This window comes from Variovorax sp. 05L425 (assembly GCF_056397705.1).
Genome location: NZ_JBFTNY010000012.1, coordinates 1 through 56881, shown reverse-complemented (window position 1 = coordinate 56881; position 56881 = coordinate 1). Strand labels below are relative to the sequence as shown.

Here is a 56881-nt window from a genome sequence, read left to right as displayed (position 1 = left end):
CGCCAGGGGGTGATCGGCTGGGTACGTCGGCGTCACCGGCTTCTTCGCGCCGAGCATCACGCACATCAGCGCGTCTTCGTCGCCGATGTTGATTTCCTCGCGGTAGACGCCCGGGGGCACGGAGATCAGGTCGCGGTCGGTCATGATGGTCTCGAAGCGCTCGCCGTCCTTCTCGATGACGACCTTGAGCTTGCCGCGGATCAGGAAGAAGACTTCTTCCACGTCGGTGTGCAGGTGCGGCGGGCCTTCATGGCCGGCCGGGATCACCATGGTCGAGAAGGTGAAGTTCTCGGCCGGGACGGTGTTCATGTCGCTGGCGACGCCGGTGCCGCCGGTGCCCACGTAGCGCATCTGCGCGCGACGGAACTTGGGGTCGTGGTCGGCCTGGAACTTCAGCGCATCCCAGTCGTACTTGCGCGTCGAGTAGCGCGCGATGCGGGTGTTCATCCATGCTTCGAGGCTGGCCCCTTCGGGGCACGCCCAGGTCGGCGTTTCATCGATGTTTTGTTGCTCGGACAGATCGCTCATCAGGGTTCTCCTAGGTCGAATAAATCAGTGCATCACGAAGCCGCCGTTGACGGCGAGCAACTGGCCGGTCACGAAGCGCGACAGGCCGGACAGGGCAAACAGGACCGCGCCGCAGACGTCGACCGCCTGCTGTTCGCGCGGAATGGCGCGGCCTTCGAGGTATTTCTGGTGCCGCGCCATGGGCACGTACTCGGTGGCTTCCACCAGCGTGAGGCCGGGTGCCACCGCGTTGACCGTGATGCCGTCGCCGCCCCACTCGCGCGACAGCGAACGCGTCATCGAGATGACCGCGCCCTTGCTCGACGCGTAGGCCAGCAGGTTGGGCGCGCCCCACAGCGCGGTGTCGGACGCGAGGTTGACGATGGCGCCGCGGCCACTCTTCGCGAGCGCAGGCTGGCAGGCGCGGCTCATGAGCCAGGTGCCGCGCACGTTGACGTTCATCACGCGGTCCCACATGTCGATCTCGAGCGCATGGGCATCGCGGCCGCCGGAGTTGGTGATGGCGGCGTTGTTGACCAGGCCGTCGAGCCCGCCGAGCAGGTGGACGGCTTCGGAGCCGCTCTTCTCGATCGAGGCCGGATCGGACAGGTCGATGGTGAGCGCGTGCGCAGTGAAGCCGGCTTCGCGCATCGCCCGGGCCTCGGTCTCGGCGAGGTCGGACAGGATGTCCGCGAGCACGACGCTCGCGCCGGCCTTGGCGATGCACTTGGCAAAGGCGAGGCCCAGCCCGCGCGCGGCGCCGGTCACGAGCACGCGGCGGCTGGCGAGCAGATTGGCGGGCAACTCGGCAAGCAAAGCCTGCAGGCCAGCGGCATCGGGGGTGGTGTTCACTGAAGTCATGGCGTCGACGTGCTTTGCGTACTTTGGATACTTTGCGTACTTTGGATACGGCCTCAATCGGCCTGGATACCCAGTTCCTTGATGATTCGGCCGAAGCGTTCGAAGTCGGCGGCGTTGGTCCTGGCGAGCACATCCGGCGAGCCGCCCAGCGGCAGCGCGCCCAGCGTCGCCATGCGCGAGACCACGTCGGGCATCTTGAGGATCTCGTTGAAGTGGCTGTTGAGCATCTTCACGGTCTCGGGCGACATGCCCTTGGGACCGAAGAGACCGTGCCAGGCGGTGACTTCCACGTCCTTGATGCCCAGTTCCTGAAAAGTCGGCACATTGGGAGCCAGCGGCGAACGCTTCTTGTCAGCCACCGCAAGCACCACCATCTTGCCGTTGGGCAAGTAGGGGTCCACAGGGCCCAGCGTGATGTAGGTCAGCGGCACATGGCCGCCGAGCACGTCGTTGACGGCCGGTGCGACGCCGCGATATGGCACATGGCGAAGTTCCAGACCCGTCGCCTTGTTGACCATCTCGCCGAGGATGTGCATCGGCGAGCCGCTGCCGGGGCTTGCGTAGGCCATCGACTGCGACTTGGCGGCGGCCATTGCGCCCTTGAAGTCCTTGAAGCCGGCGCCCGAACTCGCAACCAAGGCGAGCGGCAAGGTGCCGGTCTCGATGATGGGGGTGAAGCCGTTCAGCACGTCGTAGCTGGACGAGCCGTTGGTCTTGAGCACCAGCTGCGCGATCGAGAAAGTGCTCGGCGCAAGCAGGAGCGTGTAGCCGTCGGCGGGCGCCTTGGCGACATAGCTGCTGCCGATCACGCCGCTGGCGCCCGGCCGGTTGTCGACCACCACGGGCTGCCCGATGCGGGTGGAAAGCTTTTCAGCGAAGAGGCGGGCCAGGGCATCGGTATCGCCGCCGGCCGGATAGGCCACCACGATCGTCACCGGCTTGCTCGGGAATGCTTGCGCCCAGGCGGGGCCGGCGGACGCCGCGGCGGCGAGCGACAAGGCAAGGGCGAGAGCTTGGCGGCGTGTCTGCTTCTTCATGGTGGGTTGCGATCCGTACGAGGGTTGGAACTGAAAACCGGCCTCCACTCCGGGTTCAAATCCGCTGATCGACTGTCAGCTCGTTGATCCGGTTTGTTTCACTAATAAAACAATGGTTTATTACTGGAACGACCTACGAAGAATATTCGCAAACGTGTCACGCAAGATAGGTACAAACCCTGATTTTTTCGTTCGCTTACAGGAAGCCGGCACCTCCAAACTCGGCGCCGTGCTGCGCGTGACGAACGGCAACTTCCTCGAACAGTTCGACTTCTTCCTGTTCGGCTTCTATGCCACCTACATCTCCAAGGCCTTCTTCCCCGCGAGCAGCGATTCGCCTCGTTGATGCTGACCTTCGCGGTGTTCGGCGCGGGCTTCCTGATGCGCCCGCTGGGCGCGATCATCCTGGGCGCCTATATCGACGAAGTGGGCCGTCGAAAGGGCCTGATCGTCACGCTCGGGATCATGGCCGGCGGCACGGTGCTGATCGCCTTCGTGCCGGGCTACGCGACGATCGGCCTGATCGCGCCCGTGCTGGTGCTGCTCGGCCGTCTGCTGCAGGGCTTTTCGGCAGGCGCGGAGTTGGGTGGCGTGTCGGTCTACCGACCTGGCTGATCGAAGTGACCGGCGACAAGGCGTCGCCCGCCTACTGGCTCAGCGTGGCGGCGGTCTGCGGGCTGGGGGCGACCCTGGCGCTCTACCGCAAGGGGCGCCGGCCCGCCGTCGCGTAGCTGCCGTCAGCGGCCCCAGCGCAAGACCAGCGCGTCGAGACGGCGCGCCGTCTCGATCAACAGCGAGCGGCTGGCAGGATGGATCGCGGGGAATGGATGGCGCGGTGCCTCGCACGCGATCACGCCACCCTCCTTCATGAGCGACTTGGCGGCCAGGAGTCCGCACTGTCTGTTTTCGAGATTGATCAGCGGCAGCCAGCGCTCGTAGGCTGCGATGGCTTCGTCGCGCCGCCCCGCGCTGTATGCGTCGAGGATCGGGCGGATGCCGTCGGGATACCCGCCGCCGGTCATCGAGCCTGTCGCGCCGGCTTCGAGGTCCGGCAACAGCGTGATGGCTTCTTCACCGTCCCACGGCCCTTCGATCGCATCGCCGCCGAGGCGGATCAGTTCGCGCAGCTTGGCCGCGGCGCCGGCGGTTTCGATCTTGAAGTACGCGACATGCTCGATCTCCTTCGCCATGCGCGCGAGGAAGGCGGCCGACAGCGGCGTGCCGGCGGCCGGTGCGTCCTGAATCATGATGGGAATGCCCACGGCATCCGACAGCCGCGCATAGAACTCGTGGATCTGCGGCTCGGCGACGCGAAAGGTGGCGCCGTGATACGGCGGCATCACCATCAGCATCGCGGCGCCCATGTCCTGCGCGCGGCGGCTGCGTTCGGCGCACACCTTGGTGCTGAAGTGCGTGGTGGTCACGATCACCGGCACGCGGCCTGCGACGTGTTCGAGGATCGTGCGCGTGAGCACCTCGCGCTCGTCGTCCGACAGCAGGAACTGTTCGGAGAAATTCGCCAGGATGCACAAGCCGTCCGAGCCCGCGTCGATCATGAAGTCGACGCAGCGCTTCTGGCTTGGGAGGTCGAGGTCGCCTTGTTCGTCGAAGGTGGTCGGCACCACCGGAAAGAGGCCTCGATAGCGGGCGGTCGTGTTGGAACTCATGTCGTCCTTTCAGATGTATCGAATGAAAAGCACCACGCCCTCACGTCCAGCCGCCGTCGACGATGAAATCCTGGGCCGTGCACATGGCGCTCTCGTCGGCCACGAGGAAGAGCGCCATGCTGGCGATGTGATCGGCCATCAGCGGCTTGTTGATGCACTGGCCGCGCGCGATGTCGACACGCGCCTGGTCATCCACCCACATCTTCAGTTGCTTGTCGGTCATGACCCAGCCCGGCACCAGCGTGTTGACGCGGATGTTGAAAGGGCCGAGGTCCCGCGCCAGGCTGCGCGTCAGGCCCTGCACCGCCGCCTTGGAGGTGGTGTAGACCGGCATGCCGCCCTGTTTGAGCTTCCAGCTGATCGAACCGAAATTCACGATCGATCCGCCGCCCGCCTGGCGCATGTCGTCCATGACGTTGCGCGCTGCGAAGAACTGGTGCTTGAGGTTCACACCGACGCCGGCGTCCCACGATTCAGGCGTGGTCTCCTCGATGCGGTGGCGGCGGTCGTTGGCAGCGTTGTTCAGCAGCCCGGTGATGGGGCCGAATTGCTGCCGCACCGAAGCGATGGCGCCTTCGAGTGCCGCGATGTCCGTCAGGTCCGCCGTGACGAACAGCGGCGCATGGCGCGCGCCCGCCAAGGCTTGCGCAAGTGCCGCACCGGCGGTGGCGTCGATGTCGATGAAGCCAACCTTTGCGCCCTGCGCGACGAAGCGTTCAACCAGGCACGCGCCGATGCCGGTGGCACCGCCCGTGATGAGGACAGTGCGGTCGACCAAGCTGGGGTACTGGGCAAAGGTGGTCATGGCTGGAAGTGCGAGCGGATGAAGCGCGAATTATGGGGTGTTGCTCGATCACGAATTCAGACCTCTGTCACCTGATCGCGGCAGAATCCCGGAATGAGCACCACCCTCCCCACGGCCGTGGTTTCGGCCTTCGCACCCACCGGCGCGCTGCGCGCCTCGATCAATCTCGGCAACCCCATCCTCGCGAACCGGGATGCCGCCACCGGGGAGCCGGTCGGCGTCTCCATCGATCTCGCCCGCGAGTTCGCGCGGCGACTCGGGGTTGCGGCAGAACTCGTGGTCTTCGAAAAAGCCGCCGCCTCAGTCGATGCGGTGCGCAACGAGCAGGCGGACATCGGCTTCTTCGCGATCGATCCGCTGCGCAGCGAAGGCATGCAGTTCACCGCGCCCTATGTGCTGATCGAAGGGAGCTATCTCGTTTCGGCAGCCTCGCCGGTCATGCGCAACGAAGAGGTCGACCGCGACACGCACCGCATCGCCGTCGGCACCGGCAGTGCCTACGACCTCTTTCTCACGCGCGAGATCAAGCAGGCGCAGATCGTGCGCGTGCAGGGCGCCAAGGGTGTCATGGAAAGCCTTCACGCCGGCCAGGCCGACGTGGCGGCGGGCATCCGACAGGTGCTCGAAGCCGAAGCCGGGCGCGTTCAGGGCCTTCGTCTTCTGCCCGGCCGCTTCATGGTGATCCAGCAGGCGATGGGCACGCCCGCGTCGCGCGGCGCCGAAGCGGGTGCAGCGCTCGCGGCGTTCGTCGAAGAGATGAAAGCCAGCGGCTTCGTGGCCGACGCGCTCGCGCGTCATGGCATTCAAGGCGCCAGCGTCGCGCCGGCGGGCCGGGCGGTCTAGAAGCGGAAGCGGCCTCGGGCCTACAAGCCCAACGCTGTGACCAACTGCCGCGCTGCCCAGCGCTCCTTGCGTTCCGGCCAGGCTTCGAGCAGCTCGACCATCTTCGCGTTGCGCGGCGCCTTCGAGCCGTTTGCCTCGGCGAGGCGCACCACCTCGCCGCACAGCGCGTCGATCTCGGTGCGGCGGCCCAGCGCCAGATCGTCCGCCATGCTCGAACGCGCCTTGGCGTCGATGCGCAACATGCGCGCCGCAACGATGCGAAAGACCGGCGTCGGCAGCCGCAGGATGCCCGGCAACTTGGCAGCCGGCACGGCCGCGAGCTGCGCCGGCTGTATGCCGGCCATGGCAAGTTCGGCCAGCGCCTCGTCCATCAGCGCGGCAAGGCAGCGGCGATAGCCGCGTTGCAGCAGTTCGTCGCGCAAGGGCAGGCCCGACAGCGCATTGATCGGATTGTTCAGGTTGAGCAGCAGCTTGCCCCATTGGATCGGCTGCAGATCGGCGTGCAGGTCGATCGGGACACCCGCTTGCTCGAACACCGCCACCCAGCGCCGAAGCGTCGGATCGTCCTTCGCGGCCAAGCGGCCGACCGTGCCGCGATGGAACGCACCAGGTCCGATTTCCGCGACGTTGTAGGGGACCATCGCCGGCAGGATGTTGAGCCTCGGCGCGGCCTCTGACGCCACGGCTGCATTCGAGATGCCGTTCTGCAGCGAAAGCACCGCCGTGTCTGCCGGCAGCCTTGCGGCGAGTTCGGCGGCGGCCTCGGCGGTCGCGCCACTCTTCACGGTCAGCAGCACCAGCCCCGGGCGAATGCCGGGCGGCACCGCTTCCGCGAGCCGGATCATGCCGGGCGCGACGTGTTTGCTGATGCCGTCCAGATCGGTCAGCGTGATGCCGCGCGACGACAACGATCCCAGCACGCGAGGCCGCCCGACGAACGCGACGCGCACGCCAGCCGCCGCCAGACTGCCCCCGATGAAACATCCGATCGTCCCGGCCCCCATCACGAGGACGTCGACCGGCAGTTCCTCGCCGTTCATCCCTTGGCTTGCAGGCGCTCGGCCACCCAGCCCTGCACCGACTTCAGCGCCGCCGGAACGCCGGCAGCATCGGTCCCGCCGGCCATCGCCATGTCGGGCTTGCCGCCGCCCTTGCCGCCGACCTGCTGTGCGACGAAGTTGACGAGATCACCGGCCTTGAGCTTGGCCATCGTGTCGGCCGTGACGCCGGCCGCGATCTGCACCTTGGCGCCATCCACGGCGGCGAGCACGATGGCAGCCGTCTTGAGCTTGTCCTTGAGCTTGTCCATGGTGTCGCGCAGGGTCTTGGCATCGGCGCCGTCGAGCTTGGCCGCGAGCACCTTGATGCCGTTGACGTCGACCGCCTGGGCCAGCAGCTCGTCGCCCTTTGACGACGCGAGCTTGCCCTTGAGCGAGCCGACTTCGCGCTCCAATGCACGCACCTGTTCGAGCACCTGCGCGAGACGCCCCTGCAACTCCGAGGCCGGCGTCTTCAGCGTCGCCGCCGCGCTGTGGACGGTGGCTTCGAGCTGCTGCAGATAGGCCAGCGCGTTGGCACCGGTCACGGCCTCGATGCGCCGGACGCCGGCAGCCACGCCGCCTTCGCTCACGATCTTGAACAGGCCGATGTCGCCGGTGCGCGAAACGTGCGTGCCGCCGCAGAGTTCGCGGCTGCTGCCGATGTCGAGCACGCGAACGGTTTCGCCATACTTCTCGCCGAAGAGCATCACGGCGCCTGTCTTCTGGGCCGACTCCATGTCCATCAGGCGGGCCTGCGTCGCCTCGTTGGCGAGGATCTCGGCGTTCACGCGCCGTTCGATCTCGACGATCTGCCCGGCCGTCACCGGTGCGTTGTGCGCGAAGTCGAAGCGCGTCTTGTCGGCGTCGACCAGCGAACCCTTCTGCTGCACATGGCCACCGAGCACTTCGCGCAAGGCCTTGTGCATCAGGTGCGTGACACTGTGGTTGCGCATGGTGGATGCACGGCGCTCGGTGTCGACGCGCGCCGTGACGATGTCGCCGACCTTGAGCGAGCCCTGCGTCTGCGCACCATGGTGGCCGTACACGTCGGCCTTGATCTTCTGCGTGTCGTCGACGCCGAACTGCACGCCCTCGGCGACGAGCACGCCCTGGTCGCCGACCTGGCCGCCGCTCTCAGAATAGAAAGGCGTGGTGTCGAGCACGACGATGCCGGGCTGCCCTTCATTCAGTTGCTGGACCGATGCGCCTTCGAAATACAGCGCGACGACGGTGGCCTTTTCTTCGAGATGCTCGTAGCCGGTGAAGGCGTTGCCCGCGCCGGTGTACTCGACCGCACGCTCCATCTTGAACTTGCCAGCCGCGCGGCCTGCCGCCTTCTGCTTTTCCATGGCGGCGTTGAAACCGGCCTCATCGACCGCCACACCGCGCTCGCGGCACACGTCGGCCGAGAGATCGAGCGGGAAGCCGTAGGTGTCGTGCAGCTTGAAAGCCACTTCGCCCGGCAGCACCTTGGCACCATCGGCCAATGCCGCGTCGAGGATTTCCATGCCGTTCGCGAGGGTCTCGAAGAAGCGCTCTTCCTCGGCCTTCAGCGTGTCGGTGATGCGCTTCTCGTCGGCGCGCAGCTTGGGGTAGGCGTCGCCCATCAGCGCCACGAGGTCGGGCACCAGCTTGTGGAAGAACGGCTTCTTCTGGCCGAGCTTGTAGCCGTGGCGGATCGCGCGGCGCACGATGCGGCGCTGCACGTAGCCGCGCCCTTCGTTCGACGGGATCACGCCGTCGGCCACCAGGAATGCGGTCGCGCGGATGTGGTCGGCGATCACGCGCAGGCTCTTGTTGCCGAGATCCTTCTCGCCGGTCTCGCGCGACGCAGCCTTGATGAGCGCGTCGAAGAGATCGATCTCGTAGTTGCTGTGCACATGCTGCAGGATCGCTGCGAGCCGCTCCAGCCCCATGCCGGTGTCGACGCAGGGCGCCGGCAGCGGCTTGACGCTGCCGTCCGGCTGCATGTCGAACTGCATGAACACGTTGTTCCAGATCTCGATGTAGCGGTCGCCGTCCTCGTCGGGGCTGCCGGGCGGGCCGCCGGCGACCCCGGGGCCGTGGTCGTAGAAGATCTCGCTGCACGGGCCGCAGGGGCCGGTGTCGGCCATCATCCAGAAGTTATCGGACATGTAGCGGCCGCCCTTGTTGTCGCCGATGCGCACGACGCGTTCGGGCGGCAGGCCGATTTCCCGGGTCCAGATGTCGTAGGCCTCGTTGTCCTCGATGTAGACGGTGGCCCAGAGCTTCTCGGCCGGCAGCTTGTAGACCTCGGTGAGCAGTTCGAACGCCCACTTGAGCGACTCGCGCTTGAAGTAGTCGCCGAAGCTCCAGTTGCCCAGCATCTCGAAGAAGGTGTGATGGCGTGCGGTGTAGCCGACGTTCTCGAGGTCGTTGTGCTTGCCGCCGGCCCGCAGGCAGGCCTGGACGGACGCGGCGCGCACGTAGGGGCGCTTGTCGGTGCCGAGGAACACGTCCTTGAACTGCACCATGCCGGAGTTGGTGAACATCAGGGTCGGATCGTTGCCCGGCACCAGCGAACTGGAGGGCACCACGGTATGGCCCTTGGTCGCGAAGAAATCAAGGAACGACTTGCGGATGTCGGCGACGCTGAAGGTGGGCTGGCTCATCTTGGGTTTAGGCTTGTGGCGAAGGCGGCCGGTTGCGGGCAGCCCCTGCATCGAACCCACCTAACTGCTTGATCTGCTTGAACATTCGATTATAGGTTTTGGGGAAGAATCTCACCGCATGCGTGACCGCATCCTGGCCGACGGCCTGCTCCTGCTGCACGGCCTCTTCATCGTGTTCGTCCTGGCGGGTGGCGCGCTGGTCTGGCGCCTGCCCCGACTGGCCTGGCTGCACCTGCCGGCGGTGGCCTGGGCCGCATGGGTGGAATGGGCCGGATGGATCTGCCCGCTGACGCCGCTGGAGAATGTATTCCGGCACTCGGCCGGCGAGGCCGGCTACGAGGGCGGCTTCGTCGAGCATTACCTGCTGGGCCTGATCTACCCGGATACGCTCACACGCGGCATGCAGATCGGATTGGGCGTGGGTGTGGTCCTGCTCAACCTCACGGTGTATGCACTGCTGATTCGCGCACGGCGTCGGAAACGTGGCTGATGCCAGAGCGACACCGCCGCGGCCGGCTACGCGAATGCCGCGCCGCGCAGGATCTCGGCGGCGCGCTTGAACTGAAGCGCCCTGATCGCGCCGTCCAGTTCCGCGAAGCGTTCAGGCCCGATCGAGCCGCGCAGCGAGGGGCCGACTTCCTCGAACCAGGACATGGCCGAAAGATCCTGCCGTCCCAAGGCGTCGATCAGCAGCGCAAGACCTTCCGGATCGACGGGTGGGTCGGCCTCTCCGCTGGAATCTGCATCCGCCGCCTTGTCCGCCTCCAGATAGGGCTGCGCCGATACGCTGAGCCTGCGCAGTGCGGCGTTCAGGTCACGCAACGCCTGCTCGGCACGGTCGGTGTCGCCGGCTTTCAAGGCCGCCTCGCCGGCACCGGCCGACTGTCGAACGCCCTCGATGCCGACCAGCCCGGCACTCCCCTGGAGCTTGTGCAGCCGTGCCGCCAGCGCTGCGGCCCCTTCACCGACCGGCAGGGCGACATCCTCGCCAGCCAGGTCCCCGAACTCCCTCAGCAAGCCCCGAAGGACACTGAGCAGGAGCGGTCGATCGCCTCCCAGCCGGCGGAACGCATCCGCCGCATCGACGCCATCGATCGCCGGCCAGTCCGGCGGCAACGGCGTGAGGACCGGCGCCTCATGCATCGTCGACACCCGTCTGCCCTTGGCCCGCTCCGCGCAGCGGCGCACCGTGCGCACCAGCAGCTCGACATCGAAGGGCTTGCCGATGAAATCGTTCATGCCGGCTTCCAGTGCGCGGTCGCGCTCGGCGATCAGGGCGCTCGCCGTCAGCGCGATCACCGGCAATGCCCGGAGGCCGAGTTCGCCGCGGATCCTGCGCGTGGCCTCGTTGCCGTCGAGGACCGGCATGTGGACGTCCATCAGCACCGCATCGAAGCCCTGCGGCTCGACGCGCAGCCGTTCGACCGCCTCGCGGCCTTCCGACGCAACACCGACCTGGGCGCCCTCGCGTTCGAGGATGTGCTGGCACACATCCAGGTTCACGGGGCTGTCGTCCACCACGAGGATGCGCATCCCCGAAAGCCGCCGCCCAGGCGAATCGCCGCCGAGCACCACCGGCGACACGTCACCTTCGCTGACGATATCCAGCGGCAGGACGACCCAGAACTCGCTGCCCTCGCCCGGCGTGCTGTCGACGCCGAATTCGCCGCCCATCAGCTCGGTCAGTTGCTTGACGATCGACAGCCCGAGCCCGGTGCCGCCGAAGCGCCGCGTCGTCGACGTGTCGGCCTGCGTGAACGGCATGAACAGGCGTTCCAGAACCTCGGGCTCGATGCCGATGCCCGTGTCCACGACGGCAAGGCGCAGGCGCACACGATTTTGCAGTTGGTTCTGAACATGCGCGATCAGCCGCACCGAACCCTGCGCGGTGAACTTCACCGCATTGCTCAGCAGGTTCACCAGGATCTGTCGGATGCGCGTCACGTCGCCGCGCAGGCGCGGCGGCAGATCGGCGCCGGCGTCCAACCGCAACGTGATCCCCTTGTTCCCAGTGTCCACCACAGTCATCGCGATCACGTCGTCGAGCAGCGCGCGCAGGCCGAACTCGGCTTCGTCGAGCACCATTCCGCCCGCCTCGATCTTCGAGATGTCGAGGATGTCGTTGATGACGCCCAGGAGCGCATTGCCTGCCGTGTCGATCTTCTGCAGGAAGTCGCGCTGCCGGTCGTCCAGCGCGGTCTGCCGCAGCAGGTAGGCCAGCCCGATGACGGTGTTGAGCGGCGAGCGGATCTCGTGGCTCATGTTGGCCAGGAACTCGCTCTTGGCCTTGCTCGCCGACTCGGCCTGCGCGCTGCGCTCGTTCAGTTCCAGGTTCAGGCTCTCGAGCTGGTCCTGCGCCTCCCGCATGTCGCTGACATCCACAGCCACGGTGATGAAGCCCTGCACGACACCCTTCTCGTCGCGATCGGGGACGAAGTGCAGCCAATAGTGGAGCGTCGAGCCGTCGCTCATGTTGCGGGTGCGCATCACGCGCTGGTCCTTGCCGGCAAGCACAGCCCGGACATAGGGCTCGTTGATGCGGAAGATCTCCGGCCCGAGCATTTCCTGGAAGGTGATGCCGATCATCTGCTCCGCCGTGCGCCCGAGCCATCGCAGATGGGCGCTGTTGGCGAAGGTGCAGTGCAGGTCGGGCGACCAATATGCGACGACGCCGGGGATGTTGTCAGTCACGATGCGCATGAAGCGCTCGTTCTTGCGCGTTCTTTCTTCAGCGGCCTTGCGCTCCGACAGGTCGGTCGCAATGGCGATGAAGCCGATCACCGTGCCCGCGGCATCGCGCAGCGGGCTCACGTTCAGGTGCACGAGCACCCGGCTGCCGTCCTTGCTGACGTAGGTCCACTCCCTCGGCTGCGCCCGGCCGGTGCCCGCCGCCGGCGCGAAGACTTCGCACACGTCGAGCGGACGGCCCAGCTCGGTGGTGAGCGCCATGGAACGCCCGTGGATTTCGAAGGCATCGTGGAAACTGTTCATCTCCATCCGGTCCACCACCTCGGCGGCGGAGTAGCCCAGCAAGGCCTCCGCGGCAGGATTGAACAGCGTCACCATGCCATGGACATCGGTCGCGATGATGGCGCTCGCCGCACCTTCGAGGATGGCGCGCTCGCGCGTCGACAGCGCCGCGAGTTGCGCGGTGCGCTCGAGCACCTGCTGTTCGAGCGTCGCGTTCAGTTCGAGGATGTGCGCCTTGCTCGCCTTCTCGTGCGTGATGTCGCGCACCGTTTCGGCCGCTCCGATCACGCGGCCGCTCGCCGAGCGGATCGGCGCGGCCGCCACCGACACGGCGACGGGAGAGCCGTCGCGATGCCGCCGGAAGGTCTCGAACGCGGCGACCGATTTGCCATCGGCGATATGCCGCAGCAGCGTCTCTTCTTCTCCCACGTGGTCCGGTGGCAGCAACAAGGCCTGCACGCGCTGCCCGAGGGCTTCCTCGATGCTGTAGCCGAAGATCTTGGTCGCGCCGGCATTCCAGTCGGTGATCGTTCCGTCGGGGCGCAGGCCGATGACGGCGTCGTTCGAGCTGGTCACGATGGCCGCGAGCCGCGATTGCTGCTCCCCGGCTTGCGCCTTGCGGCGCCTGTTCGACTGCTCGATGAAAGTCAGCAGCGCCAGAAGGACTGCCAGCATCGCGCCGATCAGGAAAACGATCCACGGGCTGCGCAGGTTCAGTGCCTTGTCGAACGGCGGCTGGGCGTTCACCTCCACCATCCAGGTCCGCCCGTAGAGCTGCAGCGGCAGCGCGCGCTTGAGCGCATCGGGCGGCGCGCTCGCCTGGCCCGGCGACACGAAGAAGCGATCCGGCGTGCTGCCGGGTGTCGTGTCGACCAGCGCCATCGCGAACTCGCCGTCCTGGAAGTCGAGTCCCTTCAACACTTCGTCGATCAGCAGCGGCGCGTAGACCCAGCCGATCACCTCCTCGGGCCCGCCGCGCGCGGCAGCCGAGCGACGTTGGCGCTGCTGGAGTTTTCTGAGTTGCGCCTCGGCCCGGAAGACCGGCAGGAGCAGCGCGACCGAACGCTGGCCCCGGGACGCCGGCTGCGCCTGCACCAGGGAGATCGGCGCGGTCACCGTGGTCTCGCCGGTCCGCATGGCGCGCTCCGCGGCCGCGCGTCGATGGGGCTCCGACGCGATGTCGAGCCCGATCGCAGGACTGGACGCTTCCAAGGGTTCGAGATACTGGATGACAAAACGCTCGCCGTCATTCGCACCCAGTTGGCGCACCTGGAAGTCCGGCTTGCCGTCGAGCCGCGCCGCGGCGACGAATGCAGCCTCCTGCGCGACCGGCACGCGGCGGATGAACCCGAAGCCACCCGCGCCGGGAAAATCGCGCCCGATATCGCGCGAAGCAATGGCCTGGGCAAAGCGCAGCCGCGTGATGCCGCCTTCGCCGCCGGCCGCGATGACAGCGCCCCGAACTCCCAGCAGGCCGGTTTCGTAGGCATGCATGCGCGAGTTCACCTGCTCGACCGCCCGCCGCGACAGCACATCGAAGCGTTCCTGCGACAGCGTCTCGTTGTAGTTCGCCTGCCACAGCGCGGCACCCGCCGCACCACAAAGGCCGACGGCCAGCCAGATCAGCGATCGGGCGGACTGCCGAAGGCCCACGGTGAAGCTCAATCCGTCTCTGCGCCGGGCTGCGGCGCGGCCTCCGGTGCCTTCAGGCCGGCCTGTGCGCGCCCTGCCCTCGCCGCCGTTTCGAGCGCGGCGCCGGCTGCGCTCGCCAGTGCTTCCGCTGGCGAGCCGCCTGCTGCCGACACCGCGCCGCGTGCGGAAGCATCGAGGCACGTCACGCCGGCGCTGCACGTCACGTGTCGAGACACGGCGGAGCCCTGGTGGCTGATGTCCAGCGTTTCGACGGCGCGCAATGCGCGATTGGCGACGTGCACCGCGTCGTCGGCATTCGTGTCGGGAAGAACCAGCGCGAAACGTTCACGCTCCAGCCTGGCGGCGAAGTCGCCCGGACGGCGGGTGCTGCGCCGCAATGCATCCCCGACCGCCGCGAGACAGGCGTCCGCCGCCTTGCGGTCGTACAGGGCTTCGAAGGATTGGAAGAAATCGACTTCGATCAGCACGACCGAAATATCCTGCCCCGCCTCCCCGGCCCGGGAAATTTCTCGTGACAAGGTCTCGGCGTAGGCACGATCGTTGGCCAGTCCCGTGAGCCCGTCGATCCGCGACAGCCTGCGCAGGTCGTCGGAAAGTCGCTTCAGCTTGAGTTGCGTGTTGACCCTCGCAAGCACTTGTTGCGCATTGAAGGGCTTGCGGATGAAGTCGACGGCGCCCATTTCAAGCACGGCCACTTCGAGCTCGGACTCCTGATGGCTGCTCACGAAGATCACCGGCACTTCGGCCAGTGACGGATCGGCCTTCAGCGCTTCGCACACCTGCAGGCCGCTCATGTCGCCCATCTGCGCGTCGAGCAGGATCAGGTCCGGCGTCGCCTCCTTGCTGAGTTGCAGCGCATCGGTGCCGCTGGTCGCGAATCGGACCGTCGAGTAGTCCGAAAGCATCCGGCTCAGAACCTGGATGACGGAAGGATCGTCATCGACCAGAAGCAAGCTCGCTTCGACAGGAAGTTTCTTCATCGCCGAATTTTGCCGCACCTGCAAGCAAAGGTTACGTCGCGCGGTGCAAGGGTATGTCCCAAGCGGGCCGCGACGCAACGAATTCGTATGATGATCGTGCAACCCGCTCACCGGACGGTGGGCAGGCGTGCGCGGCGTAGTTTTGCCTGGGCCGGTCCCGCGCAACCGGGCCTTCATCCAACAACAGGAGACGGCAATGACTTTTCGCACTGGCATCGTCGCCGCGGCTGCGGCATTGGTTGCATCTTCCGCGCTCGCGGCCGGCCCCTCGGTCGTCAGTGGGCCCGGCGAAAACCCGGCGTGCTTCAAGCCATGGGACGCCAACACGAAGTACTTCCAGTGGCCCGCCAAGAAAGGGCCGTATCGCATTGCCCTCGCCAACGGCTTCGTGGGCAACACGTGGCGCATCCAGATGATCAAGATGGCGAAGGCCTATGCGGCGACGCCGGAGATGAAATCGCAGATCAAGGAATTCAAGATCGTTTCCACAGGCACCGACGTGGCGGCGCAGATCGCGGCCATCGACAACTTCATCAACTCCGGCTACGACGCGATCGTGACGATCGCGGTCAACCCGACGGCTTTCGCGCCGGTCATCAAGCGCGCCAATGCCGCCGGCGTGGTGGTCGTGCCCTTCGACAACGTGCTCGACAGTGACCAGGTGATGATGGTCAACGAAGACCAGCTCGCCATGGGCCAGCAGTCCGGCGAGTGGGTCGTGAAGAACATCCCGAGCAAGAGCGGCAAGCTGCTCGAGGTCCGCGGCGTGCCGGGCAATTCGGTGGACCGTGACCGTCACCTGGGCTTCCGCAAGGTGGTCGAGGCGCCGGGCAACAAGTTCGAAGTGGTCGAGGTGGTGGGCAACTGGGACGACGGTACGGCGCAGAAGGCCGTGGCCGACGCAGTCGCGGTGCACAAGAACTTCGATGGCATGTTCGTGCAGGGCGGATCCACCGGTGCGGTGCGTGCCCTGATCGACGCGAAGCACAAGATGATTCCGGTGGCGGGCGAGGCCGAGAACGGCTTCCGCAAGCTGTGCGTGGAGCACGCCAAGGAAGGGCTGGTCTGCGCCTCGCTCGGGCAGTCTCCGGGCCTGGTGGCCATTTCGATGAAGGCGGCCGTGTCGGCCCTGCAAGGCAAGGTGATGCCGCAGATGATCTCGGTACCGATCCCGATGGCGTCGCACCCGAACTTCAAGGCCGGCGAGAACTACTTCCCCGACCTGACGGACAACTTCTTCACGACCAACGATTTCCCGCCCTGCGATGTGAACCTCAAGGCGACGGACATCATGTCGAAGGACGAGAAGAACAACTGACGCGACTGACCACCGGTCTGGCGGCTCCGCCTTGGAACCGATCCTTCGCCTGATCGACGTCTCGAAGCGCTACGGCGGCGTGCGTGCGCTGGAGCATGCGAGCTTCGCCTGCGCGCCGGGACGCATTCATGCGGTGCTCGGCGAGAACGGTGCGGGCAAGTCGACGCTCATCAAGATGATGGCCGGCGTGGTGCAGCCCGACGAGGGCCGCATCATGCTGGAAGGCGTGGAGCGCCGCTTTGCGCATCCGCAGGAAGCGGTCTCCGCCGGCATCGCCTGCATCTTCCAGGAGTTGTCGCTGATGCCCGACCTGAGCGTTGCCGACAACATCTGCATCACCAACCCGCCACGGCGCCTGGGCCTCATCGACCGCGCCGCGCAACGGCGCATCGCCGAAGCGGCGCTGGCGCGCACGGGCGCGGAGGACATCCATCCGCTCGCCCCGGTCGAGAGCCTGACGCTGTCGCGGCGGCAGATGGTCGAGATCGCCAAGGCGCTGGCGCGCGACCCGAAGATCCTGATCCTCGACGAAGCGACCTCGGCGCTCACGGCCGCGGACGTCCGGCGGGTCTTCTCGCTGCTCAAGCGACTGCGCAGCGAAGGCCTGGCGATCGTCTACATCTCGCACCGGATGAACGAGATCACCGAACTGGCGGACGACTGTTCGGTGTTTCGCAACGGCAGCCATGTCGCCACCTTCGAGGCCGGCACGCGCAGCAATGCGGAGACGATCGAGATGATGATTGGCCGCGACATCGAGCACGCCTTCCCGCCCAAGCCACCAGCACGCGCCGCGACCGCAACCGGCGCGCCGGCCCTCGAAACGCGTGGCCTCACGTGGAACGCGCGACTGCACGACATCGACATCGCGGTCTGGCCGGGCGAGATCGTCGGTCTCGGCGGACTCGACGGACAAGGCCAGCGTGAGCTCTTCCTGGCCCTGTTCGGCGTGCTGCGCGGCGTGAGCGGTGAAGTCCTGCTGAGCGGCAAGCCGGTACAGGTGCGCGACCCCAGGCAAGCCAAGAGCGCCGACTTCGGCATCGCGCTGGTGCCGGAGGATCGCAAGACCGATGGCCTGATGCTGCCGATGTCGGTGAATGACAACCTGAGCCTGGCCGCGCTCGACCGGCTCAGCCGCACCGGCGTCCTGCTGGCGGCCGAGGAAGCCAAGGCCGTTGCCGGCATCGTGCGGCGCCTGTCGATCAAGGTCGCGGACACCGGCGATGCCGTCGGCACGCTCTCGGGCGGCAACCAGCAGAAGGTGGTGATCGGCAAGTGGTTGATCAACGCCCCGCGCATCCTGCTGCTGAGCGACCCGACGCGCGGCATCGACGTCGGCACCAAGCAGGAGATGTACACGCTGATCCGCAACCTCGCCGACGAGGGCGCCGCGGTGATCCTCTACTCCACCGACTACGCCGAGTTGATCGGCTGCTGCGACCGCGTGGCGGTCTTCTTCGACGGCCGCATCGTGCGCTGGCTGGCCGGTGCCGAACTCACCGAACGGGCGCTGGTGTCGAGCGCCCTGAACCTCGAAGCGGCAGAAGCGTGATGCGTCCCGACTGGCACTTTCATCTGCGCGAACACCGCGCCACCTTCGCAACCGTGGCGATGTTCATCGTGATCTTCGCGCTGTACATCACCAAGCATCCGGTCGGTTGGAACGCGGCGGTCCTGACGACGGCGGCGAACAAGGGCGTGCTGCTCGCCATCGTCGCCATGGCGCAGACGCTGCCGGTGCTGACGGCCGGCATCGATCTCTCGGTCGGCATGGTGTTCGTGCTGGCCAACTGCATGGCGTCGCATCTGGTGGTCGGAACGCCGTGGCAGGCCGGGCTGGGCATCGTCGCGGTGCTGGCGACCGGTGCACTGTGCGGCTTCATCAACGGCGTGATCATCGTGTACGGGCGCTTGCAGCCGATCATCACGACGCTGGCTACCGGCATCGTCTACTTCGGTCTCGCGCTGGGCCTGCGTCCGGTGCCGGGCGGCGATGTGCAGGCGGATCTGGCCGACGCATTGACCGGTGCGTTGCCCGGCGGCATCCCGACCATGCTGATCGTGCTCGTCGGCATCGTGTGCGTGATCTGGGTGCCATACCGGCGCTCCGAGACCGGCCGCGCAGCGATGGCGATCGGATCCTCGGAGACGGCGAGCTACATGTCGGGCGTGGCGATCGGGCGCACGAAGATCATCACCTACACGCTCGCGAGCCTGCTGGCGGCCATTGCGGGCCTGCTGCTGACCTTCGTGACCTATTCGGGCGAGGCCTCGTCGGCCATCGGCGGCGTCTACACGCTGAACTCGATCGCGGCCGTCGTCATCGGCGGCACGGTGCTCTCGGGCGGCGCCGGCAGCGCGATCGGCTCGATCTTCGGCGCCTTCGTCCTGCGCACCATCGGCGATCTTCTCTTCGTCTTCGACCTGGAGCCGCTCTGGCAGCCGCTGTTCCAGGGCGTCATCCTGTTGACCGCGGTGAGCTTCGGATCGATCCGCCTGCTCAAGGTCAACAACCGACTCGAACTTTTCAAATGAGCATGAAGCCATGACGACTTTGGCGTTGCGTCTGAAGCGGTCGGGGCATCTCCCCGTGCTGGCGGGCGCCTTGTGCACCGTCGCGCTGCTGTTGATCGGCAGCCTCTATTCGAAGAACTTCCTGTCGCTCGACTACCTGTTGCTGCAATTGCAGATCGCTTCCTTTCTCGGCGTCATCGCGACCGGCGCGATGCTGGTCATCCTGTTGGGCGGCATCGATCTTTCGGTGCCGTGGCTGGTCACGGCGGGCGGCATGATGTCGGCCGCCGCTGCGGGCTGGTGGGGTGGCGCCGGCGCTGCGCTCGCGATCCCCTTCGGCATCCTGTGCGGCGCCGCGCTCGGGCTGCTCAATGGCATCGGCGTGGCTTACCTGCGCGTGCCGTCGATGATCTTCACGCTGGGGATCAACGCAGTGGCGCAAGGCCTGATCGTGGTGCAGACCGGCGGCTTCGCGCCGCAGGACCGCGCGACGCCCGCGATGCACCTGATCGCCACCGGCCGTTCGCTGCTCGGCGTGCCCAATGCGCTGCTGGTGTGGATCGTCGTCGGCGGGGCCACGATGTTCATGCTCCATCGCACGACACTGGGCCGCGCGATCTATGCCGTCGGCAATCGCGAGCGCGCCGCATACCTCTCGGGCATCGACACGCGTCGCGTCACGCTGCTGTGCTTCGTGATCGCGGGAGCGTGCTCGGCGGCGGCCGGCGTGCTGCTGACCGGCTACTCGACCAAGGCCTACCAGGCCATGGGCGACGCCTACCAGCTTCCGGCGATCGCCGCCGTGGTGCTGGGCGGCACGAACATCCTCGGCGGCCAGGGCTCGTACCTCGGCACCGTGGTCGGCGTCATACTCATCACCTTGCTGCAATCCATTCTGTCGGTGATGCAGATCCCGGAGATGGGCCGCCAGGTCACCTATGGTGTGGTGATCATCGCGATGCTGCTGGTGTACGGCCGCGGCCGGCGGCAGTCCAACTGAAACGACACCTGAAAAGAAAACAGAGGAGCGCCACATGGCCATCGAACTCGCGGCCGGCTTCGAGGTGATCGACCCTCGATTCCATCGATTGATCAATCCGAACGTACACGTCGAGAAGCTCTACACGGGCTGCCGATGGGCCGAGGGTCCGGCGTGGTTCGCGGCCGGCCGCTACCTGGTGTGGTCGGACATTCCCAACGACCGGATGATGCGATGGGACGAGACGGACGGCTCGGTATCGGTCTTTCGCCAGCCGGCGCTCAACACCAACGGCCATACGGTCGATCTGCAAGGACGCCTCGTCTCGTGCGAGCACCGCGGGCGCTGCGTGTCGCGCATAGAGCACGACGGCACGCGCACCGTGCTCGCGTCGCACTTCGAAGGCAAGCGCTTCAATTCGCCGAACGATGTGGTCGTGAAGTCCGACGGCAGCATCTGGTTTTCCGACCCGAGCTACGGCATCGACAGCGACTACGAAGGCGACGCCGCGCCCAGCGAGATCGGCGACCGGTGCGTCTATCGCATCGAAGCCGACCTGAGCGCCGTCACCCGGGCGGTCGACGGCTTTGTGCAGCCCAACGGACTCGCCTTCTCGCCGGACGAGCAATGGCTGTATGTCGCCGACACCGGCGCCACGCACGTCGCCGACGGGCCGCGCCACATCCGTCGCTTTCGCGTCGCGGAAGACGGTCGCAATGTGAGCGGTGGCGACGTGTTCGCCCAATGCGGCAGCGGCCTGTTCGACGGCTTCCGCATCGACACGAATGGCAACCTGTGGACCAGCGCCGGCGACGGCGTGCACTGCTACACGCCCGACGGCGAGCTGATCGGCAAGATCCGATTGCCGGAGGTCGTCGCCAACGTGTGCTTCGGCGGGCCGAAGCTCAACCGCTTGTTCATCTGCGCGACGACGTCGCTCTACGCGGTCTACCTGAACGCCCGCTCAGCCGCTCGCCCGGCCATCCGGTGAACGGACGAAGAGCGCGTCGAATTGAAGCAACTGACTCGTTCGCCGGTCCGCGAACCCCGGCGTCAACGACCACAGCGTGAAGCCTGCTTCCTGGAAGAAATCGAAGAAGTCCCGATAGAGCAACTGGGATTCGTAGAGCGGCACGACCGACAGCTCCAACTGCACCGCCATGATGCGAGGCAGCGATGCACGCGCGCCATCGAGCACCTGTTTTTCATAGCCCTGGGTATCGATCTTCAGGAACACACGCTCGCCACCGGTGCAGTAACGGTCGAAGACAGAATCCAGCGTGACGACGCGGGTCAGGTCCTGGCCGATGTAGGCTGACTCGGGCGCGGCGTCGGAATGTGTCGCAAGCATCGGCAGCAGCGAGGAGCTGAACGAGTTCTGCGCCACGTTGATGTTCGCCTCGCCCGACGCAGCGCCGAGTGCGCAGCGCTCATGGACGATCCATCGCTCGTCGCCGCCCGCGCTCTGGATCAGCAATCCGTGCGCGACCGACAGCGGCTCGAACGAGACGATCGTGTTCCTGTAGCCCTCCTCCCTGGCGTTTCGCGCGAACTGCCCGACATTGGCGCCAACGTCGAACAGAAGATCGATGCCCAGCGAGAGCAGCGGCGAAGGCGGGTCCGCATGCCGCGTTCGCGAGATCCGAATGCCGCGTTGCTGGAGAGAACGCTTGATGGCTCTTTTGAGCCAGGTGTTCGCGGCACGAAGGCCGAGACCGTTGAACGACGCCGCAGCTTTCGGCGCGCTCATACTTAAACGCGTGGACATCAGTGAAACCCGTCTTCCTGCTGCGGCCGCGGCAGAATCCCGGATGCAGCCTCCGAGTGCCAGTACCTCAATGCCTCGGGTTTCTACTGGCCCGGCTTGCGCCGACGCTGATGTTGTAACGGGCGTTGTGTTGCAAAACTGACCAATTCTGTCAGGTAGCGATCATGCAGGCAATCCCTCGAAAGGCAATGGCGCCGCAACACCCAGGACCGGAGCCGGAACTCTACGTGTGGCTGGCTCCGGACACCGCGGTGCAGGCAGCGATCGATGCTCATCGCCGTCAGTGGCTGTGGCCGCGGGAGAGCCATCTGCCCAAGGCGCATCGGCTGCACCTGACCCTGTGCCTGCTCGGCACGCGCAGCGACGCCGAGGTCGAGGACATCGGCAAAGCACTGGCCGGCGTACGGGCTGGCAGCTTCGATCTCGTGCTGGACTGGTCCGGCGTGTGGTCACGCAATGGCGTGGCGGTCATTTGCCCAGGTGAGCACCCGGGTTTGACCCGGCTGCACCGTGCGATCGATCGGGCGATGTCCCCATGGGCGCGGCCCGCGGCGTGGAAGCCGCACGTGACGATCGCCCGGCGCGCCCAAGGAGCGGACGCGCCGCCATTGACGCCGATACGTTGGCAAGTGCGGGAGTTTCTGTTCGTGCGGTCCTGGTTGCCGCCGCATGCCCCGTGGCATGAAGTGCTGCGCCGCTATCCGCGGGCGTCCTGAGCCGGACCCCCGGCTGGCGAACTCACGATCCGGCGACGCACCGCTTCACAACAAACGGCGCTGGGTCCGTGCCGAAGAAGGCGTTCGTGCAGGGCACCGTCCCTGTGACCGTTTTTTGCACCCAGCGCGTATCGGCCCCGTAGCTGACCAAGGTTGCCGTCGCGACGGTGAAAGTGCCTCCTTCGGCTGCCAGCGTCGTCCCTGAGGGCGGAGCCGGCGGCGGCGGGGGCGGTGGAGGCGCCGGCGGCGGCGGGGTGCCCGACGGCCCCACGCAGGATTTCACCGTGAAGGGGGCCGGGTCCGAGCCGAAGAACGCGTTGGTGCAGCTTCCCGTACCAGTCACTGTCTTCTGGATCCAGCGCGTATCGGCGCCGTAGCTGACGACGGTCGGGGTCGCCACAGTGAAGGTGCCTCCTTCCGCGGCCAAGGTCACCCCGCCCGAAGGCGGCGGCGCCGGCGGGGGCGGCGGTGGCGGGGAAGGTGGCGGCGGGGGCGGTGGTGGCGGGGGCGGTGCGGGTGGCGGGGCCGCAAGCCCGGTGTCCGCGACGCAGGACTTCACCACGAATGGTGCCGGGTCCGAGCCGAAGAACGCGTTGCTGCAGGTGCCGGCGCCGGTCACCGTCTTCTGGATCCAGCTCGTTCCGGTGCCATAGCTGACCACCGTCGCAGCGGCCATGTTGAACGCGGCGCCCTCGGCCGCTACCTGCCTGTCGCTGGTGATCCCCTGGGGTCCCAACGTGATGCTGGAAGCCAGCGGCGAAAGAACATAGCAGCCCTTGCCGATGGTCGGAGATGGGTTGGTGCCGAAGAACTCGTTCCTGCAACTCACGGTGCCGGAGAGGGTCTTCATCACCACCTTGCCGGTGCTTCCGTACTGAACCGGCGTCGTCGATGGCAGTATCAGTGACTGCCCTTGCTGCGCGACCTGCGTCCAGGTGGCGTCCACCTTCACGATCTTGGCAACCGAAGGCACTCCGGCACTGTCGATCACGAACAGCATGTAGTGACCGATGGGAAGGGTGTTCGGGCTCTCGTTGATCTGGATGTCGACGTTCGAGTCGCCCGCCGCCTGCGTGAAAGGCAGTTCCAGGAAACGCTGCCCGAAATCGGTCGAGTGCGTGACGGAGCCCGTGCGCATCAGCGTGACGCGCTGGATCGGCAGGGACGACGCAACCGTGATCCGGAACGTGGAGCCCAGGTTCACCTGGGCAGGCGTGGTGTTGATGATCGGGCGTGCAGCGGGTTGGCCGGTACTGTCGAACAGATACGGCGGCGAATAGACCTCGGCGTTGAGGTTCGTGACAGGACCGGGCGAGCCGCCACCCGAGGTCAGCACCGTGGCGTCGGGAAGCAGTATCGCGTTCGAGTGGTACAGGCGCGGCTTCTGCGCCGCCGCGCCGACAGACCACTGTTTCGTCGCCGGGTCCCAGATCATGGCCGTGTAGGCGGTGTCGACCAGTTCGTTGTCCGTCGCGGAGCCGCCGGTGACCAGCACCTTGCCGTCCGGCAGCACGGTCGCGTTGCCCCAGACGCGATTCGCACCCGGCCCTGCCACGACCGTAGCCACTGGCGTGGTGCCATTGACGTCGAGCATCACCGCGCTGCCGTCGTCCGCGATCAACAGGACCTTGCCGCGGTCGTATATGGCCCACGGCAACATCCAGTTGAGTGTCTTCGGCAGCGTTCCGATCTGCGTCATGCCGGGGGCATCGGGGTCGATGCTGTAGAGGCTGCTTGCGCTGGCGACCAGCACCTTTCCATTCGGCGCCAGGAAGGCACGCGGATAGAAATAATCAGCCGGCCAACTCGAGATTTGCGTGAGGTTCTTCCAACTGCCCGGCCCCTGCCCCTGCGCTGGCGTGTAGATCTCGGGGATCGCGGCGCCTGCGCCCGTGGCGTCGAGGCCGGCGAGCGTCAGCACCCGCCCGTCGGCCAGGGGGACCACCGTTCCGTACCAGCGCGCCGAAAACATCCGTGGGCCGGCAGTGAGCTGATTGTTGGACGGATCGAAGAAATTGACGTCCGGCACGCCGTCGTTGACGTGGTTCGGGTCGACCCCGCGCGAGTCGCCGCCGGCCAGCAGCACCAGTCCTCCGGGCAACACGACCTGCGCCGAGCAAAAGATATCGGTGACGCGGGTGACCGTCTGCAGAAGCAGGCTGTGCGCGTTGGTGGACGGCGTCCACACGTCGTAACACATGGCACCCTGGCACAGAGCACCCTGATTGCCGCTCTGGTCGCTGCCATAGCTCATGACCCTGCCATCGGGCGTCAACACCGTATGGATGGCATTGAGCGGCCAGTTCGTGGCTATCGACCATTGGCCGACAGTGTTGGGCGCGGGGGCTGCGGCCGCGTCCGTTGCCGACATCGCACCGGGCGACACCGTAGCGGGCTGAAGTCTGCCGGTCGCGGTGCCGCGGTCGATGGGCGCCGGATGATCTCTTTCGAGCGCCCTGCGCGCGGCTATCTCGGCAGGCGTCGTGACCTTGCGCGAGGCGGCGAACCCGCTTTTCGGCGGAGGCGCTGGCTCGAGGGGCGGCAACGGGGGCGCACTCCCTGCCACAGTGACCAATGCCGCGGCAGTCGGGTCGCCGGCAGCCGCGCCGCTATCCGTACCCGTCGCGGATTTTTGGGGGGCCGTACCGACAACCGAGGCGCCGGTGACCCCGGTCCCGCTGCCGCCGCCGCAAGCTACCAAGACCAAGGGAACGCACACGGCGGCCCACTTGAATTCAGGGAGATCGAGCGGGGCGTTGCGCATGGGGCCACCTCCAAAATGAGCACTTTTTTGTTATTAACGCTTAACAAAGCAATGTATCCGAAAGTTCTACTTTCTTCGCCATCTGTGAAGGCATATGGCGTATTGGGTGTTGTGAACGACAGCGGCCAAGCAACCGGCGGCGCGGATACCGCCCCCGTTGTCAGCTAACATCGCGGCTCGGAAATCTGCGGGCGTAGTTCAATGGCAGAACGGCAGCTTCCCAAGCTTCATACGAGGGTTCGATTCCCTTCGCCCGCTCCACTCTTCCCCGACTTTCTCCCTAGGCCAGGAACGGCAACACGATCAGCGCATCCGGATCAAGCCCGGCCCGATCGCAGATATCCATCGCCAGCGCCATGTAGCGCTCCGCCCGCACCCCGTCGCCCAGATCAAGGCACAAGGTCGCCAGACCGTCGTAACAGGGAAACAGCAGCTGCGGCTCTGCGGACTTCTCCGCCAGCGCCAACGCTTCCTGGTAATGGCGCAGCGCACGCGCAGGCTCGCCATGGCACTGGTAGATCTGCGCCAGCACCACAAGCGACACCGCAAGATGATCGAGCTGCCCTGTGCTCCGGTCGATCCGAATGGCCTCATGCGCGGCCCCCATCCCGCGTTCGTCGCATCGGTTGGTGAGCGTGCAGTAGGCCACCGCGAGGTTCGCCGACAGCCGCGATTGAAGCCCCAGGTCGCCGATGCGGTTGGCCGTCTGCAATCCACGTTCGCAAGCGTCGATGGCCCTTTGCGGGTTGCTTCCGCTGTAGAGCACGCCGAGGTTCGACAGCGCCCGGCATTCCGCCTGCGGCAGGTCGGCCTTGCGCGCGACCGCCACGCTGTGCTCCAGGCATTCGACAGCCTCGTCCAGCCGATCCAGCCGCGCGAGCGCGACACCCTGGATGTTGAGCGCGAGCGCGACCGCGGCGCAGCCGGCCTCGTCGTCGCGCGCAGTGAGCCCTTCGATATGGGTCAACGCGCGCTGCGCCCATTCCAGGGCCCCGCGGCTGTCACCGCTGCGGAACGCGAGTTCGCCCATCTTCTGATACAGCCAGGCCAGTTCGATGTGAGGCACCGCCTCGTCCATGAGCGCAAGCCCCGAGGCCAGGCATTGCCTCGCGTCGTCGCGCTGGCCGGCTTCCCACCTCAAGGCAGCGATCTTGCGCAGCACGCGCGCCTGCGCGATGGGGTCGCCGGCCGATGCATGCCCGTCGCGCACGGCTTCGAGGTGCGCCGTCGCATCGCCAATCCGGCCTGCCGGCGCCAGAACATCGGCGAGGCGCTCGCGGACGGAGAGTCTTTTTTCAGTGTCCGCATCGTCGTCGGCGCCGAGGGTCTCGAGCGCGAATTCGTAGTGCCGGATCGCATCGGCGTTGGCGTAGGTGTTGCGCGCCCAGTCGCCCGCGGCGACCAGGTAATGCACGGCGCGCGGCTTGTCCGCGCCAAGGCGGAAGTGATGGGCCAGCGCCTGGAGTTCTTCAAGGTGCCGGGGCGATCCGCCGCACAGGCGCTCCAGCCCTTCGCCGATGCGCGTGTGCAGATCGGTGCGGCGGCTCATCAGCAGGGTCTGGTAGGCGACCTCCTGGAAAAGCCCATGGCGAAATCGAAACTGCCGAGCCTCCAGCCCGGCCGGCTCGGAAGCCGTCGGCGCAACCGAAAGCAGGCCGGCGTCGACGAGAGCGTCCAGCGCTTCGGTCAACGCGTGTGTGCGCGCGGTCGCGATGTCGCGCAGCAGCGCCTCGGCAAACACGGGGCCGATCACGGCCGCCTCGCGCAGCGTCTGCCGCACCGGCACGGCCAGACGGTCGATGCGGCCCAGGAGCAGACCATGGATCGTCAGGGGCACCTGCACCGCCGAAGCGCGCGGAAGATAAACCCACACATCGTTCTGCCGCTGCAAAACGCCGTCGGCGATAAGGGCGCGCACCATCTCTTCGAGGAAGAGCGGATTGCCGCCGGCGTGCTCGACGATGCGCATGCGCAGTTCGTCCGGCAAGGTATGCCGCGCGGCTCCGAACAGTTCGTCGAGCATCTTCGCGCTGCATTGCGGCGACAGGGGCTCCAGCGCGACCGTCGTGTGCGCGGCCGCGTCGCTCGTCAGCCTCGCAGCTTCGGGCGTGGGCCGATGCGTCACCAGCAGCATGAAGGGCTGACCACCCAACTGGTCGAGCAGGTAGCGCAACACGTCGAGCGACGCTGCATCGGCCCAATGAAGATCCTCCACGATCAGCATCACCGGGCCTCGCTGAAGACGGCGCCGGATGACCCCGAGCACCGCGGAAAAGATCTGCCGCTTGAGCTGCTCCGGGTCCAGGTAGCGCGTGCGCGCGTCGTCGGCTTCCAGCCCCAGCACGTAGGCGAGGTAGGCGGTCGTTTGCTGTCGCTCCTGCTCGTCCACACCCATGTCCGCGAGCGCTGCCTCGATCTTCCGTTGCGCTTCGCCAACCGGCTCCTGGGAGGACAGGCCGTAGGCATCGCGCAGCAGCGCGGCCGGCACGCCATAGGTGCGCTCGCCCAGCGACGAGCAGGCTGCAGTGCGCACGGCGACGCCCGCCAACGCATCGCGCGTGCGCAGTTGCTCCAGGAACTCCGACAGAAGCCGGCTCTTGCCTGTACCCGCCTCGGCGACGATGCGCACCTGTTGGCTCTGCCCGCTCCGCATGGCCTCGAAGGCTTGCCAGAGCACGCGCAGTTCCGAATCCCTCCCGACGAGCGAGGTCGCGAGACCGTGTACCTGCAGGCCGCGCACGGCATGCGGCGCGGCCAGCGCACCGACGAGGCGAAACGCCGCCATCGGCTGGGCCTTGCCCTTGACCGGCAACGGACCCAGTTCCTCGAATTCGAAGGCATGCTGCGTGAGCATGTAGGTCGACCGGCTGATCAGCGTTTGGCCCGACTCCGCCGCGGACTGCAGGCGTGCCGCTGCGTTCACGGTGTCGCCCGTCACCGCGTAGGTGGCCGCAGGGTTCGAACCGATGTGACCGGCAACCACGGGGCCGGTGTTGATGCCGATGTGCAAGGCCAGCGGCCGGCCGATGCGTGCCATCCAGCGTTCGCTCAATGCGCCGATCTTCTCGTGCAGGAGGATCGCCGCGCTGACCGCGCGTTCGGGATCTTCATCGTGCGCGACCGGGGCGCCGAACACCGCCATCACGGCGTCACCGACGTATTTCTCGACGAAGCCATCCAAGCGTTGGATGGCGGCGGACATCTCTGCGAACAGCTCCGTCTGCAGCGAACGCACGACTTCGGGATCGAGCGATTCGCTCAGCGACGTGAAGCCTGACAGATCCGCGAACATGACCGTGACCGGACGGCGGTCCGACTCCGCCTGGGCGGGCGGTGCAGCAAGCCGCTGCCCGCACTTCGGACAGAAGGCGAATTGAACGTCGGCTTCAAACCCGCAGGCAGAACAGGCCATGACGCGGGCATCGTACTGCGAAGCGCGCTGCCTTCATCCCGTGCTTGCGCGAGTCCCGCGCCTACAATCGGCCCCATGTGCTCTCCAGCGCCCTCCCGCATCAACCGCCCCGCCGCAGCGAACCTCGCTGGCGCGGCGAGTTTTCGTGCGGGACTGCGTCAGCCGGCCGCACCCTTCCCAGCCCGGCGATCACCTCTTCCCCTTCTTTAGCGCAACCATCGATCGCCGGGCCTCAGCCCCGCGCGGTAGCGGCCGCCCCAGAGGTATCCGCATTCGACTGGAGTGCTCCATGCAAGCAACGATTCACGGCGAGCGCGTGCTCACCGAACTTGATCACGTCCGACTCACCAGGCTGCTCGACGCGAAGTCCCACAACAACCTCGAGGCCTTGCTCGACAACGCGGAACTGGTGGAGTCGCGCGATGTTCCCGCAGACATCGTCACGATGCATTCGCAAGTGACGATCGTCGATGCGCGCACCGGGCATCGCGACCGGATGACCCTTTGCTATCCACGCGAGGCCGATCCTGCCAAGGGCTTTCTCTCGGTGCTTTCGCCGGTCGGCATGAGCCTGATCGGGCTTCGCCTCGGCGCCACGGCCACATGGAAGACGCCCGGGGGCGAAGAAGGCAGCGCCAAGGTCGCGGAGATCCTCTACCAGCCAGAGGCCAGCGGCGAATACACGAGCTGAGCGAGCCGCCGCATGAGCATCGGCACGCGCCGTACCTTGGCGCTCGACGACCATGAACTGGCCTCCTACCCGCTTCGGCAATCGCTGTCGGTGGATGCGCAGAAGCTCGCGTCACTGCGCGAGAGCGGCGCGACGGAGTGGCTCTCCAAGCCGGAACGCCATCTGCTGGTGGACGACGGCAAGCAGTTCACTCTCTGCGCGGCCAACGAGCAGGCGCTGGATGAAGCGACGCCCCTGGTCGCCGCCGCGCTCGGTGCCTCGGCGCGATTCGATGCGCCGCGCGCCCATTGCGCGCTTCGCGCGCACGACGGCGTAGGCCTCCAGCCGGTGATGTTCGTCCGCATCCGGGCGCCGCATGCGCACGCCGCGCGGGTACGCGAAGAATTGCATCGCCGCGGCGCACGCGTCGTCGAGGAAGATGTGCAGGGCGACCGCATCGTGGTGCGCGCCGAAGCGCGTCTTGCCGACCTGATCGGCTACACGAAATTCCTGCGCGAAGCGACGAACGAGAGCGCGGAGCTCTGGAGCTGGCTCGTGCGCTATGAGACCGACACCTGAGCGGCCACGTCCTCCTGCGGGGACTGGATGGCCGCTGGAAGCGCTTCGAGAGCGTCCTGGTACTTGGCCAGCAACTCGCGAACGACGGCATCCGGCTGGCGCGCCAGCCGCGTCACCATCTGCTCGCCGACGCACAGGCCTTCGTAGCGGATGTAGACACGCGGAAAGTAGGTCAGCGCCTCCGCCGCATCGCGAAGGCAATCGGCGAACGAAGTCAGCCCCAGGTCGACGTAGCAGGCTTCGGGGGGAGGCTCGCCCCGCGCGCGCGTGGCGCGCACGGTGTAGGTGTATGAACGCTCGCCTAGCTTGCTGATTTCGAGAACGGGCTGCATGGCGGTTTCCTTGTGATCGTTGCGCCAACAAGGGCACTGTTTCGGCGGGCCGTTCTTAGTTTACGTTCTGTCGCACCTGTGACAAGGTGACTACGACTTCCGGCCAGGGTCGCGGCGTCAGCGGTGCGTCAGGTCCCGGGTACGTTCACCTTCTGCCAGCCTGAATCCGGGTTGAAGCGCTTCATCGCGCGCGCGACGGAGGCACTGTCCGGCCCCAGATCCTTCTCGTACACGACGCCGTCGTGGCTGACCATGAAGCTCGTCACACCCGTCTCGCCGTAGTGCAGCGGCCAGGCGATCAGCGCGAAGCCGGCCGTCATCCGTCCGCCGATGACGTAGTCGTAGGCGCCGCCCGGCGCGTCCTTGCCCTGGGCCTTGAGGATCTTGAACAGATAGCCGTGGTAGCCCTCGCCCGCCTTGTGGCCGGCATAGAGCGGGCCGAGCGGGCTCTGGTCCTGGCCTGCGGCATCGGGCCAATAGAGTCCGTCGTGCTTGCCGGGCGAGCTCACGAACTTCTGTGCGTATTCCAGCACGGCGTTGTTGTCGCGGTCCTTCTGCGCGTATTCCTTTTGCGCGTCGAAATACGCGAGCGCGGCCTGCATCGCGTTGAGTTCGTTGCGGCCTATGCGGCGCGTGCGCATGACATCTGCGCCCGCACGCGGATCGAAGTGCCATCCCGCGCCGGTCTTCACGATCGGGATCGGCAAGGTCCAGTCGCCGTCGCCGACCGCGAGGGTCGCCTGCTCCGGCGTATCGAGGATGGTCTTGTGCTGCTTGCCCCACGCCGAGAGGAAATTGTCGATGTCCTCGCGATCGATGCCTTCGGTGGGGACGAACCGTTTCCAGTCCGCGCCGAGCACCGTGCGCAAGGCGCCGGCGTCGTCCTTCGAAACGGCCTGGAACAGCGCTTCCGAAGCTGCGTCGGGCGACGGGTAGGCCTTCTGCGCCAACGAAGAGCCTGATGCCAGCGCCAACGTGAGCGAGACAGCCGCAGTGCAAAGACCAGAGGAGATGGTGTTCGAAAACATCATCCGGACACGCTTGAAGATGATTTGCGTCATGTGATTCCCCTTTCAGCGATGCCGCCCGCCACCGCCCATGTGGCCCCCGCCACCGCCGAATCCGCCGGCGCGGGCACCGCCGCCGCCCATGCCGCCGCCTCCGTAGTGCTGGGCCATGGACTGGCGGCTGGCATTCCCGCGATTCATCTGGTCCCTGGCCTGACCGGCGTTGCCGGCACCACGAAAGGCGTTGTCGCCCGGACTCGCCTGTACGCGCGACAAGCCCTGGCCTTGACCCTGGCCCCGGTTGATGCCACCCGCACCCGCACCCGCACCTGCGCCTGCACCGCCCGGTCGGCCCTCGCCACCGGCGAACTGCCGGCCGCCTCCACCGGCGCCCGGCCGGTTGCCCGCGCCGCCGATGTCGTGGCCGGCATTGCGGCTCGCTGCCTGCGCCCGCTCGCGGGTGCCCGGATCGTTGCGCAGTTGCTGACGGCCCTGGCTCGGGTCCATACCGCGCTGCTGCAAGGCGGATTGCGCCTGCTGGCGTTGCGCATCGCGTGCGGTATCGCGCCCGCGGAAGTCGGCGCGCTGGGTGGCGCCGTTCACGTTCTTGCCGAACTTCTGCTGGCTCGCCGAATCGCGGTACGGCACGCCGCGCCGGTTGGCCGCGTTGTGCTGGAAGTTGGTCTGGCTGGCGTTCAGTTGCCGATTGACGTTGACGTTGTTGTAGCGGTTGACGTTGATGTTCACGTTCCCGCCACCCCAGTTGCAGTTGCCCCAGAGCGCCGCGGTGGCCGCCACGCCGACACCGAAGGCGATGCCGGTCGCGAGTGCCGCGCCAGGGTAGTAGTAAGGCGATGGCGGGTAGTAGACAGGCGGATACGCCGGATAAGGCCACGCGCCGTACACCACCGTCGGGTTGTAGGCGGGCACATAGATCACGTCCGGATTGGCCGGCTCGATCTTGATGATGGTCTGCTGCGTCTGCGGCTCCTGCTCGACGATGACCTTTTGCTGGTCGGAGTTCTTGAGGCTGCCGGTCTGCTGGGCCTTGCCACGCAAGCGCTGCGCCGAGTCGAGCACGTCCTTGGACGACGCCAGGAACGCATCGCCCAGGTTCTGCACCCAGTCGGGCTTGTCGCCCATCGCCTGGAGCACCTGCGGGAACGCGACCAGGGATTGCACGCTCGGGTCCCACGGTTGGTTCGCGACCGCCTTCAAGGCATCGTCGCCTTTCAGGTTCGGGTTCGCCTTCGACCACTTCGCGGCATCGGCGACGTCGGCGGGATAGGTCGCCGCCATCAACACCTGCGACAACAGCGAATCGGGATACAGCGCGATCGGCGCCATCATCTGGTCGAGCTGCTCTTTCGAGAAGGTCGGCGGCGGTTGCTGGGCGAACACCACGGCCGACAGAAGCGATACGGCCAGCAGGAATAAGCGCGCGAGGCGGGTGCTCAGAAGAAGCATGAATGAAGCCTCCATGGAGTGCCGGAGATCCGGCCAGCATACGAAGCTCATTGCCATGGCGCTATTGCACCTAGGTGCATGCCGCCCATGCACCTTCAGTCGTCGATTCCGGGCAGCGAGTCCTGCAAATCGTCTTCGAATCCGGCCACGGGCTGCGCCTTGGCCAGCGCCATCCAGACTGCGAAAGGCATGCGCGGCAACGCGCGATGCACCGCCGAGCGCGCGACCACGAGCCGCTCCGCCTGCGCGACCAGTACGCCGCATTCGGCCGGAATCTCGTCCGGCTCGCCGATGGGCCGGCCGCGTGCATCGCAGCCCAGCACGTACCAGCATTCGCCGCCGAGGTCGAGATAGGCGGCGCGCTTGTCGGGCTTGCGCAGATCGCTCAGGAGATCGGCCCTGCTGACCTTCACTTCATGCACGATGGGCTGCGCGTAGGCCTCCACGCTGGTGTTGCGAATGGAAAACAAATCCGGCCGCGCGATGCACCATCGGGCCTTGTCGCCTTCGCCAGCGGGCGGCAGTTGCGCACGCAGGCTCAGCCCGCGCCAGGCGAGGCGGCCCGCCCGCGTCATCTCGCGTGCGATGCGCTCCACCAGCGCTTCGTGCCGCGACAACATGCCGCGGTTGGCGACCAGCGAGGTCGCGATGTGCGAGATGCCGGCGTCGGTCACGCGCAGCGTTTCATGGCCCTGCATGGAGCGGACGCGCTCCAGGAGGCCGGCGGCCAGCAGATCGACCTCGACGGTGTCGCAGCACGGCCAACCGGCAGATCGGTAGACATCGCGTAATCGGCGCGCGTGGATACGTCCGAGCGCCAGCGCACCCGGCGGCGGATCGGCCACTGGCGGCGGCGCGCCGGGTTCAACCCGCGGAGGGTCTGCCGCCGGAGGGTCGACCACGGGCGGCGGAGGCGGTGCGACAGGCGGCGGTGGCGTGGGCAGGTCGGGCGCCGGCGGCGGCGGGCCTATCGGTGTTCCGGCGTCGCGCTGCGTAGCGAAAGCGTTCATCGCGCTAGGTTAACGCCGCGGAGCCTTAGCATTCGCGTCATGACAACTTCCCCTCCTCCACAACAAGCCGATTTCCTCATCATCGGCGGCGGCATCGCCGGCGCTTCCGTCGCCCACTGGCTCGCGCCGCACGGTCGAGTGATCTTGCTGGAGCGCGAGTCGCAACCGGGCTACCACTCCACCGGCCGTTCCGCGGCGCTGTTCATGGAGAGCTACGGCACGCCGCAAGTACGTGCCCTCACGCTGGCAAGCCGTGCCTTCCTCGACAACCCGCCCGAAGGTTTCACCGAGCATCCGCTGCTCACACCGCGCGGCGCCATGATGGTCGCCGGTCCGGGACAGTTGCCTCAGCTTGAAGAACATTGGCAGGTGCTGCACGCCATGGCGCCGCATGCGCGCCGTCTGAGCAGCGAAGAAGCCTGCGCCATGGTGCCTGCGTTGCGCCCCGAGCAGGTGATCGGCGCAGCCTACGAGCCCGATGCCGCGGACATGGATGTGCATGCGATCCATCAGGGCTACTTGCGCGGCATGCGACGTGCCGGCGGCAAGCTGGTTTGCGACGCTGAAGTCACGGCCATGACGCGCGAGCAGGGCCAATGGCGCGTGAAAGCGGGCGGCCATGTGTATGAAGCGCCGGTCGTTCTCAACGCGGCCGGCGCCTGGGTCGACGTCATCGCGCGGCTGGCAGGCGCGCGGCCGCTGGGCATCGAGCCGCGGCGTCGCTCGGCCTTCATCTTCGAGCCGCCCAGGGACATGGACATCTCCGGCTGGCCCCTGGTCCACGGCGCCGAGGAGAACTGGTACATCAAGCCCGACGCCGGCATGCTGCTCGGTTCGCCGGCCAATGCCGATCTCGTCGATCCGCAGGACGTGCAGCCGGAGGAGATGGACATCGCGCTGGCGATCCACCGCATCGAGGAAGCGACCACGCTCGCCATCCGCCGGCCGACGCGCATCTGGGCCGGGCTGCGGTCCTTCGTGGCCGATGGCGACCTGGTCGGCGGTTTCGACGACGAAGCGCCGGGCTTCTTCTGGGTTGCCGCGCAAGGCGGCTACGGCATCCAGACTTCGGCGGCGATGGGCGAAACTTGCGCCGCCCTCGCGCGCGGGATGCCGGTGCCCGCGCATCCTGCGTCCTTCGGGATCACTGCGGAGATGCTCGGCCCCGGTCGCCTGCGACGGGCGGCTGCCGGCAACTGACTTCCGCACTCAAGCCCAGGCTTCCAGCACCGCGCCCCGCACCGCATCGACCGCCGCGGTGCGTGTCCCGCCGGCAGGCGCGACCCAACAGAGCCACGTATGCGATCGCCAGCCCTGCCAGATGGCCAATTCGCCTTGGCGCTCGGCCTGCTCCGCCTGGTCGAGACGCATCAGCCCCGCACCCAGCCCGCTGGCGATCATCGCGCGAATGGCGCTTTCGCCGTCGGCCGTCTGCGTCGGACGGTACTCGCGGCCGATGCTCGCGAACAGGCCGTCCAGATGCGCGCGCATGACGCATGACGGCGGCGTGCCGACCCACGGCAGGCTGGTCAGGGTTTCGAGATTCAGCGCCGGGTGCGCCTTCGCGAGCGATGGCGGCAGCGTGACGACCAGATCGACAACGCCGAGCCGCTGCACCGCCAGGCCATCAATCTCTTCGCTGTCGCTCAGCGCGTAGGCGCAGTCCAGTTCGCCGCGGCGAACGCCTTCCAGCGTCTGGTACGACAGCCCTTGCTGAAGTTGCAGCGTCACCTGCGGATGGCGCTCGGCCAGCTTGACCAGCACATGGCCCAGCCGCAGCGCCACCGGGTCGACCACGGTGCCGAAGCGGACCACGCCCTGGGCCGCCCCACGGATCTGCTCCGCCGTCGAGCGCATGCGCATCGCCGAAGCCAGCGTGCGCTCGGCTTCTTCGAGCAGGCTCAGGCCGGCTTCGGTCGGCGTCATGCCGCGCGGCGTTCGGTCGAAGAGCTTGACGCCCAGCTCGTCCTCCAGCGCCTTGAGCTGCGCGCTCACCGCCGGCGCGCTCGTGAACACACGCTCGGCCGCGCGGGTCAGGCTGCCTTCCCGGGCGATCGCCACAAAGGTCTTGAGTTGATAGAGCTCCATGGCGCAAATTGTGCGTGTATCGGCCGACCGCGGCCATTCGCAAATCCTGAGGGCCCTGTCCAAAGAAACGAATGGCCGGCGGCGGCTTCGGCGCCCATGCTTCAAGGCATCGATTCAACGCCTGAGGCACTCCATGACAACCCAACCTCGTTCGCTCGGCATTGCCGCCCTGCTACTTGCCACTTCCGCATGGGGCGGCATGTTCCTCGTCAGCAAGGGTGTGCTGCATCACGTGGACCCGTTCTGGCTCACGCTGATTCGGTACAGCCTTTCCGCGATGCTGTTCATCGCGTTGCTCGTGCCGCGCGGTGCGACGCCGTGGCTCAAGCTGCGGGCGCATGCGATGCCGCTGGCGATTCGTGGTCTTGCGGGCTTCGGCGTGTTCAGCGTCATGCTGCTGACCGGGCTGGCCCACTCCGTGCCTTCGCACGGCGCGATCATCATGGCCACCACGCCGATGACGACGCAGCTACTGCGCTGGGCGCTCGACGGCGTTCGCCCCACCAGGGCCACGGTGCTGACCAGCCTGCTGGCGCTGGCGGGCGTGATCATCGTCTCGGGGGCGCTCTCGTCGCATGGCGCGCAAGCAGGCGAATCCACGGCTTTCGGCGACGCGATGGCCTTCGTGGGCACGCTGGGCTGGGTCTGGTACACCCGCGGCGCCGCGCAGTTCGCCGACAAGCTCGACGTCGTGGAATACAGCGCGCTGACCGTGCTGGCTTCCTGGCCGCTGCTTTTGATCGGCGCCGTCGTCGCCACCGCCGCAGGATTGGCCGAGGTTCCGAGCGGCGCGGGGCTGATGTTGTCGTGGCACGCGCTCGCCTATGTGGGCCTGATCTCTTCCGCGGTGGCCGTGCTGGCCTTCAACTTCGGCGTTCGGACCATGGGCGCGGTCACCGGCACCGCCTTCCTGAACTTCGTTCCGGTCTCGGCTCTGCTGATGAGCGTCGCGCTCGGCAAGCTCCCTTCGGGCAACGAACTGCTGGGGATGGCGATGGTGGTCGGCGCCCTTCTGATCCACACCGCGAGCACCCGGACGAAGGCCGCCCCGCCCGTCCGCGCGGCCCGGCGGGTGCAGGCGCAAGCCCGCGGCGTTTGCGGCGCCGCATCATGACGCCATAGGGAGGGAAGACCCGGATCACCAAGTGCTTGTAAATCGATACAGTAAATCGATACACAAGCACCACGGAGACAAACCATGGCTTCGATCTCTCGCCGTCAGTTCGTGCAGGCAGGCTCCGCGGCATCCGTTGCCGCCATCGCCGGGTTTCCAGCCATCACCCGCGCGCAGCAGGTCGTCTCGCTGCGCTTTTCGTCCTCGATGCTGGCGGACGACAACGCCGCGCACTACGTCTGGTACCAGCGCCTGCAGAACAACCTGCAGGGCAGCGTGGGCGACAAGATCAAGCTCGACTACTTTCCCAACAACCAGTTGGGCAAGGAAAGCGACGTTGTGCAGCAGGTCAAGGTCGGCTCGGTCGACATGATGGTGTCCGGCTCGTCGATCTTCGCCACGGTCTCGCCCGAACTCGGCATGCTCGACCTGGGCTACCTGTTCGACAGTTATGCCCACGCCGGCAAGGTGCTGGAAGGCCCGGCCGGCAAGACCCTGAGCGACCTGCTGGAGAAGCGCTCGGGCATCGTCATCCTGACCTGGGCGTCGCATTTCGGCGCCCGCAGCGTCTACACCAAGGCACCCGTCCGGTCGCTAGCCGAGATCAAGGGCGTCAAGCTGCGCGTGCTCCCGACGCCGGCATTCATCGAGACCTTCAAGCTGATGGGCGCGATCCCTACGCCCATCCCGTTCGGCGAGCTCTACATGGCGGCACAGACCGGCGTGGTCGACGGCTTCGAGCATGATGCCGCGACAGTGCTCGCGAGCAAGCTCAACGAAGTCGTGAAGTCGTGCTGGCTCACCGAACACCTGTTCAGCCCGATGGTGGTCGTGATCGGCAAGCGCGGCATGGACAAGATTCCCGCCGAGCTGCGCCCCGCCTTCCTCAAGGCGGTGAATGACGCAACGCTGCAGCAGCGCGCCGTCGCGGAGGACAAGGGCAAGGCTGCGGTCGAAGAACTCAAGCGCAAGGGGATGACCTTCTTCCCGATGTCGCCTGCGGATCGCGCCACGGTCCGCAAGGAGATGGAAGCCAACCTCTGGGCGGGCTTCGCCAAGCAATACCCCGTCACCGCCCCGCTCTTCGCCGACGTCAACGCAGCCCGGGTCTGACCGTGGCGGCGATCGTCGACCCAGTGGAGACGCGCCACGTACCAGCCTCGCTGGGATTTCGCCATGACACGGCGTCGGGCGCGTGGCTGGGCACCCTGAACCGCTGGACGGAGTACGTCTCGGGGGCGGTGCTGGCAGCCGACGTGCTGGTGGTGTTTGTGTCGGTCGTCTTTCGCTACTTCCTGCATGACCCGCTGGACTGGGCCGAGGAGATCGCCCGGGCGTTGATGATCGTGCTGGTCTTCTTCGGCGCGGCCACGGTGCTGGCGCGCAGCCAGCACGTGGGCATCGACCTGTTCCGGCAGATGCTGCCGTCGCACTGGCAGCCGGCGTTGATCCAGGTGGGTCACTGGATCATCGCGGGTGTCGCGGCCAGTCTCTTCGTCTCGTCGGTGCTGCTGCTGGTCGACACCTACGACCAGACCACGTCGATCGGACTGCCGCAATGGCTGTATGTCTATCCGGTGGTGGTCGGCAGCCTGTTCATGACGCTGTTCGGCATTGCGAATGCCGTCAACGGGCCGCGGCGCGTGGTGGCCGGCACGCTGCTCGGATGCGCCGCACTGGCTGCCATCGTCTTCGGCTGGAACGCGCTCGTGCCCGCCCACGCGATCCCGCACGGCCTGCTGCTGGCAACGGGTTTCATCGGCGCCCTGGTGCTCGGCGTGCCGATCGGCTTCGTGCTGGCCTTTTCGTCGCTGCTCTATTTCCTCTCCGACCCCTCGCTGCCGCTGCTGATCTACTCGCAGCAGGTCATGGCGGGGACGGACCATTTCGTGCTGCTGGCCATCCCCTTCTTCGTGCTGGCCGGTCTCCTGATGGAAGCCAACGGCATGTCGTCCCGGCTGATCGAACTGCTGCTGCGGGTGTTCGGCCGCGTGCGCGGCGGGCTGGGCCTGATCACCATCACCGCGACGGCCTTCTTCTCGGGCGTCTCCGGCTCCAAGCTGGCCGACATCGCGGCCGTCGGCGGCATCGTGATGCCCGCGGTGCGCCGCACGCGCCAGGACCCCAACGAGGCTGCGGGGCTGCTGGCCTGCACCGCCGTCATGGCCGAGACGATCCCGCCTTGCATCAACATGATCATCATGGGCTTCGTGGCCAACATTTCCATCGCCGGGCTGTTCATGGCAGGCCTGGTGCCTGCCGTCGTGTTGGCAATGTCCCTGGCTGCCCTGACGGTGATCGTCGGCCAGAAGATCGACCCGGACCAGGCGTTCGAGCAACGCACGCCACTGCTGAAACTGCTCGGCGGCGCGCTGGTCGCGATCGTCATGGTGGGCATGATCGGCAAGGGCGTGACCTCCGGCGTCGCCACCTCGACCGAGGTGTCGGCCTTCGCCGTGATCTACGCGCTGGTGGTCGGTGGCCTCGCGTTTCGCGAACTGACCGTGCGCGCGCTGGCGCAGCTCTTCGTGCGTTCCGCGTCGATGGCGGGCGGCATCCTCTTCATCGTGGCGGCGGCGTCGAGCGTGTCGTTCGCGCTGACGATCGAGCAGATCCCGCAACTCGTCTCGGGCGCACTGATCGCGTTCGCACACCAGTACGGCAGCACGATGTTCCTGATCGTGTCGGTCGCGATCATGATCATCTTCGGCGCGGTCCTCGAAGGCGCGCCCGCACTCATCATCTTCGGGCCGCTGCTGACGCCCATCGCACAGCAACTCGGCATCCATCCCTTGCACTTCGGCACCGTGATGGTCATCGCGATGGGGCTGGGCCTGTTCGCGCCGCCGATCGGGCTCGGCCTTTTCGCCACTTGCGCGATTACCGGCACGCAAGTGAAGGATGTGGCGCGGCCCATGATGAAATACCTGGCAGTCCTCCTGGTGACGCTGGTCCTGCTGGTGCTCGTGCCGGCGTTCTCCCTGTGGCTCCCGAACCGGCTCGGGCTGTAGCCGACATCAGGACAACCGAGTGCCCACGATCCAGGACGTCGCCCGCCATGCCGCCGTGTCGATCAGCACGGTCTCCAACGTGCTTAACGGGAGGACCGACCGCATGCGCCCCGACACCCTCGCGCGCGTCAGGGAAGCGATCCAGACGCTCGGCTTCCGGCCGAGCACGCTGGCCCGACAGCTCAAGACCGGGCAGACCCCGCTGCTGGGTTTGCTGGTCCCCTCGATGGCCAACCCGATGTATGGCTACATCGCCCGCGAGATCGAGACCGTCGCGCAGGAGCAGTACGGCTTTCGCCTGCTGATCGGCAGCACCTACCGCGACAGGCAAAAGGAAAATGCCTTTTTCGAGGACCTGCTGGCGCAAAGCGTCCGCCGCGTGATCGTGATCTCGTCGCTGGCCGACGAGCGGCACTTCGAATCCGCCGTCGAGCGCGGTCTCGTCGTGGTCAGCTACGACCGCGGCGCGACGCCCGGAAAGCGCTCGAAAGTTGCCCACGTCATGCCGGACAACTTCGAGGCGGCGCGCATGGCGACCACCCATCTCATCGAGAAAGGCCACCGGCAGTTGGCCTTCGTCACGGTCGCCGGCATGACGATGAGCCGCAGCGCCAAGATCGACGGCTTCCATGCCGCAGCCGAAGCCGCTGGCCTGCGGGACAGCGCACGGGTTCTCGATGGCGGCCCGCTGAACGAGTACGGCGATTCGGTGATCGCCGAAGTCGGGCGCGCGACGGCGTTGCGGATTCCCGAACTGCCGAATCCGCCAACGGGCATCGTCGCGCTCAACGACCTGATGGCGCTCGGGCTGATGTCGGGGCTGCGCGAGGCCGGCCTGCGTGTGCCGCAGGACGTTTCCGTGGTGGGTATCGATGGCCTTTTCCTGGCAGCGCTGTCGAACCCGACGCTCACGACCGTGCAGTTGCCAATACGTGAGATGGCGCGTGCGATGGTCGAACGGGCGATGAAAACGGGCGCCGATCTTGCGCAGGAAGAGCACGAGATGGTCTTCACCTCGAACCGGCTGATCGAACGCGAATCCGTCGCACCCCCACCCGGGCACAAGCCCCGCCCGACGAGATCGAAGGCGGAGAAGGCGCCCACATGACCACTGTTTTCGTCACGCATCCGACGGACAAGTTCGCGCACTACTTCGGGCCTCGGGCCCTGCTGGCACTCGAATCGATCGCGGAGGTCCGACTCAACCCGCAGCCGCGCGACCTGTCGACCGCCGAACTCGTCGTCGCTGCGCGGGACTGCGATGCGCTGATCGCCTACCGCCAGACGCCCGGCCCCGAAACCCTCTTTCGCGAACTGCCTCGATTGGCGGCATTCATGCGATGTGCGGTCGATATCCGCACGATCGACGTCGAGGCGGCGAGTTCGCACGGCGTGCTGGTGACGCAGGCCAGCCCGGGCTACACCGCTGCGGTTGCGGAGTGGATCATCGCGGTGATGATCGATCTGGGGCGCGGCATCGGGCGCTACACGCGTGCCTATCACCGCGACCAGCCGCTTGCGCCTTTCATGGGCCGCGAATTGCGCGGTTCAACGCTGGGGGTCATCGGCTTCGGCCAGATCGGGCAGTACCTGAGCGATCTGGCGCTGGCCTTCGGCATGCGCGTGCTGGCCAACGACCCTCATCCGGTCGCGGAGCATCCGATGCTGCAACAGGTGCCGCTGCCCGCGCTGCTGTCGCAATCGGACTTCGTCGTCTGCCTGGCGCCCGCCAATGCGCAGACGAACGGGATGATGAACGCGCAGGCCTTCGCGTCGATGCAGCGCGGCGCCTTCTTCGTCAACGCGGCGCGTGGCGAACTGGTTGATGAGGCTGCGTTGCTCGAGGTGCTGGATTCGGGCCATCTTGGCGGCTGCGCGCTCGACGTCGGCCGCGCGCCCGACCAGATGCCGAGCCCCACGCTCGCCCGTCATCCGCTGGTGATCGCGACGCCGCACATCGGCGGACTCACCCTGCCCGCCGTCGAGCATCAGGCGCTTGAAACCGTCGCGCAACTCGCCGCATTGATCCAGGGCGAGTTGCCGACGGGCGCGGTCAACGCGGCGCACGCCACGCGATGGCGGCGCTGGTCTCATGCGCACGCGAACGCTGAACAGCCGCCGGGATTTCCATCATGAGCACGCCAGTGCAACCACCCGAAGACGCATGCGACTGCCACGTCCACGTCTACGAAGACGCGTACCCGCTGGCGCCGACCGCGACCTTCAAGCCGCCCCATGCACCGGCCGAGGCTTGCGAGCGCGTGCAACAAGCCCTGGGCTTCACCCGCGTGGTCGTGGTGCAGCCCACCGGCTACGGATTCGACAACCGCTGCACCTTGGCGGCACTCGCTCGACTCGGTGCAGGCGCCCGCGCCATCGTCGTCGTGCCGCACGACGTGACGGACGACGAACTCGCGCGCCTTCATACGGCAGGGGTGCGCGGCATTCGCTACATGATGCTGTCGGGCGGCGGCCTGCTGCCCTGGTCGACACTGGAGACGACGGCCGCGCGTATCGCTCCGCTCGGCTGGAACATCAATCTGCAACTGGACGGACGCGACCTGCCGTTGCACGAAGCGATGCTGAATCGGCTTCCCGGCCGGCTTGCCATCGATCACATCGGCAAGTTCCTGGGCCCAGTGGCGCTCGACAGCGAACCCGTTCTCTGCCTGCGTCGCCTGCTCGACAAGGGCAACTGCTGGATCAAGCTCTCCGCGCCCTACGAAAGCTCGCGAAGCGGCCCACCGGACTACGCGGATGTTGCCCCGATCGCGCAGATGCTGGCGAAGCACTATCCCGAGCGCTGCCTGTGGGCCAGCAACTGGCCTCATCCCAACGTCCATCCGGCCCCCTCCGAAACCAGCCTGCTGGCGTGGTCGCTTCGGTGCGTCCCAGACGATGCCGGACGCCGCAGGATGCTCTCGGACAACCCGGCCGAGCTCTATGGCTTCTGACAAAGAGCGAACGGGACCGAAGCTAGAAGTAATCGAGTCCGGCCACCACCATCAGCGCGACGCCCGCAGAAACGCTCGCCCAGTGGGCCACATTCGCGAACAGATCCCAGCCGCAGTACCTGTCCTCGGCGCTGCGCGCGAAGAACTCGGCGATGGGATCGGCGCCCCTGTTGCCAACATCGATATCGGTCCGTTGAAAGTCCAGAAACATGACTGCCACCTCGTGCTCCATCGTAGGGTCGCAATCAGTTTTGCTTCGATGAAAAGAGGGGGAGAGATTGATGCGGACGGCGCATCAATAGAGGGTCATGGAGACCTCACTCCCGCCTGCCACCACCCGCGCTCAGCTCGGCCCAATCAAGTTCCTGCACCAGCACGCGAAAGGCATCGTCGCCGATCACGTCGTCGCGCCGCATCTCGAACGCGCGCTGCCGGGCGACCGCAATGGCACGGCGCCTGAGCGGCCCGCCGGGCACTTCGTCGAGGCGCGCCTCGTTCGCATCGCTGGTGTTCAGTTCGACGACCGCAGCGTATTCCTTGCGCAGCAGCTTCGCGGAAAGGGTGTCGTCGTCCTTGATCGCATCGAGCAGCGCGCCGTATGCATGCGCACGGCCGAGACGGACCTCGCGACCGACCGGGTCGTCGTCGGTCAGGCCCAGGCGCCTGATCAACGGGCCGATCGTCAGTCCCTGCAGCACCAGCGTGCCGAGCACCACCGCGAATGCACACAGCAGGATCAGGTCGCGATACGGGAATGGCGATCCGTCCGGCAGTGTCTCGGGAATCGCGAATGCCGCCGCCAAGGTGACGATGCCGCGCATCCCCGCCCACGAGAGCACGACCGCGCTGCCGACCACCGGCCTCGGCGGCACGGCTTCGGCTTCGGCCGCACGACTCTGGCGGCGATGCGTCAATGCCTTGTAGCTCATCACCCACACGAAGCGCGCGGCGATCGTGACGCCGAGCACCACCGCCGCGGTCACGATTGCATCGGTGCGCGAACCGCCGGCCTCGAGCCGCTGCCAGACCGGACGCAACTGCATGCCGATCAGGACGAAGGCAAAGGCGTTCAGCACGAAGACGACCGTCTCCCACACCGCGAAGATCGGCACGCGCATGTGCGCCGGCATCTGCGCGCCGCCACGGCGCGCGACCGTCATCGCATACGCCACAAGCGTCAGGATGCCGGACAGGCCGATGGCCTCGGCCGCAATCCAGACGCCGAAGGTGAGCGAGAACTGCACGATCAGCGCGATCGGCACCTCGCGCAGGCCTGACGTCAATGGCCGCAGCACGAAGGCGCAGCCCACGCCCGCCGCGAGGCTGCCGAAGACGGTCAGCAGAAACACCGGCGCGAAACTTCCGAAGCCGAGGTGGCCGGCCAGCACGGTCATGATCGCGAGCCGGTAGACCAGCAGCGCGCTCGCGTCGTTCAACAGGCTTTCGCCTTCGAGGATCTTCAGGAGCTTGTGCGGCAGCTTGACCTGCCGCATCACGGCGGTGGCAGCGGCGGCGTCAGGCGGCGCGACGATCGCGCCCAGGGCGATGGCGACCGGCCACGGCATCTCGGGCACCAGCCAGCGCACGGCGAGTGCGACCGCGACCACCGTCGTTCCGACCGCGGCAATGACGAGCCCGGCGATCGGACGCCAGTTCAGCCGCAGGTCGCGCAACGAGGTGTCGTAGGCTGCATCGAGCAGCACCGGCGCGACGAAGAGCGTCAGCGCGAGTTGGGGGTCGAGCGTCCAGTTCGGGCTGGCGGGCACGAATGCGAGCGCGGCGCCTCCAAGCGCGAGGAAGGTCGGGTACGGTGCGCCGACCTTGCGTGCCAGCGCCGCCAGCAGCGCCGCGCCGAGCAACAGCACGATGATCCATTCGAACGTGGCCATGGTGGGGTTGTGTCCTGCGCGTTGGACAGGCCGGGCTCAGCCTTCGGCCCGTTCGTAGCCTACGAACGGGCCGAAGAAGACCATTTCGTGGTCGAAGCCGTCGACGATTTCGTTCTGCTTGGGAAGCTCGTCGATGAATTCCGGCCACGATTGCGCCACGTGGCTCGACCATTGGCGGGGGTCGAGCCGCGTGATGGGCCCCTGCGTGTCGAGGAATTCGAAGCCCTTCGACGTGAGCCTGGTCACGGCGACCCTCACAGCGGAATCCTGATCATTTGCCGTCACATAGGCCGACACATAGGCGCCGGCGAGCGTCCTGGGTATGTCGCCATTGGAGCCTCGCCCCAGCTTGAAATTGACCAGGAACAAGCCGCGCCCCGGCGCCGGCCGCTTTGACTTGAACAAGCCAAACATCGGTTTTACCCCCTCGAATAGAGCCGGTATCGTAGCGTTCCGGCGGATCGACCCTGCCCATCAGGGCAGTGGCGCGGGGCCCTTGTGGCTTCACACAATGAAGCCATCTAAGGAGCTTCCATGGCCGATACCACTGTTTCTTCCCCTCTCGAACAATTGTCGGCGGCGATGGCCGACGCGGTGGCTGCCGCATCGGGCAGCGTCGTCGCCGTGCATGCCGGGCGTTCGCGCACCAGCGGTTTCGCCTGGCGCGACGGGCTGATCGTCACCTGCGAAGAGGCGTTGCCCGATGACGCGACGGACCTGTCGGTCCACCTCCCAGGCGGTACGAGCGCGCAGGCAACCTTCGTCGGGCGCGATCCCGGCACCGACATCGCCCTGCTGCGTATCGATGGCGCGCCACCCTCCCCGACCGCGTTCGACGCAACGCCGGTGCGTGCCGGTTCGATCGCACTCGCGCTCGGGTCGGTCGCCGGCACCGCGGTCGCCGCCGCCGGCGTGGTCGCGCTGTCCGGCCCCGCGTGGCGCAGCCTGCGCGGCGGTGAGATCGAAGCGCGGATCGAACTCGGACTGACGATGCGGCGCAGCGCCGAAGGCGGACTGGCGCTCGATGCGCTCGGCCGCGCCATCGGCATGAGCGTCTTCGGACCGCGCCGCCGCGTGCTCGTCATCCCGGGCGCGACGATCGAACGCGTCGCCGCACAGCTCGCCGCTCACGGGCGGGTACCGCGCGGCTATCTGGGCGTGGCGCTCCAGCCCGTGAAGGTCGAGCCCGACGCCATCGGCGCGATGGTCATGGGCGTCGACCGCGACGGACCCGCCGCGGCGGCGGGACTGCACCAGGGCGATGTGATCCTGGCCTGGAACGGCGAGCCGCTGCGCAGTGTGCAGATGCTGCTGCGCGCACTGGGGCCGGCGAGTGTCGGTACCGTCGTGAAGCTGTCGCTGCAGCGCGCCGGCGGGTCCGTCGAAGCCGAGATCACCATTGGCGAGAGGCCCGCCGATTGAAGAAGACGAGCGTCACGGAACCGATCGTGATCGCGATCGACATCGCCGACGCCGAGTTGTCGGAGCGGCTGCTCGGGCTGCTCGCGGAGGTGCCCGGCCTGCGCATTGCGCGACACGGTGAGCCGGCGGATGTAGAGATCGTTCAGGCGGACGCAGCGCCCGCCAGCGATGCCGACACCACCTTGACCCGGCGGGAACTCGAAGTGCTGGCCCTCATGGCCGAAGGCGCATCGAACAAGGCGATCGCGCGGCGGCTGGGCATCTCGGTCCACACGGCCAAGTTCCACGTCGGCTCGCTGCTCGACAAGCTCGACGCCACCGGCCGCACGGACGCGGTGGCACAGGCGGTCCGGCAAGGCGTCATTCATCTTTGAGGTTCTCATGTTCGACGACAACTCATCTTCCATCCTCCCCAGCGGCGACGAGACCGAGCCAAGCCAGGACGCGCTCATCGACGCGTACTCGAACGCGGTCGCGACGGTGGCCGACAACGTCGGCCCGGCTGTAGTGCGCGTGCAGAGCGGCGCCGGCCGGCGCAGCGGTCTCGGCTCGGGCGTGGTCATCGCCGGCGACGGACTGGTACTGACCAACAGCCATGTCGTAGGCGGCGCGCGCCGGGTGCGCATCGGACTTGCCGACGCCGGCGACAAGGAAGCCGAGGTCCTCGGCGACGACCCCGCCACCGATCTCGCGCTGCTGCGTGTGGAGTTGCCGCGCGGCGTCGTCACCGCGACGCTCGGCGATTCGAAGATGCTCAAACGCGGGCATCTGGTCGTCGCCATCGGCAATCCGCTGGGCTTCGAATCGACCATCACGGCCGGCATCGTCTCGGCGCTGGGTCGCTCGCTGCGTTCGCAGAGCGGGCACCTGATCGACGACGTCATCCAGACCGACGTGGCGCTCAACCCGGGCAACTCCGGCGGTGCGCTCGTGGCTGCATCAGGGCTGGTCGTAGGCATCAACACGGCCATGATCGCTGGTGCACAGGGCCTCGCGTTCGCGGTGTCGAGCAACACGGCGCGATTCGTGATCGGCGAGTTCATCGCCCACGGCCGCGTCAGGCGCGCGCATCTCGGCATCGCGGCGCAGACGGTGCCCTTGTCGCGGCGTGTGGCGCTGGCGATTCATTCTGGCGCGCACGCCGTGCGCATCGGCGAAGTGCAGGCCGGCGGCGCGGCGGATCTGGCGGGCCTGCGTGTGGGCGATGTCCTTGTTGCGCTCGATGATGTCGTGGTGGCGGGCGCGGATGATCTGTTGCGTCTGCTGGGTGCGGATCGCATCGGACGGCCCGTCCAGATGTCGCTGCTTCGCGAAGGCAGGCTCATCAAGCGGACGGTGACGGCGCAGGAGCGGCCCGTGCCGGCGCCCGCGCGGAGCTAGAACGCGCGGCTACACAGCGATGGCGGCTTCGACGTCGCGGTGGAACTTCGCCGAGCGCCATTCGGTCGCGCCGAAGCGCAGCGCCTGGTTTGCACCACTGGCCAGCGTGGACTGAACCGACACACCGAGCGCGAAGTCTTCGTCGAGTGCGCTCCAGAACGATTCGACGTTCTTGCGCCAGTAGTTGATCGACTTCTCGGTCTCGGGCAATCAGCGACGCTGCGCTGGATGAGGACTTCGGCGCGCCGGAAGACGCCGCTGTTTACGGCTCGCAGGTGTCGCCGCTTGGGTAGGTAGTACTGCTGCCGAAACTCGCCTTGTTGTATTGCATGTACCGCTCCGCCCGCTGGCGGGTGTTTGCTGTCATAGCTTCGATTTTGTCGGTCACTGGATAAGAATCGCTGCGGACCGGTGCAAATCGATCGCCGGCACATTTTGTAGACGCCATCAGCCCTTCACCTGCGCGCTGTACGGCAGCCTTATCCGCCGGGTCAACAAGGAGGGTCTGCTGCAATGCTCTTGCCTTTTGCATGAGCGCCTTGCGCTGTGCCTCGGTCACGTTGAGCGTATTGATCCAAGCCTCGATGTCGTCGCGCACGCCGTTCTTGTTAGCGTCCTGCCCGGCAATATCGGACGAGCGGTCCAGCGTCGGATAACCTCCCTTACGCTCCAGTTGTTCGCCGGACCCGCCACCACTACCGCCATCGCATGCCGTGAGCATCGCCGCCAGGAAAAAGCCACCAATGAGCGGCTTCAAGGGCGCAGACATCAAGGCTCGCAGGTGTCGTGATTGGGCAGCGTTGTGACGCTTCCCGAACTCGCCTTGTTGTATTGCATGTACCGCTCCGCGCGCTGGCGAGTGTTCGCGGTCATGGCCTCAATTTTTCCGATGAGCCGAGAAAATTCCACATAGGGAGTGAATCTATCGCCGCCACAGTTGGTTGATGCCATGAGTTCTTCGCCAACACTCTGAACAGCAGCCTTGTCCTTGACATCGACAAGAAGAGTCTTTTGCAATGACCTTGCCTTTTGCATGAGCGCTTTGCGTTGTGATTCGGTCACGTCGAGCGTATTGATCCAAGCCTCGAGTCGTCGCGCACGCCGTTCCTGTTGGTGTCCGGCCCGGCGATATCGGATGAGCGATCCAGTGTGGGATAGCCTCCCTTGCGCTCCAGTTTTTCGCCGGACCCGCCACCACTACCGCCACCGCATGCCGTGAGCATCGCCGCCATGAAAAAGCCACCGATGAGCGGCTTCAAGGGTGCAGCCATCAAGGCTCGCAGGTGTCGTGATTGGGCAGCGTTGTGCTGCTGCCAGAGCGCGCCTTGTTGTATTTCATGTACCTCTCTGCGCGCTGGCGGGTGTTCGCGGTCATGGCTTCGATCTTGGATGACAGTGCGTAAGAGTCTCCCGGGGTGGGCTCAAACCTATCGGCGCTGCAGTTAGTTGAAGCCATCAGTCCCTCGCCGGCTCGCTGCACCGCCGCCTTGTCGCCGACGTCAACTATCAGCGTCTGCTGCAATGCCTTCGCCTTCTGTATAAGCGCCTTACGCTGCGCCTCGGTGACGCTGAGCGTATTGATCCAAGCCTCGATGTCGTCTCGCACGCCGTTCCTGTTGGTGTCCGGCCCTGCAATGTCGGACGAGCGATCCAGTGTGGGATAGCCTCCCTTGCGCTCCAGTTGTTCGATCTGCTGCGTGAGTGTGAGACCGCCCGGAGCGGTGGGCGAGGTGACGGATGACGAGCCAGATGACGATTCGGACGAACTGCCCGTCAAGGACGCGGAAGAACCGGGGCCCGTCGCGGAGAAGCCAGAGTTGCTATTTCCACCCCCACAAGCCGCGAGCATCGCGGCCAACAGAAAACCGCCGACAAACGACTTCAAAGACACTTTCATTTTCATTTCTCCCTTACTTCAAAAACTCAGAGTGAGCCGAACACAGTCTGAACCATGCCGTTGATCTTTTCGCGCGCTGCGCGGGTCGCGTCGAGATAGGTGCCGACCAGGGTGTGACCGCTCAAATCGCTCTTGCTGATCGGCAGGTTGATGTTGTTCGACGCCACGGAGTTGATGCCTTGAACGCGCAATCCATTGATGACCAGATCAATGTCGGCCAGCAGGTGTTCGCCTCGCAAGGTGGGTGAAGCTGGAGCGACATGAACCACACCGGCCCCGGTGTCTGGATGGCTACTGCGAAGTCCATCGTAGGCACTGTTCACGAAGAGATTGCCTTGTGAGTGCGCGATAAGCGCGAAGGAATGATCTTCGTCGGCCAAGCTCCTGAGTTTTTGGAGTTGACCAGCCACGTCAGCCGCGGTGGGCGGATTACTGAGCATCTGCGAGTAGCCGCTGAACATTTGTCCGAGCATGGCATTGAAAGTTGCGTCCAACAGTTTGGCCAATGCCGTGCCGCCGGTGGCTAAACCATTCAGCAGGCGATCGGTGAGGGAATCGCCCGAGGCGTGTTTGCCCGCAAGCAATTCCCAATAGTGTTCCCATCGGTTGTCGAGCACGCCGTCCAGTTCCTTGCCACGCTGGATGAATACTTCGGCAATGTCTTGCAAGGTACTATTTCCGTTTCCTGTGCCCGTCTGGTTGTAGAAGTTCTCGTAGCGCAATTCAGACCCTTGATAGGTCGGACCGATAAGCCCTTTAAGAGCCCTCAATCCTTGAGACGCCTGCTCATCCGTATTCCACACCCCGTTGAAAAACCCAACCACAATCGGCGCCATCCTCAGCTCCACCATCGCCGGCTCCGCGCAGCCCCGGCATGTGGCGCGGATGGTATCGACGCGTGCCTTCTGGAAGCTCCCCGGAAAGTAGTAAGTCGCGCCGAAACCGCCGCCATTGTTCGCAAGGCCGGTCGTCGGTGTCAGCGTGCCGGGCACACCTTCACTGGGAATCACCGAGAGTTCGACGGGCTCGCCGGACGCTCCTCGGCCGGACCCGTCGTTGAGGTAGACAGCGACCTTCAACTCGACCGGTTTACTTGCGCCGCCGGGCTTGAAGGTCGTTCTCGAAGCGGTCAACTCGATCCTGCGGGGCAAGATGCAGTGGCCGCCGCTCGCCATGTGCGGCGTACTTCCTTCGGGGCAGGTGCATGTGGTGTGGTCCAGTGACTTGACGTATTGCACTCGCACTGAGCCGAACGGCGGCGGCTCTGTATTTGGGACGTCGCCGCATATCGGGGCGATGTAGTAGCCAATATCGCCTGGGTACTCGACCTCCGACCCGTCGGGGTCCGCATAGGTGCAGGCTCCCGCGGGTAAGTCTGAGCAGTAGGAAGTAGCAAGGCTGGTGCAGTACTTGAAGGCACCGCGGAACCCGCGAATGAGTTTCTGGTTTTCCGCCTGACAGGCTTCTGCCTCCGTGGCGACGTTGAACAGGGGCGGTCTTTTTTCCCTATCGGCGTCGTAGAGGTCCCATTGTTCGGCATATCTGGCCGGCCATGTCACTGGAGCCGCATGGCCGGCAATTCCATGCAATGCCAGGAATGCCAGAACCACCCAGGATGCTGGCGCGATGACTGCTGCGAGCCATCTGCGCAATAGGCCGGCATTGCTTAAGGCAAAGCCCGGAGCGGGGAACGCACGGAAATGCGATCGGCCCTGCGCCGACCGCGAACGGTTCGTCATATTGAATCTCCCTGAATCTCTTTTTTACCGACGCAGATGCGCGTCGGCGCAGTCACTATAAGCCGAGGACGGTCACGCGAAGCGAGCCTGCCTGAGTCAATGGAAATCCCGGCTCCTGTTGCTTTGCGCGAGCCGCCCCAGCAGCGGCGTCAGATCCCTGAACCCCGTCGCCACCACGTGCCGCACCTCGCCGCCGCTGTCCTCGTCTCGCTGCCAGGTGCCCTGCACTGCCAGCAGCTTCGACTTGAGCAGCGGCTCGCGCCAGGCCTCGATCACATGGCTCCAGACGATCACGTTGACGTTGCCGGTCTCGTCCTCGAGCGTGACGAAGATGGTGCCGTTGGCGGTCTGCGGGCGCTGGCGGCCCTGGACGATGCCGCAGGCGCGCACGGTCTGGCCGCTGGGCAGCGAGCGCAGTTGCTCCGCGCTCATCAGGTTCATGCGGGCCAGCCGCGAGCGCAGCAGCGCCAGCGGATGGCGGCGCAGCGTGAGTCCTAGCGCGGCATAGTCGCCAACGATCTCCTCGCCCTCGGGCGCGACGGGCAGCTGCAACGCGGGCTCGTTGATCGGCACGCCCTTGAGCAAGGCCGGCGCGCGGCGCTGCGCGGTCGCATCCCACACCTGCTGGCGGCGGTGGCCCGAGAGCGACATCAGCGCATCGGCCGCGGCCAGCGCCGCCATGTCCTTGCCGTCAAGTTCGGCGCGCAACGCAAGGTCTTCGGTGCTGGTGAAAGGCGCCTGCGCACGTGCGGCCAGAAGACGTTGGGCGCCGGCATCGCTGAGGCTTGAAACACGGCGCAGACCCAGGCGCACGGCGGGCTGCTCCGGATGGCCCAGGCGATCGGCATGGCGCGCCTCCGTGCCCGGGGGCATGCGCAGCGCACCGGGTGCATCAGGCGAACGGGCTTCGAGGCTGCTGTCGAATTCGCTCCTCGTCACATCGACCGGTCGCACCTCGACACCATGGCGCCGCGCATCCTGAACGAGCTGCGAAGGGCTGTAGAAGCCCATCGGCTGGGCATCGAGCAGCGCGGCCAGGAAGCAGGCGGGTTCGTGGTGCTTGAGCCAGGCGCTCACGCACACCAGCAACGCAAAGCTCGCGGCATGGCTTTCGGGAAAGCCGTAGTCGCCGAAGCCCAGCACCTGCTTGAAGATCGCTTCGGCAAAGGGGCGCTCGTAACCCCGCTTGACCATGCCGTCCACGAGCTTGTCGTGGAACTTGCCGAGGCCGCCCTTGCGCTTCCAGGCGGCCATGGCGCGGCGCAGTTGATCAGCCTCGTCGGCCGTGAATTCGGCCGCGATCATGGCGATCTGCATCACCTGCTCCTGGAAGATCGGCACCCCCAGCGTGCGCTCCAGCGCGGGCCGCAACTCTTCCTTCTCGTACTGGATCGGAAGCCCCTTGCGCAATCGCTCGCGCTGCTTGAGGTAGGGATGCACCATGCCGCCCTGGATGGGCCCGGGCCGCACGATCGCGACTTCGATCACCAGGTCCTCGTAGGTGCGTGGCTTGAGTCGCGGCAGCATCGACATCTGCGCCCTGCTTTCGATCTGGAACACGCCGACGGTGTCGGCGTCGCAGATCATGTCGAACACCTGCTCATCATCGTTGGGGACCTGGTGCATCTGCCGAGCCGTGCCGCGCCAGTGGTTCATGAGTTCGAGCCCACGCCGGATGGCGCTGAGCATGCCCAGCGCGAGCACATCGACCTTGAGCATGCCCATGGCTTCGAGGTCGTCCTTCTCCCACTGGATGACGGAGCGGTCTTTCATCGACGCCTTTTCCACCGGCACCAGGCGCGTGAGCCGGGTGTGGGTGAGCACGAAGCCGCCGACATGCTGGCTCAGGTGGCGCGGAAAGCCCTTGAGCTCCCCCGTGAGCTCGATCCATTGCCGCAGCTTGAGTTCATCTTCCTGCACACCCACGCGCTCGGAGGCGGTGCGCACTTGCTCGCCGAGCACGGCCTCGTCGAACCAGTAGTGGTCCTTGGCGAATTCATCGACCAGCCGCGCGTCGATGCCGAGCGCCTTGCCCACGTCGCGCAGTGCGCTGCGTGTGCGGTAGCAGATCACGACGGCGGCGATGGCGGCGCGTTCGCGGCCGTATTTCTTGTAGATGTACTGGATGACCTCTTCACGTCGCTGGTGCTCGAAGTCGACGTCGATGTCGGGCGGCTCGTGGCGATGGCGGCTCAGGAAGCGCTCGAACAGCAGGTGGCCCTTGTCGGGTGGGATCGCGGTGATGCCGAGGCAGTAGCAGACCGCCGAGTTGGCCGACGAACCACGGCCCTGGCAAAGGATGTTCTGCGAACGGGCGAAGCGCACGATGTCTTCGACGGTGAGGAAGAACATCTCGTATTCGAGTTCGAGGATCAGTTGCAGCTCGCGCTGTACCTGACGGCATACGTTCTCGGGGATGCCCGACGCATATCGCTCGAGCGGATAGCGCTTGAGCGCGCCCTCCCAGGTCTTGCGCACCAGCGTCTGCGCCGGGGTCTCCGTGCTGCCCACGGTTTCAAGCGGGTACTTGTAGTTCTCGCGGATCACCTCGGGATCGAAGCGGCAGCGCTCGGCCACCGTGAGCGTGTTGGCGAGCATCTCGTCGGTGTAGAGCGCGGCCAGACGTACGCGCTGCCGCAGATGGCGCTCGGCATTGGACTGCAATGCGAAGCCGCATTCGGCCACGGTCTTGCCTTCGCGCACGGCGGTCAGTACGTCCTGCAGCGGCTTGCGCGCGCGTGCGTGCATGTGCACGTCGCCGGCCGCCACGAGCGGCACGCCGGCCCGCTCGCCCGCCTCGACCAGCGTGACGAACCAGAGGTCGTCGTCGAGTTCGTTGAGCATCTCCACGGCCAGCCAGAGATTGCCGTCGAACAGCGCCTTGGCGGCCGACAGGTCTTCGTGCAGTTGCCCGATATCGACTGCGCCGCCCGGCTTTCGATCGGGCACGAAAAGAATCTGGCAGCGCTGCAGCGAGGCCACGTCGCTGTCGTCCCAACTCACGCGGTATTCGCCCTTGGGCAGTTCGGTATTGCGCGCGGCGGTGATGAACTCGCAGAGGTTGCCCCAGCCTTCGGTGTCGTTGGCGATCACCACGAGCTTGAAGCGCTCGAAGCGGAACTCGCTGCCGAACAGCAGGCGGAAATCCGGGTTGCGCGGAATCGGCGGCTCTTCAGGGTGCTCGCGCTCGTAGACGTCGAGCTCGGCGGGCAGTTCGCGCAGGCCGACGTGCGCACGCACCACGCCGGCCACCGAGCATTCGTCGGTGATCGCAAGTGCTGAGTAACCGAGCTGGTAGGCGCGCTCCACCAGTTCCTCGGGCGTGGAGGCGCCGCGCTGAAAGCTGAAGTTCGTGAGGCAATGCAGTTCGGCGTACCCCGGCAGTCCGGGCGCGGGCGACTGCCGCTGCGGCAAGGCATGCACCCCGGCCAGCGAGAGCGCGCGGATCTTCTTGTCGCTGAGTTCAGGCATAGAGGCCTTGCAGGTACCAGCGCACCTCACCTTCAGCGAAGCAGGCGGTCGAGCGCTCGCGGAAGATCCACACCAAGCCGGCCTCGGGGCTCTCGGCGACGTAGTAGTCGCGAACTGCCGGGCGGCCGCCCTCTTCCACGCCGCCCCACCAGCCCGCTTCGACCCGCTGCGGACCGATCAGCCTGCGCAGCGGTCCGCAGTAGTACGGGCGCTCGCCGTCCATGTCGAGGCGCAAGGGTTCGGGAAGAAGCCAGGTCGGATAAATTGGCACACCCCCAGGTTGGCTCACTTCGTGTAGCCGCCCACCCCCTTGCAGGGGGCAACACCTGTGGCCCGGCAAAGCCGGTTCCACGGTGTTTCCCGAACGGGCCTCGCTGCGCTGGCCGGGGGCGCGACCCCTGTGCAAGGCGGGCTGCCAGGCCTGCATGCGCTCCGGCCGGTGATCGGCCTGCGCCGTGGGAACGAGCACTTGCTGCGGACCGAGCCGTGCGCTGAGCCGCTCGACCATTTCGTGGAGCTTGTCGCCCTTGCGGTTGTCCTCCGGCAGAAAGCTCGTGCTGGCGCCGGCCCACGGGTCGGTTTCGAGCGAGCGCAGCCGCAGCCAGCTCGCGGGCGCTGCCAAGGTGGTGAGCGCGAGTTTCTCGGCCAGCAGCCGGCGCAGGTGCGCCATGTCCTGCGTGGGCTCGGCAGTGCGCACGGTGATGTACTGGTGCGGCGGCAGGTTCACGCCGTTGAAGCGCTTGAGGTCGAGCGTCCATTGCAGTTCGAGCGCACGTGCGCCGCGCTGGCGTGCGCGCAGCCAGATCTGCAGCGCCGCGAGCAGGCGGTTGGCCGACCACATGAGTTCGGTGGCGCCTTCGGCCAGCGCGGGCAGTTCGAGTTTCTGTTCGAACACGTCGGGCAGGCTGAGCCACGCATGGCTTTCGGGGCGCAAGCCCCAGGCCATGTCGAGCGCATCGCGCAGTCCGGCGCCAAAGCGCCGCGACAGGCCGCCGCGCGGCAAGGCAGCCACATCGCCCCAGGTGCGGCAGCCGAGGCGCGCGAGCAGGTCGAGGTGATCACGCGCGGCGCTCAGTGTGTCGAGCGGCAGGCCGGCGGGCATGTCGTCGGGCCGGTGCTCACCGCGCACAAAGAGGCGCAGCCGCGCCAGCGCCTCCAGGCTGGTCGCGCCCTGCGCGCCTTTCAGGGCCGCATCGGGCGCGGGGTTGGCGTTGGATATCTGGCGCATCAAGCCCAGCCGACCGCCCCACAGCCTTTCGCAGGCGGAGACTTCGAGCATCAGCGCTTCGTCCTGCCAAGCCACGTGCGGCGTGAATTGCAGCGCCCACCAGCCCAGGGCTTCGGTGGGCGGCAGGGGGCCATTTGCGCGACCCGCACCTCCTGCAGCCAGCGCAGCCCAGCCCAGAGGTGGGCTTTCACACCACTGCAAGGCGATCCAGTGCATGGCGTCCTTCCTTCCACGCATCGATGCGCACCACGGTGGCCGCATCGCCCGCCGGCGCCGTGCCCTGCTGCTGCAAGCGAATCGTGCGGCGCAGCCGGGCGGCGGCGAGCAAGGCGCTCATGCGCTCGCTGCGCGCCGGCAGCATCACCGGCGTCGCGAGCGGCGGACCGCGGCGCTTGAGGATGTGGAGTTCGATCTGCGCCGCATCGGCCGCGCTGCGCACGATGTGCAGCCGCAGCCGTGCCGGAGAAGCCGCATGCGCCACCGCCTCGGGCCGGCAGACGAAAAGCAGCGCATCGTGCTGCGCCGCCGCCAGTTGAAGCCGCCGCAATTCGCCGACCCGGGCCTGCGGCAGCCAGGCCAGCACGGCGCTGACATCGGCGCAGCGCAGCGCCTGCTCGCAGGCCCACAGTCGGGCGGCCGCGGCGTCGCTTCGGACCCACATCAGCGCCTCGGGCCGCAGGCCGTGCGCGGCGAGCGAGGCGCCGAAGGGCTCGCAGGGCGCGCCGATCAGCACCACCGGGCCGCCCCGTGCTTCCGCTGCCTGCACCAGGCCGGGCAGCACCAACTGCCAGACAGGGTCTTCGGGCGCGGCCTGCAGCAGTTCCGTCATGGCGCCGACCGGCCAGCCGCCCCCCGGCAGCTGCGCGTCGAGCGCAGCGTGGCCGGTGCCGATGACCTGTGCGTCGACGCTGCCGAGCTCGTCGGCATGCCAGACGCCGCGACCGGCAGCAAAGGAAGAATCGAGGAAAGGGAGGCCCATGATGAGAATGTGAATGACTGTATTTTCATGCGGGGTATCCGCTTAGCTCCACCGACTGAAATAACTGGATGTTCATCCAGCAATACTAGCCCTTTTGACGGCCCGCTGCACCTGCTTGGACCACGTCCTCGTAGGTCACTGGAGCGGTGACCACGGCCTGCTGCAAGAGCCGGTAGA

General features: G+C 66.6%; 49 protein-coding genes, 1 tRNA gene and 1 pseudogene (1 of these 51 cut by a window edge). 22 read left to right on the top strand and 29 right to left on the bottom strand.

Going from position 1 to position 56881, the window contains the following annotated elements; translation table 11 throughout:
* The 3 genes in view from AC1DN9_RS15210 to AC1DN9_RS15200 are tightly spaced (at most 53 nt apart) and all read right to left on the bottom strand, a layout consistent with a single transcriptional unit that may run on beyond the window.
* On the bottom strand, positions 1 to 528 hold the 5' portion of the coding sequence (locus AC1DN9_RS15210; RefSeq protein ID WP_478101519.1) for a cupin domain-containing protein. It extends 15 nt beyond the left edge of the window; 528 of the gene's 543 nt are visible here — the first part of the coding sequence; it begins with the start codon at positions 526 to 528; its stop codon lies beyond the left edge, outside the window.
* Between the two features lie 24 nt (positions 529 to 552).
* The gene (locus AC1DN9_RS15205) at positions 553 to 1368 is read right to left on the bottom strand and encodes an SDR family oxidoreductase (RefSeq protein ID WP_478101517.1); all 816 of its coding nucleotides are present in this window, start codon (positions 1366 to 1368) and stop codon (positions 553 to 555) included.
* A 53-nt stretch (positions 1369 to 1421) separates the two neighbouring features.
* On the bottom strand, positions 1422 to 2405 hold the full coding sequence (locus tag AC1DN9_RS15200; protein WP_478101515.1) for a Bug family tripartite tricarboxylate transporter substrate binding protein: 984 nt from the start codon (positions 2403 to 2405) through the stop codon (positions 1422 to 1424).
* Between the two features lie 166 nt (positions 2406 to 2571).
* Between AC1DN9_RS15200 and AC1DN9_RS15195 the strand changes: the two are divergent.
* Positions 2572 to 3008, top strand: a pseudogene (locus tag AC1DN9_RS15195) (MFS transporter); the annotation flags it as partial.
* Positions 3009 to 3142: 134 nt separating this feature from the next.
* Here the strand turns inward: AC1DN9_RS15195 and AC1DN9_RS15190 are convergent.
* Both AC1DN9_RS15190 and AC1DN9_RS15185 read right to left on the bottom strand, forming a co-directional pair.
* Entirely contained in the window at positions 3143 to 4072 is a 930-nt protein-coding gene (locus AC1DN9_RS15190; protein ID WP_478101513.1) for a dihydrodipicolinate synthase family protein, read from the bottom strand.
* Between the two features lie 40 nt (positions 4073 to 4112).
* Positions 4113 to 4877 (bottom strand): SDR family NAD(P)-dependent oxidoreductase, encoded by a 765-nt coding sequence (locus tag AC1DN9_RS15185; RefSeq protein ID WP_478101511.1) that lies wholly within the window; start codon positions 4875 to 4877, stop codon positions 4113 to 4115.
* 93 nt (positions 4878 to 4970) lie between these two features.
* Here AC1DN9_RS15185 and AC1DN9_RS15180 point away from each other — a divergent pair, with 93 nt between their 5' ends.
* Entirely contained in the window at positions 4971 to 5720 is a 750-nt protein-coding gene (locus AC1DN9_RS15180; protein ID WP_478101509.1) for a transporter substrate-binding domain-containing protein, read from the top strand.
* A 20-nt stretch (positions 5721 to 5740) separates the two neighbouring features.
* Here the strand turns inward: AC1DN9_RS15180 and AC1DN9_RS15175 are convergent, their stop codons facing one another.
* Both AC1DN9_RS15175 and alaS read right to left on the bottom strand, forming a co-directional pair.
* On the bottom strand, positions 5741 to 6760 hold the full coding sequence (locus tag AC1DN9_RS15175) for a 2-dehydropantoate 2-reductase (RefSeq protein WP_478101507.1): 1020 nt from the start codon (positions 6758 to 6760) through the stop codon (positions 5741 to 5743).
* On the bottom strand, positions 6757 to 9393 hold the full coding sequence (alaS, locus tag AC1DN9_RS15170) for an alanine--tRNA ligase (protein WP_478101505.1): 2637 nt from the start codon (positions 9391 to 9393) through the stop codon (positions 6757 to 6759). The genes AC1DN9_RS15175 and alaS overlap by 4 nt, the downstream gene beginning before the upstream one ends.
* A gap of 118 nt (positions 9394 to 9511) precedes the next feature.
* On the opposite strand from alaS, the gene AC1DN9_RS15165 reads away from it, so the two are divergent.
* Positions 9512 to 9883 (top strand): DUF2784 domain-containing protein, encoded by a 372-nt coding sequence (locus AC1DN9_RS15165; RefSeq protein WP_478101503.1) that lies wholly within the window; start codon positions 9512 to 9514, stop codon positions 9881 to 9883.
* Positions 9884 to 9909: 26 nt separating this feature from the next.
* Here the strand turns inward: AC1DN9_RS15165 and AC1DN9_RS15160 are convergent, their stop codons facing one another.
* Positions 9910 to 14028, bottom strand: a complete 4119-nt coding sequence (locus AC1DN9_RS15160; RefSeq protein WP_478101501.1) for a CHASE domain-containing hybrid sensor histidine kinase/response regulator — start codon at positions 14026 to 14028, stop codon at positions 9910 to 9912.
* Positions 14025 to 14996, bottom strand: coding sequence for a GGDEF domain-containing response regulator (locus tag AC1DN9_RS15155; RefSeq protein ID WP_478101498.1), 972 nt, complete (start codon positions 14994 to 14996; stop codon positions 14025 to 14027). The genes AC1DN9_RS15160 and AC1DN9_RS15155 overlap by 4 nt, the downstream gene beginning before the upstream one ends.
* Before the next feature lie 196 nt (positions 14997 to 15192).
* Between AC1DN9_RS15155 and AC1DN9_RS15150 the strand changes: the two genes are divergently transcribed.
* The 5 genes from AC1DN9_RS15150 to AC1DN9_RS15130 are packed head-to-tail and all read left to right on the top strand — an operon-like array spanning position 15193 to position 20798.
* Positions 15193 to 16314 carry a sugar ABC transporter substrate-binding protein gene (locus AC1DN9_RS15150; RefSeq protein WP_478101496.1) on the top strand — a complete coding sequence of 374 codons (1122 nt, stop codon included), beginning with the start codon at positions 15193 to 15195 and terminating at the stop codon, positions 16312 to 16314.
* Positions 16315 to 16345: 31 nt separating this feature from the next.
* Positions 16346 to 17866, top strand: coding sequence for a sugar ABC transporter ATP-binding protein (locus tag AC1DN9_RS15145; RefSeq protein WP_478101494.1), 1521 nt, complete (start codon positions 16346 to 16348; stop codon positions 17864 to 17866).
* Positions 17866 to 18849, top strand: coding sequence for an ABC transporter permease (locus AC1DN9_RS15140; protein ID WP_478101492.1), 984 nt, complete (start codon positions 17866 to 17868; stop codon positions 18847 to 18849). The genes AC1DN9_RS15145 and AC1DN9_RS15140 overlap by 1 nt, the downstream gene beginning before the upstream one ends.
* A 10-nt stretch (positions 18850 to 18859) precedes the next feature.
* Positions 18860 to 19828, top strand: coding sequence for an ABC transporter permease (locus tag AC1DN9_RS15135; protein ID WP_478101490.1), 969 nt, complete (start codon positions 18860 to 18862; stop codon positions 19826 to 19828).
* Between the two features lie 34 nt (positions 19829 to 19862).
* Entirely contained in the window at positions 19863 to 20798 is a 936-nt protein-coding gene (locus AC1DN9_RS15130; protein ID WP_478101488.1) for an SMP-30/gluconolactonase/LRE family protein, read from the top strand.
* Here AC1DN9_RS15130 and AC1DN9_RS15125 read toward each other — a convergent pair.
* Complete coding sequence (locus tag AC1DN9_RS15125; protein WP_478101486.1) at positions 20772 to 21557, bottom strand: FkbM family methyltransferase; 786 nt, start codon at positions 21555 to 21557, stop codon at positions 20772 to 20774. The genes AC1DN9_RS15130 and AC1DN9_RS15125 overlap by 27 nt on opposite strands.
* A 182-nt stretch (positions 21558 to 21739) precedes the next feature.
* Here AC1DN9_RS15125 and AC1DN9_RS15120 point away from each other — a divergent pair, with 182 nt between their 5' ends.
* Positions 21740 to 22291 carry a 2'-5' RNA ligase family protein gene (locus AC1DN9_RS15120; RefSeq protein WP_478101484.1) on the top strand — a complete coding sequence of 184 codons (552 nt, stop codon included), beginning with the start codon at positions 21740 to 21742 and terminating at the stop codon, positions 22289 to 22291.
* A gap of 22 nt (positions 22292 to 22313) precedes the next feature.
* On the opposite strand, the gene AC1DN9_RS15115 is transcribed toward AC1DN9_RS15120, so the two are convergent.
* Positions 22314 to 25055: a galactose oxidase-like domain-containing protein gene (locus AC1DN9_RS15115; protein ID WP_478101482.1), complete on the bottom strand. Its 2742-nt coding sequence runs from the start codon at positions 25053 to 25055 to the stop codon at positions 22314 to 22316.
* Positions 25056 to 25242: 187 nt separating this feature from the next.
* On the opposite strand from AC1DN9_RS15115, the gene AC1DN9_RS15110 reads away from it, so the two are divergent.
* Positions 25243 to 25316, top strand: a tRNA-Gly gene (locus tag AC1DN9_RS15110).
* Positions 25317 to 25335: 19 nt separating this feature from the next.
* On the opposite strand, the gene AC1DN9_RS15105 is transcribed toward AC1DN9_RS15110, so the two are convergent.
* On the bottom strand, positions 25336 to 28467 hold the full coding sequence (locus AC1DN9_RS15105) for an adenylate/guanylate cyclase domain-containing protein (RefSeq protein WP_478101480.1): 3132 nt from the start codon (positions 28465 to 28467) through the stop codon (positions 25336 to 25338).
* Between the two features lie 289 nt (positions 28468 to 28756).
* Here AC1DN9_RS15105 and rnk point away from each other — a divergent pair, with 289 nt between their 5' ends.
* Complete coding sequence (gene rnk / locus AC1DN9_RS15100) at positions 28757 to 29158, top strand: nucleoside diphosphate kinase regulator (protein WP_478101478.1); 402 nt, start codon at positions 28757 to 28759, stop codon at positions 29156 to 29158.
* A 12-nt stretch (positions 29159 to 29170) separates the two neighbouring features.
* Positions 29171 to 29716 (top strand): hypothetical protein, encoded by a 546-nt coding sequence (locus tag AC1DN9_RS15095; RefSeq protein WP_478101476.1) that lies wholly within the window; start codon positions 29171 to 29173, stop codon positions 29714 to 29716.
* Here the strand turns inward: AC1DN9_RS15095 and AC1DN9_RS15090 are convergent.
* From AC1DN9_RS15090 to AC1DN9_RS15075, 4 genes are all read right to left on the bottom strand, one after another.
* Entirely contained in the window at positions 29698 to 30048 is a 351-nt protein-coding gene (locus AC1DN9_RS15090; protein WP_478101474.1) for a hypothetical protein, read from the bottom strand. The genes AC1DN9_RS15095 and AC1DN9_RS15090 overlap by 19 nt on opposite strands.
* Before the next feature lie 128 nt (positions 30049 to 30176).
* Complete coding sequence (locus AC1DN9_RS15085; RefSeq protein ID WP_478101473.1) at positions 30177 to 31109, bottom strand: DUF2950 domain-containing protein; 933 nt, start codon at positions 31107 to 31109, stop codon at positions 30177 to 30179.
* A gap of 12 nt (positions 31110 to 31121) precedes the next feature.
* Positions 31122 to 32522 (bottom strand): DUF3300 domain-containing protein, encoded by a 1401-nt coding sequence (locus AC1DN9_RS15080; protein WP_478101472.1) that lies wholly within the window; start codon positions 32520 to 32522, stop codon positions 31122 to 31124.
* Between the two features lie 95 nt (positions 32523 to 32617).
* Complete coding sequence (locus AC1DN9_RS15075) at positions 32618 to 33532, bottom strand: hypothetical protein (protein WP_478101470.1); 915 nt, start codon at positions 33530 to 33532, stop codon at positions 32618 to 32620.
* Between the two features lie 39 nt (positions 33533 to 33571).
* Here AC1DN9_RS15075 and AC1DN9_RS15070 point away from each other — a divergent pair, with 39 nt between their 5' ends.
* Positions 33572 to 34732, top strand: coding sequence for an NAD(P)/FAD-dependent oxidoreductase (locus AC1DN9_RS15070; protein WP_478101468.1), 1161 nt, complete (start codon positions 33572 to 33574; stop codon positions 34730 to 34732).
* 9 nt (positions 34733 to 34741) lie between these two features.
* Here the strand turns inward: AC1DN9_RS15070 and AC1DN9_RS15065 are convergent, their stop codons facing one another.
* Complete coding sequence (locus AC1DN9_RS15065) at positions 34742 to 35620, bottom strand: LysR family transcriptional regulator (RefSeq protein ID WP_478101466.1); 879 nt, start codon at positions 35618 to 35620, stop codon at positions 34742 to 34744.
* A 133-nt stretch (positions 35621 to 35753) separates the two neighbouring features.
* On the opposite strand from AC1DN9_RS15065, the gene AC1DN9_RS15060 reads away from it, so the two are divergent.
* The 6 genes from AC1DN9_RS15060 (at position 35754) to AC1DN9_RS15035 (ending at position 42699) form a co-directional block, all read left to right on the top strand.
* Positions 35754 to 36734, top strand: a complete 981-nt coding sequence (locus AC1DN9_RS15060; RefSeq protein WP_478101464.1) for a DMT family transporter — start codon at positions 35754 to 35756, stop codon at positions 36732 to 36734.
* Positions 36735 to 36818: 84 nt separating this feature from the next.
* Entirely contained in the window at positions 36819 to 37847 is a 1029-nt protein-coding gene (locus tag AC1DN9_RS15055; protein WP_478101463.1) for a TRAP transporter substrate-binding protein, read from the top strand.
* A gap of 50 nt (positions 37848 to 37897) precedes the next feature.
* Positions 37898 to 39745, top strand: a complete 1848-nt coding sequence (locus tag AC1DN9_RS15050; protein WP_478101748.1) for a TRAP transporter large permease — start codon at positions 37898 to 37900, stop codon at positions 39743 to 39745.
* 19 nt (positions 39746 to 39764) lie between these two features.
* Positions 39765 to 40853: a LacI family DNA-binding transcriptional regulator gene (locus AC1DN9_RS15045; protein WP_478101462.1), complete on the top strand. Its 1089-nt coding sequence runs from the start codon at positions 39765 to 39767 to the stop codon at positions 40851 to 40853.
* The gene (locus AC1DN9_RS15040; protein WP_478101460.1) at positions 40850 to 41881 is read left to right on the top strand and encodes a hydroxyacid dehydrogenase; all 1032 of its coding nucleotides are present in this window, start codon (positions 40850 to 40852) and stop codon (positions 41879 to 41881) included. Before AC1DN9_RS15045 ends, AC1DN9_RS15040 begins: the two co-directional genes overlap by 4 nt.
* Positions 41878 to 42699 (top strand): amidohydrolase family protein, encoded by an 822-nt coding sequence (locus AC1DN9_RS15035; RefSeq protein WP_478101458.1) that lies wholly within the window; start codon positions 41878 to 41880, stop codon positions 42697 to 42699. Before AC1DN9_RS15040 ends, AC1DN9_RS15035 begins: the two co-directional genes overlap by 4 nt.
* 22 nt (positions 42700 to 42721) lie before the next feature.
* Here AC1DN9_RS15035 and AC1DN9_RS15030 read toward each other — a convergent pair whose 3' ends face one another.
* The 3 genes from AC1DN9_RS15030 to AC1DN9_RS15020 all read right to left on the bottom strand — a co-directional run bounded on the left by AC1DN9_RS15030 (position 42722) and on the right by AC1DN9_RS15020 (position 44993).
* Positions 42722 to 42919 carry a hypothetical protein gene (locus tag AC1DN9_RS15030; protein ID WP_478101456.1) on the bottom strand — a complete coding sequence of 66 codons (198 nt, stop codon included), beginning with the start codon at positions 42917 to 42919 and terminating at the stop codon, positions 42722 to 42724.
* Positions 42920 to 43016: 97 nt separating this feature from the next.
* Positions 43017 to 44588, bottom strand: coding sequence for a cation:proton antiporter (locus tag AC1DN9_RS15025; RefSeq protein ID WP_478101454.1), 1572 nt, complete (start codon positions 44586 to 44588; stop codon positions 43017 to 43019).
* 36 nt (positions 44589 to 44624) lie between these two features.
* Positions 44625 to 44993: a hypothetical protein gene (locus AC1DN9_RS15020; RefSeq protein ID WP_478101452.1), complete on the bottom strand. Its 369-nt coding sequence runs from the start codon at positions 44991 to 44993 to the stop codon at positions 44625 to 44627.
* Between the two features lie 129 nt (positions 44994 to 45122).
* On the opposite strand from AC1DN9_RS15020, the gene AC1DN9_RS15015 reads away from it, so the two are divergent.
* From AC1DN9_RS15015 to AC1DN9_RS15005, 3 genes are read left to right on the top strand one after another with little or no spacing between them, the layout of a single operon-like run.
* Entirely contained in the window at positions 45123 to 46010 is an 888-nt protein-coding gene (locus AC1DN9_RS15015) for a S1C family serine protease (protein ID WP_478101450.1), read from the top strand.
* Complete coding sequence (locus AC1DN9_RS15010) at positions 46007 to 46384, top strand: response regulator transcription factor (RefSeq protein ID WP_478101448.1); 378 nt, start codon at positions 46007 to 46009, stop codon at positions 46382 to 46384. The genes AC1DN9_RS15015 and AC1DN9_RS15010 overlap by 4 nt, the downstream gene beginning before the upstream one ends.
* Positions 46385 to 46391: 7 nt before the next feature.
* Complete coding sequence (locus tag AC1DN9_RS15005) at positions 46392 to 47390, top strand: S1C family serine protease (RefSeq protein WP_478101446.1); 999 nt, start codon at positions 46392 to 46394, stop codon at positions 47388 to 47390.
* Positions 47391 to 47399: 9 nt separating this feature from the next.
* On the opposite strand, the gene AC1DN9_RS15000 is transcribed toward AC1DN9_RS15005, so the two are convergent.
* The 9 genes from AC1DN9_RS15000 to imuA all read right to left on the bottom strand — a co-directional run bounded on the left by AC1DN9_RS15000 (position 47400) and on the right by imuA (position 56704).
* Positions 47400 to 47600 carry a hypothetical protein gene (locus tag AC1DN9_RS15000; protein WP_478101444.1) on the bottom strand — a complete coding sequence of 67 codons (201 nt, stop codon included), beginning with the start codon at positions 47598 to 47600 and terminating at the stop codon, positions 47400 to 47402.
* 52 nt (positions 47601 to 47652) lie between these two features.
* Positions 47653 to 48147: a hypothetical protein gene (locus AC1DN9_RS14995; RefSeq protein WP_478101443.1), complete on the bottom strand. Its 495-nt coding sequence runs from the start codon at positions 48145 to 48147 to the stop codon at positions 47653 to 47655.
* Positions 48148 to 48158: 11 nt separating this feature from the next.
* Positions 48159 to 48452, bottom strand: coding sequence for a hypothetical protein (locus tag AC1DN9_RS14990; protein ID WP_478101442.1), 294 nt, complete (start codon positions 48450 to 48452; stop codon positions 48159 to 48161).
* A complete protein-coding gene (locus AC1DN9_RS14985) occupies positions 48449 to 48649 on the bottom strand; it encodes a hypothetical protein (protein ID WP_478101441.1) in 201 nt (66 codons plus the stop codon). Before AC1DN9_RS14985 ends, AC1DN9_RS14990 begins: the two co-directional genes overlap by 4 nt.
* Before the next feature lie 11 nt (positions 48650 to 48660).
* Positions 48661 to 49287 (bottom strand): hypothetical protein, encoded by a 627-nt coding sequence (locus tag AC1DN9_RS14980; RefSeq protein WP_478101439.1) that lies wholly within the window; start codon positions 49285 to 49287, stop codon positions 48661 to 48663.
* Between the two features lie 26 nt (positions 49288 to 49313).
* Positions 49314 to 51026: a hypothetical protein gene (locus AC1DN9_RS14975; protein WP_478101437.1), complete on the bottom strand. Its 1713-nt coding sequence runs from the start codon at positions 51024 to 51026 to the stop codon at positions 49314 to 49316.
* Positions 51027 to 51122: 96 nt separating this feature from the next.
* On the bottom strand, positions 51123 to 54497 hold the full coding sequence (locus AC1DN9_RS14970; protein WP_478101435.1) for an error-prone DNA polymerase: 3375 nt from the start codon (positions 54495 to 54497) through the stop codon (positions 51123 to 51125).
* On the bottom strand, positions 54490 to 55941 hold the full coding sequence (locus AC1DN9_RS14965) for a Y-family DNA polymerase (RefSeq protein WP_478101434.1): 1452 nt from the start codon (positions 55939 to 55941) through the stop codon (positions 54490 to 54492). Before AC1DN9_RS14965 ends, AC1DN9_RS14970 begins: the two co-directional genes overlap by 8 nt.
* Positions 55913 to 56704, bottom strand: a complete 792-nt coding sequence (gene imuA / locus AC1DN9_RS14960) for a translesion DNA synthesis-associated protein ImuA (RefSeq protein WP_478101433.1) — start codon at positions 56702 to 56704, stop codon at positions 55913 to 55915. Before imuA ends, AC1DN9_RS14965 begins: the two co-directional genes overlap by 29 nt.
* Positions 56705 to 56881 lie beyond the last annotated feature (177 nt).

Excerpts from the sequence above, each read along its gene's own strand:
- AC1DN9_RS15205 (WP_478101517.1), bottom strand. The coding sequence starts at position 1,368 with ATGACTTCAGTGAACACCACCCCCGATGCCGCTGGCCTGCAGGCTTTG.
- AC1DN9_RS15200 (WP_478101515.1), bottom strand. The coding sequence starts at position 2,405 with ATGAAGAAGCAGACACGCCGCCAAGCTCTCGCCCTTGCCTTGTCGCTC.
- AC1DN9_RS15190 (WP_478101513.1), bottom strand. The coding sequence starts at position 4,072 with ATGAGTTCCAACACGACCGCCCGCTATCGAGGCCTCTTTCCGGTGGTG.
- AC1DN9_RS15185 (WP_478101511.1), bottom strand. The coding sequence starts at position 4,877 with ATGACCACCTTTGCCCAGTACCCCAGCTTGGTCGACCGCACTGTCCTC.
- AC1DN9_RS15180 (WP_478101509.1), top strand. The coding sequence starts at position 4,971 with ATGAGCACCACCCTCCCCACGGCCGTGGTTTCGGCCTTCGCACCCACC.
- AC1DN9_RS15175 (WP_478101507.1), bottom strand. The coding sequence starts at position 6,760 with ATGAACGGCGAGGAACTGCCGGTCGACGTCCTCGTGATGGGGGCCGGG.
- alaS (WP_478101505.1), bottom strand. The coding sequence starts at position 9,393 with ATGAGCCAGCCCACCTTCAGCGTCGCCGACATCCGCAAGTCGTTCCTT.
- AC1DN9_RS15165 (WP_478101503.1), top strand. The coding sequence starts at position 9,512 with ATGCGTGACCGCATCCTGGCCGACGGCCTGCTCCTGCTGCACGGCCTC.
- AC1DN9_RS15155 (WP_478101498.1), bottom strand. The coding sequence starts at position 14,996 with ATGAAGAAACTTCCTGTCGAAGCGAGCTTGCTTCTGGTCGATGACGAT.
- AC1DN9_RS15150 (WP_478101496.1), top strand. The coding sequence starts at position 15,193 with ATGACTTTTCGCACTGGCATCGTCGCCGCGGCTGCGGCATTGGTTGCA.
- AC1DN9_RS15140 (WP_478101492.1), top strand. The coding sequence starts at position 17,866 with ATGCGTCCCGACTGGCACTTTCATCTGCGCGAACACCGCGCCACCTTC.
- AC1DN9_RS15135 (WP_478101490.1), top strand. The coding sequence starts at position 18,860 with ATGACGACTTTGGCGTTGCGTCTGAAGCGGTCGGGGCATCTCCCCGTG.
- AC1DN9_RS15130 (WP_478101488.1), top strand. The coding sequence starts at position 19,863 with ATGGCCATCGAACTCGCGGCCGGCTTCGAGGTGATCGACCCTCGATTC.
- AC1DN9_RS15125 (WP_478101486.1), bottom strand. The coding sequence starts at position 21,557 with ATGAGCGCGCCGAAAGCTGCGGCGTCGTTCAACGGTCTCGGCCTTCGT.
- AC1DN9_RS15120 (WP_478101484.1), top strand. The coding sequence starts at position 21,740 with ATGCAGGCAATCCCTCGAAAGGCAATGGCGCCGCAACACCCAGGACCG.
- AC1DN9_RS15115 (WP_478101482.1), bottom strand. The coding sequence starts at position 25,055 with ATGCGCAACGCCCCGCTCGATCTCCCTGAATTCAAGTGGGCCGCCGTG.
- AC1DN9_RS15105 (WP_478101480.1), bottom strand. The coding sequence starts at position 28,467 with ATGGCCTGTTCTGCCTGCGGGTTTGAAGCCGACGTTCAATTCGCCTTC.
- rnk (WP_478101478.1), top strand. The coding sequence starts at position 28,757 with ATGCAAGCAACGATTCACGGCGAGCGCGTGCTCACCGAACTTGATCAC.
- AC1DN9_RS15095 (WP_478101476.1), top strand. The coding sequence starts at position 29,171 with ATGAGCATCGGCACGCGCCGTACCTTGGCGCTCGACGACCATGAACTG.
- AC1DN9_RS15090 (WP_478101474.1), bottom strand. The coding sequence starts at position 30,048 with ATGCAGCCCGTTCTCGAAATCAGCAAGCTAGGCGAGCGTTCATACACC.
- AC1DN9_RS15085 (WP_478101473.1), bottom strand. The coding sequence starts at position 31,109 with ATGACGCAAATCATCTTCAAGCGTGTCCGGATGATGTTTTCGAACACC.
- AC1DN9_RS15080 (WP_478101472.1), bottom strand. The coding sequence starts at position 32,522 with ATGCTTCTTCTGAGCACCCGCCTCGCGCGCTTATTCCTGCTGGCCGTA.
- AC1DN9_RS15075 (WP_478101470.1), bottom strand. The coding sequence starts at position 33,532 with ATGAACGCTTTCGCTACGCAGCGCGACGCCGGAACACCGATAGGCCCG.
- AC1DN9_RS15070 (WP_478101468.1), top strand. The coding sequence starts at position 33,572 with ATGACAACTTCCCCTCCTCCACAACAAGCCGATTTCCTCATCATCGGC.
- AC1DN9_RS15065 (WP_478101466.1), bottom strand. The coding sequence starts at position 35,620 with ATGGAGCTCTATCAACTCAAGACCTTTGTGGCGATCGCCCGGGAAGGC.
- AC1DN9_RS15060 (WP_478101464.1), top strand. The coding sequence starts at position 35,754 with ATGACAACCCAACCTCGTTCGCTCGGCATTGCCGCCCTGCTACTTGCC.
- AC1DN9_RS15055 (WP_478101463.1), top strand. The coding sequence starts at position 36,819 with ATGGCTTCGATCTCTCGCCGTCAGTTCGTGCAGGCAGGCTCCGCGGCA.
- AC1DN9_RS15040 (WP_478101460.1), top strand. The coding sequence starts at position 40,850 with ATGACCACTGTTTTCGTCACGCATCCGACGGACAAGTTCGCGCACTAC.
- AC1DN9_RS15035 (WP_478101458.1), top strand. The coding sequence starts at position 41,878 with ATGAGCACGCCAGTGCAACCACCCGAAGACGCATGCGACTGCCACGTC.
- AC1DN9_RS15025 (WP_478101454.1), bottom strand. The coding sequence starts at position 44,588 with ATGGCCACGTTCGAATGGATCATCGTGCTGTTGCTCGGCGCGGCGCTG.
- AC1DN9_RS15015 (WP_478101450.1), top strand. The coding sequence starts at position 45,123 with ATGGCCGATACCACTGTTTCTTCCCCTCTCGAACAATTGTCGGCGGCG.
- AC1DN9_RS15005 (WP_478101446.1), top strand. The coding sequence starts at position 46,392 with ATGTTCGACGACAACTCATCTTCCATCCTCCCCAGCGGCGACGAGACC.
- AC1DN9_RS14980 (WP_478101439.1), bottom strand. The coding sequence starts at position 49,287 with ATGAAAGTGTCTTTGAAGTCGTTTGTCGGCGGTTTTCTGTTGGCCGCG.
- AC1DN9_RS14975 (WP_478101437.1), bottom strand. The coding sequence starts at position 51,026 with ATGACGAACCGTTCGCGGTCGGCGCAGGGCCGATCGCATTTCCGTGCG.
- AC1DN9_RS14970 (WP_478101435.1), bottom strand. The coding sequence starts at position 54,497 with ATGCCTGAACTCAGCGACAAGAAGATCCGCGCGCTCTCGCTGGCCGGG.
- AC1DN9_RS14965 (WP_478101434.1), bottom strand. The coding sequence starts at position 55,941 with ATGCACTGGATCGCCTTGCAGTGGTGTGAAAGCCCACCTCTGGGCTGG.
- imuA (WP_478101433.1), bottom strand. The coding sequence starts at position 56,704 with ATGGGCCTCCCTTTCCTCGATTCTTCCTTTGCTGCCGGTCGCGGCGTC.